Here is a 41,704-nt window from a genome sequence, read left to right as displayed (position 1 = left end):
AAATACATTTAACTGAATATCAGCTAAGTTTCCTTCCATTATTATCCAATATATGGTGGGTTTATTAAGTGTTGTCTTTTTTAGAGTTTTTGAGGCCTTTATTTTTCAAGGTTCCAAAAAATACCACTTGACATTACACCGCTTGTCTCTTCTATAATATTACCCGCTTTTCCATGCGACAGCTGACAAATGCACTCGACAAGTCGCATGTACCAAAATTTATTTTGTCACCGCTGCTTCCTCTTCTCTCTCCTTTATAATAGCATCTGCTATTTGGAGGATATAATTTTCGAACGGTTCTCGTATATCTTCCCGTTTGAGGGCAAATTCTACTGTTGCTTTTAAAAAACCCAATTTGTCTCCTATATCATATCTTTTTCCCTCAAAATTGTACGCATACATATCCTCGTATTCCAGTAATTCTTTCAGAGCATCCGTAAGCTGTATCTCGCCACCCGCACCAGGTTTTAAATTTTCCAGTATGTCAAATACCTTAGGCGTTATTATATACCTTCCGAGAATAGCCATACGAGACGGTGCCACCTCTTTTTTAGGCTTTTCCACCAAATCCCTTACTTTAAAAAGATCTTTTTCTATTTCTTCACAATCTACGATACCATATTTGCTCACATCTTCATATGGCACCTCCTGAACACCTATAATGGAACACTGATATTTTTCATATTGCTCAATTAATTGTTTTAAAACAGGTTTTTTTGAATCCACCACATCATCGCCCAATAAAACAGCAAAGGGTTCATTGCCAACGAATGTCCTGGCGCAGTATATAGCATGCCCCAGGCCTTTTGCCTCTTTCTGCCTTATGTAGTGTATATCCACAAGATTCGTTATATCTTTTATCAGGTTCAAAAGCTCCTCCTGACCTTTTTTCTTGAGTTCCAACTCCAGTTCTACTGACTTATCAAAGTGGTCTTCTATGGAACGCTTGTTTCTACCTGTAATTATCAGTATATCTTCAATTCCCGAGTCCACAGCTTCTTCAACGATGTACTGAATAGTAGGTTTATCCACTATAGGTAGCATTTCTTTAGGTTGTGCCTTTGTAGCCGGCAAAAACCTCGTCCCAAGCCCTGCAGCCGGTATAACAGCTTTTCTGATCTTCATCACATATTCACTCCTTTATTCAGCTCCCAATTCCAGGCGGTTTGTATGATTTTTTCAAGATCCGTATATACAGGCTTCCACCCCAACTCTCTCCTTATTTTTTCAGAGCTGGCAATGAGCACCGCAGGATCTCCGGGCCTCCTATCGCTTTCTACCTTCTTTATACTTTTACCCGTTACTTTTTCTGCTACTTCAATTACTTGTTTTACTGAAAAGCCACTACCGTTGCCAAGGTTGTATACATTGGATCGGCCTTCTCTTAACGACTCAAGAGCCAGTACATGGGCGTCAGCGAGATCATTTACGTGTATGTAATCCCTTATGCATGTGCCATCAGGCGTATTATAATCAGTCCCAAAGATCTTTATATCTTCCCTTTCGCCCTTAGCTGCCTTTAATACCAGTGGTATAAGATGGGTCTCTGGGGTGTGATCTTCTCCTATGTCGCCTTTATCGTCAGCACCTGCTGCATTGAAGTATCTCAGCGCTACATACTTAAGCCCATATGCCATGTCGTAATCTCTCAGTATGTTTTCTATCATCAATTTGGTCCTGCCGTATACATTGGTGGGATTTAGCCGGCTATCTTCTTTTATGGGTACCTCTTCAGGTTCTCCGTATACCGCAGCAGTAGACGAAAATACAATCTTTTTTATCCCACAGTTTATCATCGCTCTTAGCAAAGAAATCGTACCTGATACATTATTTACGTAGTACATCTGCGGATCTTGCATTGATTCCCCCACAAGGCTGTGCGCCGCAAAGTGTATTACCGAATCTATCCCATATTTTTTTATTACTTCACACACCCTGGCATAATCTAAAATATCCCCGACTACCAGTTCCGCATCCTTTACCGCCCACCTGTGGCCTTTTGAAAGGTTATCATATACTACCACATCATAGCCCTTTTTTCTTAATCTTCTAACCGTATGAGAGCCTATGTAACCTGCTCCTCCTGTTACTAAGATCATGTTGTATCCCCTCCTTTACTCTTTTCGTTTTAGTTTTCTCATATATTATACCATACACATAAGCGTCGAAATGGCAAATGCATGAAAAAACTATTGACAAATCTTTTTTATAAGATTAAAATGTGTATAAACATACTGATTTACTTGGATTTTAATATATACAAATGGAGGTAATACAATGAATATTGCGAAAAACCTAACGGATTTAATAGGAAATACGCCTCTTCTGGAGCTCTCTAATTATAACAGGGAAAATCAGCTAGAAGCAAGGCTTATAGCCAAACTGGAGTATTTTAACCCCCTGTCCAGCGTAAAGGACAGGATCGGATACGCTATGATCAAGGACGCGGAGGAAAAAGGGCTTATTAACAAAGACACTGTTATAATCGAACCCACCAGCGGCAATACGGGAATCGCGTTGGCATTTGTAGCCGCCGCAAAAGGCTACAGGCTTATACTCACGATGCCTGATACCATGAGCATTGAAAGAAGGAATTTGCTCAAAGCGCTGGGAGCTGAGCTGGTCTTGACCCCAGGCATAGAGGGAATGAAAGGAGCTGTAAAAAAGGCGGAGGAACTAGCCGCACAGACGCCCAACTCATTTATTCCTCAGCAATTTAAGAATCCCGCAAACCCAGAAATACACAGAAAAACTACCGCGGAAGAAATCTGGCGGGATACCGATGGGCAGGTAGACATATTCGTAGCCGGCGTTGGAACAGGTGGAACGATAACAGGGGTAGGAGAAGTGCTAAAGCAAAGAAAACCTGATGTCAAAATTGTAGCTGTGGAGCCTTTTGATTCGCCGGTTTTGTCAGGCGGCAAACCCGGACCTCACAAAATACAGGGTATAGGAGCCGGTTTTGTCCCTGATGTGTTAAACAGGGATATCATTGATGAGGTCTTTAAAGTGAAGAACGAAGAGGCCTTTGAAACCTCAAGAAAACTGGCAAAACTTGAGGGTCTCATTGTTGGCATTTCCTCAGGAGCAGCGGCTTTTGCCGCCACGCAAATAGCAAAGAGGCCAGAAAACAAAGGAAAGATGATCGTGGTACTGTTGCCAGATACAGGTGAAAGGTATCTGTCCACACCTCTGTTTCAAGAATAAATAAGGTTTGGGAATGTAAGCGCAAGCTTACGTTCCCAAACCTATTTTTAAAATAACAGCAAGGGTGATGAAAGAATGAGTAATGGAGAAATAACCAGAGAATCAGCATTTACGCTATTAAAAGAGTACACAAAAAGCGAAAGCCTTATCAAACACGCTCTGGCGGTGGAAGCGGTTATGAAACACTTCGCGCGGTTGTTCAACCTCGACGAAAACGAGGTAACAAAGTGGGGTATAATCGGCCTATTGCACGATATCGACTATGAGATGTACCCACAACAGCATTGCAAGAAGGTAAGAGAAATACTGACACGCCATGGATACCCCGAGGAGTATATAAGGGCTATCGAAAGTCACGGCTACAATATCGTAAACGATGTAAAACCTCTGCACAAAATGGAGAAAGTGCTTTACACTGTAGACGAATTGACAGGATTTATCACAGCCGTGGCCATCTTGAGGCCAAGCAAGAGCCTATCCGACCTCAGTGTAAAATCTGTAAAAAAGAAATGGAAGCAAAAAAGCTTCGCCAGCGGTGTCGACCGCAGCGTGATAGAAGAAGGCGCAAAAATGCTGGAAATGGAACTGGATTACATAATCGAGCAGACCATCATAGGGATGCGGGAAGTGGCAGAAGAAATCGGCCTAAATGGAAACTGAAACAGTTAAAAGGCATTCATCGCTTTCCCCCGCCGATGCCACCACACACCCTTCAGGATCTACTATGAGACTGTTGCCCAGACTCACCAGCCCTATGTGGCTGCCCACCGCATTAGCCAGGAAAACATAAATTTTATTTTCTACTGCCCTGGCAATGGGTATGGCGCGATTTTTCTCTACCTTCCACCTGGCCTCTTGCGGCTTATAATAGTGGGCCGATATTATATACAGCATATCCACCCCTTGTTCTCTGAGGTGTCTTATTAACATAGGATCATTCTGATCCCTGCATATGATCACCCCTATCCTGTGGCCCGAAAATTCAAAGGATAACCTCTCGAAACCTGGCACAAAGTACTTCTCTTCAACCTCGGTGAGATGGATTTTATCGTAATTAAACTTACGCCCATCAGGTAAAATCACTGAAGCCCTATTTACAAATTTGTCGCCGTGACGATATCCATGCCCAACGATGACACCCACTCCAAGTTCTTTGCTTTTCATCCCGACACCACATAGTGCTTCATCTATTTTGTCGTTTATATCACCGTCTTCTAAATAGGATGGATTATAACCTGTAAGAAACATCTCAGGGAAACCTAAAAGGCAGACGCCTTCCCCTGCGGCTTTTTCCATACAATTATAGACCTTTGCCAAATTGTACTCTATTTTATCTCCTATGGACAGCTGAGCTACTCCGAATTTCAACTCGCTTTTTCTCTCCTTTCTTTAAAAATTATTCCTGTAGTGCTAAAATAGCTGCACCCAATGCCCCTACTATTTGCGGCTCCTCAGGGACGTACACTTTTTCCCCTATTTTCTGCTCTATAGCCTCTACCACTCCTCTATTTTTTGCCACTCCACCTGTCATCATATAAGCGCCTTTACGGCCTACTCTGTCAAGCAGGCCAATTGTTTTACTGGCCACCGAATTGTGCAATCCTTTTACTATATCCGCCCTCTTTTTATTCTGCGCAATAAGGGATATAACCTCTGACTCCGCAAAAACCGTGCATATACTTGTGATATTTATCTCCTCTGTCGCCTTTTGGGCTTCTTCCCCCATCTCCTCCAGCGGAATTTCCAGAGCTTTCGCCATAACTTCTAAAAACCGACCTGTCCCAGCCGAACATCTATCATTCATCACAAAATCCACCACATTGCCATGATCATCCAGCCTTATTACCTTGCTGTCCTGTCCACCTATATCTATGATAGTTCTTACGCTGTTGTTTAAAAAATACGCCCCTTTGCCGTGACATGTTATCTCGGTCACCTGTTTGTCGGCAAATGGGATGTTTATGCGCCCATAGCCGGTAGATACGACAAATGAAACATCATCTCGACTAATCCCGGCCTTTTCAATAGCCTGTGAAAAAGCCTTGTTGGCACTTTCCACTATGGATGCACCGGTAGGCACAACGCTATATGACAGGATATTATAATCCTCGTCCAATATAACCACGTCGGTGGATAAAGACCCGCTGTCCACCCCAGCTACTATTCTTTTGCCAGGCTTAGGCTTACGCAAAGACCCCCTGAACTCACCTTTTCCTCTTAATGATTCCACAAAAGCGCTCACCCTGGTCATTAACTGTCCCTCACCGTCTCTGGTAAAATCACTTTCTATTTTCAAAATGGGAAAATGCCAATTGTCTTTTATATAAGAATACTCATATGAATAAAACTCGCAGAACTTTATAGTGTGGTACACAATACCATCTACATTTGCCATTATATCCTCCAACACATCCCTCCTTCTGTCAATATCCGCCATGCGCATGCATGGAATAGAGCGCATAAGACATCCAGCGTACCATTCTATCATTTCCTGCTCTCCTGCTGACTTATCAAAAAGCGACGTATATTCCAGCAAGTCTCCAGTACACGTATAATTCAATACCTCATCTGCCCCCGCATCTTTAATCAAATCCACAAGGTGAGAACTGCACCTGGCACCCATTATGGCCAGACTTACACCTTTGCGCACTTTAGGTTTATTGGCCTGTGTAGCATTCTGCTCTATCCACATATATTCTTTAAAATCCTGGACGTTAAACTTTTTGCCGTAGAAGTCTGCAAAAGCCTGTATTAATTTTTTTATTTCACAGGCATACACAGCCACCGCCTGATCTCCACTTTTCCTGGGCAAATCCAGCATGTACACCATCATATCCTCTTTCGCGCTTTTCAGGACATCGTACAGCCGCCTCGCGCTGTCACAGCAATTTACAAGGACTATGCCATCGTATCCGCCCCTGACTACCTCTGAAAGCACTCCTTTCACATATGTACACATATTTGGGTGCATAAGGGCTTCGGCCACTTCATTATCAATATACCACGGTTCAATACGCCTGCACTCAACACCCATGCTTTCCAAAAGCTTCACAGGCGTATATTTACATATATACCCTACGGTCATAAACACTCCTCCTGCTTACCTATCATCTCTAAAAAAGCCTCCAGCCTGGTATTTACCTGCCCTTCATGGTGGTTGCGCCGATCCGCCCCATCTCCATCCAGGACGAGAAACGGTATGCCCCTTTTATCCAGCGCCTGCTTTAACAGCATCATTCCCCCCACTGACTGCTTACATCCCCACTGGCAGAAGTGTATTACACCGTCGGGTTGCAACCTGTCGATTATATTCATTATGCTGCCTATCTTCCTCTGATAAGGCCCATTGCCGTGGTTGAGGATCATTTTTCTGGCCAGTGCTCTGTACGGGTTATCACAGTCCATTTCCTCCAGATAGTCAAAGTTCAGGTCAAGGCCCAAGATTTCATACTGTCGGCTGTAATTAAAATACCGCTTTAACCCATGGGGATAAAAGGGCACGATGTGTACCCAAAACACCCTCTTAGCCTTGCTGTCGGGAAAGCTTTGCATTTCATCCATCAGCATCTCAAAAAATTTCAAGGTTTGGTGTGTCCCCATAAATGTATGAGTCACAAATAACATATACATCTCCAGCGTCAGAGTGGTAGGATGGCATTTATACCTTAGGGCATCGATATACCTATTCATATAGGCGTGAGTCTTGTTTTCCCTCTTTATTACCTCTTTCAGCCTATCCTCATCCATTTTTTTGCCCGTAACCTGCTCCAGCATCTTCACCATCTCCCTGAGCTGCTCTTCTAAATAACTGACGCTCTGGGAGCTGTACTCAAACGGCACGTCGATAGAGTACATGGGCACATGGTGATACTGCGCAAGGTACCTGAACGTGCTTATGTTGGCATCACACAGCATGGACGACGTGATCATGAACTTAGGCTTGGGCAAGAGGTCGGTTAAAGCGGCCCCTATAAACCCTTTATGGTAGCTACAAAGGGTATCAGATATCCCAGACCGTTGAGCATAGTCTATGTACACATCTTCGCATTGAAAACCCACGAGAAAAGACGAAAAGGCCTCTATACACAGAGGATATATGTCCATGGCATGAAGTATTTCGGTGGGGGCAAACAAGTTGACCCATGCAGATTGATCACTATGTATCAGTGGATTTAATACAAACTCTACGCCTATTTTATTCAGGTAATTGAAGGATTTGGGCACATGCTTGTCCCCAGATAGAGAAAAAAAGATCTGTTCTGCCTTTAATCCCAATACGATGAGCTTTCTGGCCTTCTCGGGGTCATTTACATTCTTTTTTATCCATCTTGTATAGGCATCTACTAAATTCATTGCGATGACACTCCTGTAAAAGATAATAACTGTAAAGAATCTTTTGTCTATACTGCAAAACCTTATACTGTTTTCTTTTGCATATTTCTATATCCTTTTACGGGGCCTTTCAGAAATTGTATAACTTCTGAAGGCTTTAAAAGGACATTACGATCGGTATACTTTCCTTTATCCTCTTCGCGATTCATATCCATGTATTTTGTCATGTTTTCAAAACCTCTAATATTTGTATTTTCCCAACTGAGCATGGTCTTTAACTCCTTAAATCTCTCTATGTCCCATAAAGTAGTTGCACCATTTTTTTCTTCAGGCGGTAAGTTCTCTAATATAAATTTTTCAAATGCTTTTATGTATTTATTAAAATCCATCTTAAGGGTAATACCAATTTCCCAATAATCTCCATTAAACAACCTTTTATATTTTCTTCCTACATCAGTTAAATATAATACAGGGGTTATCTTCACAGAGCCTAACCCTAATGGCTTTCCGAGACCTAATTTATGGTAACAATTATGAGGTAGTGATATAGCAAACAACAATGCACCTAATTCTATATCGCTCAAATTTTCAAATGATATCCTTCCTTTAAATTTAACATGCTCTTTAATTGGGGTTATTTCATTTAACACCTTCATATTTATATTATTTCTTCCATCCAGCTTCCAGTTTGCTAATCTTTTATGCCAATATAACTTATATCCCCTTATTTTAGCGTCAGACTCCCAATGATTTAATTTCTTTATATCATAACCCATGTTCAAATCGTAGTTCTGTTCAAGGTATAATTGAAAAGATGTAGGTTTAGGTGTAGATAATACTTTTGTATATGATCTCTCGCAAAATATGTCTTTACCTATAAAACTCTCGTCCAATTCCGCATCTTCAAAAAATACCCTTGTTGCAAATTCGCTTTCGTTTCCAAATAAAGCTGTAGCAATATCGTAACCATTTCCTTTACTTTGCTGTTTTACGTGTTCTCCTATAGACTTTTCATATGAAATTCTAAAATAAGCTGTATGGCCAAACGATATTCTTTCTTTGCCTTCTTTGTCTTTCCACGTCACATAAAAGCATGGTATCAGCCTTTCTCCTCCCTTATCTCTACTATTATCAACATAACTTACTATATCAGGTGCTTGTCTATTTTCATCGTTTTTATAGGAATGGATATCCTTCTCGCAAACATGTATCTTTTTATCCTCATCCGGTTCGTTTATTATCCATACCCTTTTCACATTTTTACTTCCCTTTCCCTTTAAACCTCTGGGAATAATTACACATCTACCGTCATCTAAAAATTTGTAATAGTCTTTACAACTCGAAACACCAATACCTATTTTATTTATATCACATCTACTATATTGCTTATTGTTTTCATTGTATTTGGCGGGAATAATGTAATAACGCACTCCTTCTTTAGTAAGGTATCCTGCATTAAATTTATAATCCTCACCACCGGTATTTTTATTTTTCTTTCCTATTTTTTCAGCATATAAATCTCTTAAATTGCTTTTATCTGCAAGGCCGCGATAATAGAGGTATCTATCGTCATAAAACTTAAATTCACTATAGCTCATGATCTCAACTAAAGTCCTGATCATGCCTCTTACACTGCTACCCGGAATTTTATATATTCCGCCTGGCGAAAAAAATTCAGGTATATCTTTACTTTCTTTGCTTACATCGGAACTTATTCCCCTTATATAGAGCGGGGTAATAGTCTCCAGCTCATAATCAATATAGCCCGTATTTAAATTCTCATGAAACTCGTCGAAACTACACGGTGTGCCAATTTTAATAACATAATCATTAAGCGGCACAAAATTATATGGTGCTGTAGCAAAAGATTTTATAAAATGCTTGTCTTCCTGAGCATTCGAATAACGCTTATTATCTAAACCTTTGCGCTTTGGTGACGTAGGAGAGCTCCTGCCCTTAACGTCAGTTTCTATATAAGCGCCTCTGTCGATCAACTTTTTACCTTCACAAATTATCTCCACAATTTTGTCATTTTCCATGTATAATTCACAGCTTTTATTGTTCATATCTAACGTAACTTTTGCGCCATGTGGTATATCAATCGTCACGATTCCCACGCGGACTTTTCCCACTATTTTGCCGTCTTTTTCTCTTAAGTCGGTTAAAATTGCATCGTATTTATTCATTGTTTATTTTAATACCTCCTCTCCGTAAAGTCTACAAACCTACTATCTATAAAACCTGCTTGCCCTACTTCGTTAAATCCAATATAGTTACGCGTTTTTATAAAATAATCTGTATCTGATGATTTAAACTTTAATGGCAGTATAAGCTTAATACCTCTGTTATCTTCAAGCTTTATCCAATCGTCGTTAAGCTTTGTAACGCGGTTTCCCCATACTTTGTGTTCGGCATCTATGTATTCAATGTTACCGTTATTATTTTCATCATCTATTATGCGTTTTCTATACATATTTTCCTTAAAACTATAGAGGTAAATTTCCTTTCCTTTATTGAATATCCTCCCTTTTAAGAGGTATTTTACGTCTAACTTATCCCTATCGTAATACAATATATTGAAGTTTTCTATTTTACCGGCAACTATTTCATTTACCATAAAAAATATGACAAAACCCTCTCGGAAGTTATTTTCTTTCAATAAATCCAATATCTGACTATAGTCATTAAGGACTATCATATCACTCATCATATTTCTCACCTTCTCCCGGTACATATTTGACTAAATCCTCAACAAATTTGTTTAGCATGTCCTGGATTTGTTTTTCGCTTTCACCTCGGCTACCACACAACTTTATCTTACCGTCTTTTTCTGTAATATTTATTTTCATATCATTCACCCTTATATTAGCGCTTACTCCTTTCAGAATGCCTCTACCAATGCCTTTTTCGCCGCCAATAGCCAGATTTGAAGTCCATATATCTCTTAAAAGAAGTAACAATAAGCCAGCTTCCCAGGAATTTCTATCGCTAAAATTATCCAACGTTAATTTAATATTAACGATGCTATTGCTTCCCTTTACCCTCCACAGAGGCATAGTTTCAAATAGAGCTGATTTAATCGTTCCTCCTGTAAATCTGTCAACTTTTATCCTTCGTTGAATCTCCTGTTGCACATTTTTTATATATGTCTCTTCAATAATCAAATGGCTTTTACTTTTATTGGTATCCTTTATATCGCTGCTATCTGACATATACCCAAACAATATATTATTTAACGTCTTGCCATCCTTACCCATGGAATTTAATATTTTAAGGGACCTGGCTCTTAAAGCCCCTTTTACAGAGGAAGCCGGTAATATATTATACCCTCTACAACTAATATGCACTGCATCAGGCGCATCTGGATCTCTTGAATAAGACCTTATTATAAGGGAACTTTTGATATCGAATATGGCATCGATGGAAAACACATTGTTTTTAACAGAATACGTCTTAGTATTAAATATTTTTTCTCTTATATTCTCCCCTTTTTCTCTTTTAAGCCAAGATATTACATGGGAAGCTTTCGAATAATCATACTCATAGTAATTATCATCACAAAGCCTCACTCTTCCGAAGCCTTTTGTTGTCATTGCCCCTATATATATTTTTCCATTTCTTAACGCTCTTGCTATAAACGAAAGTATTTTTATAAAAATTTCCTTATCAAAACATTCCCGAAGGATTATCTCTAGTTTTAGATTAAAGACAGCGCCAGGTTCAACAATCTCATAATCGAATTTATTCTTGTCCACTACAATCCCTGTCTGCTGATTTATTTTTATGCCATCCCTTATAAAAATTCCGCTCATTTTATCTAGGGTTAAATCAGATATATACGTGGCACCTTGAACAAATTTTTGTCCTTTTTCTATACCATTGTCCTCGTTTTTATTTAACTTTTCTGAACCAAAGAAATAATAAACATTTTCCAAGTCATCCTCATCGACAATAGCCTTATCAAAAAAATAGTGCCTTATTGCACCACCAAAGGATGTTGCCGGTATATAAGGCATACCGTGCTCATCTTTTAAAACACATATATCTGGTTGTTGATTCTTTTCTCCACTTCCTATCAAAAGAGGTGAATCTAAGATAAGTTTACCTTCAACTATTATCCTTCCTTTTATTCTTGCGTCAATCATTGGAAACCATCTCTTTCTTTTCCTTATTATATTTTCTAAGTTCCCCGAAGAAATTTATCCAATATATTTTAAACAGCGTTTTAATGTCTTTGCACTCATCAATCTGCTCCTGAGTTAAAAATTCTCTCAAAGTCCCCCTATCTACCTGAATCAAATTATATATAGCGTTGCCCTCTTCAAGCTCTTTAATAAATTTACAATTGATTATAAACTCTAGAAGGGTTTGATTACCATTATGGCATTTCGTCAAACTGTCATAAGCCGGTTTATACCTTTCTCTCCTGTTTTCGTTATTCTCTTTGTCTCCCATACCTACCACTTTCTTCACATTCTTTATATATTCATCTTTATCACAATCCCGCGCCATTAATTCTAACCTGCCCAATAAGCTGTTTGCAGGTACTTTACCAGATTCTCTTTCAAATACCTTTGCCTCCTGTATTGCTGTGATCTCTACTTTCTTTTTCAACTCTTCTCTTACATTGTATTTTATTATATCAACTACCAATTGAGGTATTCTACCATTAGGCCTTACCACATAATCATTATCTTTCTCGCCCTTTACAAAACTATACTTTTCCTCAAATACATAATCCAGTTTTACCCGGCCAAAACCCTCATTAGTCCTTTCGCCTATGCCGTATAAAAGAACGCGCTGTAGCTCTTCTTCAAATTCCATTGCATCTTTCATAAACTCTATCACAAACGATGAACCAGCAGCATATGCCTTATCCAAAGGCTTTTTTGCCTGCCAAGCAGAATAGTAATTCTCTATTTCCATGCTTTTAGCTACATAGTTTTTTATATCGTACGTCTTTTCTCCAAAAACTTCATCAAGATACCTCTTAAGGCTGTGTATGGATATATCCGGATACCCATTGCCATTCAATAGAATGCACGGCGATGTAAAAGTAAGGACTACTTTGTTATCTTCAAGGTGTTCCGATTGAAATAATTCATCTTTTTTATACTCTTCAATTTCATGAAATGTCAATAGTGCACTGCCATATTCCACATTTTTTGATTTGCCTATCCTTATATTTCTCTCCTCTCCAACCAGCTCTCTCAATTGCTCCAGATCTTTTTTATCGCCATAAATTTCTCCTATAAATTTTTGCCCTGGTTCTATATACTCATAGTTGAAAATTTTACCGTCAACACTATGGCCTAAAAATTCGTCTCTCTCATTATGTACATTTATCCTTCTTTTCACATTCACGATTCTAGAGTTTTTCGTATTACTGAAATACCCAGAAATCGGTTCAGTCTGTTCCTCGGGTTCTAACAGGAAGACATTGTAGTATTTATCCCCTTTTTTATTTTGTTGAATATATAACGGAATAGGCCATGTTCTCTCATACTTTTTAGAAATCGTATTGACACATACGGCTATATAAGCATTCTCAAATATTAAATCACCTTTTATGAACCATCTGTAAAAAGTATCGTCTAAATGGGGATTGTCCAGCTTTTTCTGGTATTTATAAACCGCCGCAAGGACTCCGAGAACAGTACTCCCCGGGATATAATCCAGCGTTTCCGTTAAATTCCTTTCAGGATAACCCTCGCTTAATATGACAGGCGACTGTATCTGTATATCATATTGAATCTTGTACATCAAAACCTCGCCTCCAGTTCATCAACTACCTTTTGCGATAAATCTGTGTCTCCATCCAAAAGACGGCAATCTACCTCACCGTATCCTTTATGCCGCATCAAGCCAACGTGTCTTAAATTAATGCAAGAGAGGGCTAATAACTTTAGAACATCATCATCAGGATATATAAAATCCAAATATCCCTCAAACCTGAGTCCTCTTTTCAACGCCCTAATAGTCCTCAAACTGCCGTTTTCAGCTAAGCCCTCATTATCTATAGACGTATGTTGTCTTATTATCGTCATCGAATCGATAATGGTATCTTTGGAGATTATTCTTGATAACCTACGCGATTCAAGCAAATATTTTAACCACTGCCTTCCGATCTCGTAATCAGGCAGATATAGATTATTGAATATAACGACTCCGCTTTCATTATCTCCTGCCCTACCGAATGCCCTGTATATAACATCAACGTCGTTTAAAAAATTTAGACCTGATTGTCTAAACATGTCAATTACATTTACGGCGCTATGTCTTAAAAGGCCTTTAAATCTCTTAGAGGGAAAATAAGGTAATCCTATATCGTCAAAAACCACATCGGTATCTATCAAAGACCCCCATCCCTCGCCAGAACCTAATACGGTGGGTGATTCTAAAGTAATAACAACCTTATACGACCTCATCCTCATTACCTTCTTTCACTACTTCATCTAAGTCGAACAATTCATCAGGGTAATACTCCATAAGCTCAATCATATCAAAATAAGGAGTGACATCATTTGCAATACCAGAAGTATCATACGAATTCCCTGGTACCTCAAATAATTTATAACCTTTTATTTTCATATCTCTCTTAACAAATTTTTCTACTGCTTCTTTATCCGTAGCAAGTTTCGTTTGAAATTCTTTGACAATAGATCTCGGCCATTTTTTGAAATGTTTTACACCGTTAATAAGATGCTTTATCTCCTTCTCTCTAATAGAAGATGGCACTCTACCGTTGTATGCCACAAGATACGGGCCAAAATTAAGCTTCCAATCTTTTCTTTTATACTGCCTCTCTCTTATATCGCTCAAACTACCTGAAATTCCGGAATACGCAATAAAGAAATCAAGCCATGATGTGCCTCCATACTCTCTCGCCTTTTTTTTAGCATTTTTACACAATTCTTCGGCAAGGGTATATCCTCTGTAAAATGGATATTTGGTTTTAATAATAGCCACACCCGCGCAGGCAGTCATAGGTTCACCACAAATGTTGTTGCTTGAAAGAATCTCCAAAAGCCTTTTGGCAAAAAAGATACCCAGTCTTCCTTCACTTATAAGCGTTATATCGTCTCCTTCTATTAGTAAAGGCCGTATAGGAAGTATAAATTTCCCATTTTCTCTGCCTATTTTTATATTTGATTCCGGAGTTTCGACCAATTTCTGTGCAATAAGCCTTGCCTCTTTAAAAAGCGCTGTAATAGATTTTTTAACGACACTATCTACTTCAATGGAAAGCTTCCTTAACTTTACAAGGTCTTTTGTTTCTCTGAACTTTTGTCCCATCGAGTTGCCGTCTATGTGTATTATAGCTATATGATTATTGTCATTTTTTTGCTGACCTAACTTTTCAACATCTCTGGTAAAAATAAAATTTTCTCCTAGTGCTTCCTTATAGCACTTTTTTATATACTCTTGAGCCTCATCAGCATACTTTAATTTTTTATAAGCTACCGATGATATGTACCGGCCCTCATCTTCATCGTATATTTCTGCAGTTAAACCTGTATAAGGGCAATCTTCTGTAATTCCGTACTTTGAGAAGGTAACATTAGGAAAATAAAGACTCTTGTTTTCACTCATTTTGCAAAACAATTTATCCATGCTCTTTTGCACATCGTCCAGATCAAAATCTTCCACTATGGCAACGGCTGTAGATATACCAAGGTTGTCTCTTAACAAAAGCTTCGTCCAACTCCTCACAAACCCCTCAGCCAAATCACGACGTTTAAACAAGAGAAATGCGTTACCACCGCCAATATACCCTATTTCGAAATCAACACCTTCATTTTTTATCAAGACCTCTTCGGGTTTTTCTTTCCATAATTTTAAATTAATATCTGTACTAAATTGTTCTTTTAATGCTTCTTCCAGGTATTTCTTATATATATTTGAAACAATGTACGACGCCCCTATATTTATTTTTAATTCATTGCTTGAAAAGACATATCTCTGAATTGAAACGGTATCGAGAAGAACTGCAGTTACATTATACATCCTCTTCACCTTCACAATTTTTTAATATGGTTTTTGATAAAATTCCATAAATAATTGCGGTTAAGGTCGTATACACCAAGTACTTCCAGTGAATCTACCATCGATCCCGATATATCCCTCAAATCCTCTTTGACTACATCGGTTCTTAAATTCCCTTTATCGTCCTTGCCTAGACACGTTATCAGGATGGCCTTAGCCTCATCGCCACCAATCTGCTTGGCTCTATGAAGTACCTCAAAACCTTTTTCCTTGCAAATAAATTCTGTGGGATCGGTGGTACACGATATAACGCAGAGTTTATAACCATATAATATGACAACATCCACCTCGAAATCTTTATTCGCACCCGGTCGTTTTATTTCCAGATTAGTGGCTATCTTTATTTTACCTTTTTCATGATGTTCAGAATCAAATTTTTCACTAAATTCATCATCATTCTTTAAACCATCGCTGATTACTCGATAAACATAGCGCTCTAACCATTTGCCCCTCAAATATTCTTTAATCGGATATATCCTTTTTTCATATTCAGAATTACTCGTACTTTCTTCTGGTAACCATAAAGTACCATCTGATTTCATAATAGAAATATCCTCAGGAATCATAGACAAAATGATTTTCATATTGTCCGTCGTGTTGTTCAAGAACAGATCTTGTATATTTCTTTTTAATTCATCATTTTCAAAATTTTTCATAAACATTTTCTTGCTACTAATAAATTCCATTCTACCATTTCTTTCGTACAAAAAAACCTTGTTTACGAAATTTTTTATCCACTTATTTATGTATTCCTCTTCTAGTGTTCCCTTTTCTATCATTTCTTCAAATTTATCTAATATACTATCATAGAAAAAATTATCTTCTTTATTTTTCTTGCTTTTAGTATCTTTTTTATCATCCTTTTTGTATCCATGAAGCTCCAATAAATCATCAATTTTTACATCCACATATTCCTTCATGCTCATAACGCATTCCGATGGCATCCTATCAAAAATAAGTTCATCATTTCTAGCGTCTAAATACGAATACGTGCACCTATTACGAAAATGCTCTTCCATAAATTTGTACATATGAACAGCCATAGATTTTGTTCCACCTGTATAATTTAGGTTAAACACAGGGTTTTCTTTCAAATTGATCTTCCCCAAAAATTTAGTTTCAAGGTCGTTTACAATATCGTCACCCCTACTTGCATCAGTAAGCCCTACATATTCAAACTGAAGTATTCTAGCAGGGAATTCCTTTGTTATAACATCTTCGATATTATGTGCCAATTCATAGGTGCTCTCTTGTTTTATTCCTTCGTTTCTTTCGGAATAAATAAACCAAACACGTTTAAGATTCTGGTTTTCATTCAAGAAATACTTAAGCGTAACATAATTCGGCAACGGATTTGTTCCAATTAAAAATACAGCATCAGTAAATTTTATATTCATTATTCTCCCTCCCCAAAAACCCAAATTTAGTTTATTATGAAACTCCTTATTTCCTCCTTCCGCTATCTTTTAGCAGGCTTATGCTTAACCTCGCTAATATGGTGGCTTCTCCACCAGAACGTCATCGTATTAGTCTGTTAGTTAAACCAATGCTGACATTCAGGCTCTCTTCTCTTTTTACCTTCTTTACCGAGTTTAGCAATAACCACATGTTTTATTTTAAGTTCATATATTTTTTTATTTTTGCTTGGATAAAAACCTCTTAAACCAGTCTTGTTAATACTTTAACCTCGTCTGAAAGAAGGTTTGCATCGGTAGGTTGATGAAGGTTGGACTTTACAACACATTTTGATGAGTTTTGCCAGTATAGTATATTCGGGTACTTCTGCACAAACGGGTATATAACAAAACTAGCATTTTATTAATAACTGCCAATCCACATTTTAGTTCTAATCATGATTTTGAAGGTAGTTAGTCAAATATGCTTATATTGATTAAAATCTTCATCTTTAATTACCAACATTCTTCATTCCCCTTCCAGACATATTATACCATAAATGCATATGTTCTGTAAGGTAAAAATTCAGATTTTTTAAGGGTTCAAGAGGTGTATTTTTCAATGGAAACTAATTATACAACTAACCGCCTCATGCTGCCAAAAACATTTTTGTTGACTTATAAGCGGCGTAATAATATACTATTGCTCAGTGCAATCGTTATATAAGGAGGAAACTTATGCTTAAAGAGATATACTCCCGCTTTAAATCTATAAACAACAATGCAAGGGTTATCATTGCAGTTGGTCCTCTTATCAATATACCCATCAGTATGTTTATGACATATGCTACCATATATATGTCCAAACTTGGCTTAACTGCCGAACAAATAGGAATTATATCATCTATAAGTCTTTTGGCCCAGCTTATAAACTCCTTTTACGCCGGCATTTTGACAAATAAACTAGGCAGAAAGCGTACTATAACCATATTTGACACCATTGCCTGGTCATTTGCATGCCTGGTATGGGCTTTTTCTAAAAGCTTCACCGCATTTTTATTGGCGGCTCTGTTGAACTCTTTTGTAAAGGTATCTGAAATAGCGTGGAGATGCATATTGGTTGACGATTCCAGCCCTCAGGAGCGAATCGTCATTTGGTCTTTTCAGAACATCGTCTTTGTCATAGGAGGCTTATTTGTGCCGTTAGGAGGCATCCTTGTATCCCATTATGGAGTAGTGTTTGCTACAAGGATAATGTACATCATAGGCTTTGTCGCAATGTCCATTGGCATATTTATAAGATATGCAAACATCACTGAGACCTCCATAGGCATAATGATGATGCAAAAAAATAAAAATGGCGGCTATAAAGAAGTCATGAAGGACGTATTAGACGCAATAAAATATATACTGACCCACCCAGAAAATCTCCTGTTGCTTACAATTGTGGTATTAAACAACTTCCAGTTTATCTTAAAAAACACTTACAACAATCTATATTTAATTTCACACCTTAAGATAAGCGATAGGATGGTGTCCATATTCCCAGCTATAAGTACCATAATGACATTGATCGCCATGTTTGTAATTATTCCTAAAATGGGTAGAAGCAATGAAAAAAAGGCACTGTTGATCGGTCTTGCCCTTACGTCTTTAAGCAACCTTTTATTTGTGCTATCTCCTCCTAAGCAGATTGGCATGCTCATATTAACCACCCTTATAGGCTCCGTAGGTTTTGCAGTAATGAGCCCTAATTTAGAGACATGCTGGGCCAACTCCATCGATGATAAAAAGCGAGCAAACGTGGTATCTTATTCCTCTATACTCATCACCGCTATAAGCATACCGGCGGGTGCAATAGGAGGTTATATATATACGATAAATCCGGTAATGCTCTTTATACTTATATTCGCACTCTCCCTACTTACCTGTGTAATCGGATGGATGATCTTACGTGCAGACAAAAAAACAGTAGGTAATCGCCTTCACGGAATATCCACATAAAAAGTAGAAGTGCGCCAAAATGGCGCACTTCTTTCATCAGTCGTTTTCCAGTAATTCCACTATAACCTTGAGCTTATACATGGCATCTATGTAGGCATATCGCCCGCCGGTGTACTCGCCCTTCTGTACCAGCGGCATACCGTTGGCCTCCAGCACCGCTACGGTGTCCTTCATACCTTTTATCTGGAACGCGATGTGATGCACTCCTTCGCCGTATTTATCTAAAAATTCCCTCCATGTACTGGGTTCGCTGTCGGGCTCTATAAGCTCTATGTCCACAGATCCCATCTTAAAGAATATCAATTTCGCTCTGGCCTTTGTAGAGCTGCCTTTATACTCAGTCTTTGCAATATCCACCGTGTCGGTTATCACCGTTGAGGTAGGCTTTATTCCAAATACCTTTTCATACATCTTCGCCGTCTTTTCCGCATCGCGTACCACTATGCCTATCTGGGTCACGACATTGCTACCTATCATTTTTTCTTCCATATACATTCTCCTCTCAATCAATCGACCTTAATATAATTCGCCAAAAGCCATCTTATTATACCGCCTATGATTATTATATCGTATATTAGATATAAAGTATAATACTTTAAGAGCACTAATATATGAAAACAGTGGATCCCTTTTTTACATAATCATAAAACCATTGCTATCCTGTAAAGGCAATCTTATACAGCCATGGGAAGCTCTTTTCAATAATGTAGGATCAATAATTCTATCGTTTTTATCTAAAAGAACCGAATGAAAAAGATACAACGATCCATAAAAACTTACCCAATATTTCACTTTACTTTTGTACTGAGGAAAGTACATCTCTTCACCCCTGTTGCCAATTTTAAATATGCCCCTTATGGTAGGAGAGGAATTTTTGCCTGTAGCACAGGGGATGGATTTGTAAAGCCGCCATTTACCTTTTGTCCCCATGAAAACATATGTATACTGCCTGCTTATATCAACCCACACAAAATAAGGCGTATCGCTAGTAAACCCCTTGGTATTCACATATCTTTCTAACTCCTCTTTTGTCAACAGGTCTTTGTTGGTGGGAGGATCAGGGGGTATAATCAAATCTACTCCGTAAGTCCAGCCGACTGTTGACGACGAAAGAGACTTCACATTATACCAAACACCAGATCTGTCCTGTATAACCTCCACTTTTTCCCCTTTTTTTAAAGTGCCTATTCGATGACCGGTGTTGTTGTATTTATACAGCGGAGCATCTCTTTTTAGTGTCGCTATGACGCTCGATGGTTTTACAAGAGCGTCAAGGTCCCTGGTTGGTGGTTTAGGTGGATTCACTGGCGGCTTAGGAGGATTCTCTGTGGTTTCTGAAAACAATTTATTTAGTGTTTCAATAAAATTATTGTCTTTACCTTCAAAAATATCTTCATCCCCAATAGCTATCAGACCCTTTTCATTCCAGGAGACCTTTTTACCTAGCGCTTCCGCGACAGCTCTTACCGGTACCATTGTGGTGCCTTGAAATATCTCCGGTGGCATATCCAACTGCACCTTTTTGTCATTTACTATCATCGTGCTATCGTTGGCCTTCATTATGATTTTATTACTGTCAAACTCCAATGTTATGATTCCTGTCTTGTTATCATAATCTACCTTTGCACTAAGGTTCTCTGCAATAAATCTCAATGGAACCATAACCCTGTTATTTTTTATGTAAGGTTTTATAATTCCTTTTGAATCTATCTTAGTTTCTGTGCCTTTAACAAAAGCATCAGGACTATCAATATGCAATAATATAGCATCCTGTATAATAGATTTTATAGCCTCGGGGACCGCTGTTGCCGAAAACGCTGGATGAACAATTGTAGACAACATTACTATAACCGTTAAAACAGCCGAAATAACCTTAAGCCCCAATTAAATTCCCCCTATTTTTGATATGAATGGTAGCACACGTATTACTTCTTTAGTTGCTTTATACTTAAATTCCTGTGGCTTTGCCGAAAGATATTTTTTCTTCCTGAGTTAAGATGTGAGTTATTCTTCAGTGATTGTAAATTTTAATTTTACCCCAGCTTCCCTAGCTTTGGACCGAATATAGTCCGCGGCCGCATTGCATTCCTCTTCGCTAGACAGGTGTTCAATCATAAGGGGCATATCAGCATCTAAGGCTTCAAGATTCCTAAGCAAGGTAATATAATCCAGACTTCCACAACCAGGTCGCACCTCACTGAGGTGGGTGGTAAGTTTACCCGATAACGTAATATCTTTGGCGTGGCAACTTTTTATATATGGGCCTAATTTATTTATAAAATCGCGTATAAGTGCACCGTTATTATAATATCGCTGAGGACTGCATATAAGATTCACCGGGTCAAAATGCACAGCAAAGCTTTTGCGATCGATAGCCTTTATAAGCTCCAAATAACTATCTGCTGAATCGGGATACATCCACGGCATGGGTTCCAGCGTATAAAAGGTTCGAATTGGTTTAACATCATCTATAATCTCTCTCACCGTAGCCACTATCATATCAAAAGTCTCGGACGTGAAATTGTCAGGATGTGGACCATCCCATTGTTCGCCGCGAGAACCCGATATATTAACACAACAACGAGCTCCTATTCTGTCGGCTAATGCCAGCTGTTCCTTGCACTTTTTTATAGCTGCCCGACGTTCTACTTCATCGGCACTTAAAGGATTACTCCATGCTCCTACCTCTGATATGATAATATCAGCTTTGTTGGCCACTTTGACATAAGCCTCAACAACCGCATCTTCATCATCAACTGTCACAGGGCAATAGGCTGCCCCATAACCATGCTTTTTTAACGCCTGTATCCATTGTTCTGGATCAGAATAGGTGTAAAACAAAGGCCCTCCCAAACGCATGTTCAATTCCCCCCCCAACTATATGATTATCATCTGTCATCAATATAATGTTCGCTCCATCATCTCTTGCCCTGTTACTTTTGTAAAACAGTATCTTTAAGCATTTCTTTTATTTTTTCCCTAACCCCTAGTTTAACATCTTCTATCTCTTTATAAATTTCCTTACAAATATGTAACCACATCTGTTAAATTCTTACTCTGTAAATATGAAATGTATGCCTCAAAAAACTCATTGGATAGGATCTGATTCAAATCTTCTACGCTTATTATAAAGTACATCAGCAATATTTGTAAAAAGTCTTAGATAAAAAGCATATATCGCATAAAAAGGTATATTAAAATCTACACAAGCTAAGATTTTTTCCAAATCATCTTCAAATTCCATTAATAATTTTCTCGCCATGTATTCTTCAAATATTGGATATTCTTGATATATTTCTAACATTTCAAGAAATCGCTGTTCATCATCTTCTTTTTTATCACTAGCCTTATCGATAATTTCTTTAAATTTTGCTTTTGCTGTATTAAGCTCATCTATCGTAACCTTTAATACAGGAATCATAAAATCCTTCATACCGTTATTTTTTGCCGCTAATAAAATCCAAACAAACACAGTTTTAATCTCTTCTCTGGAATACTCCTCATTCCGAAGAGAATAAGCTAAATCTAAAAGATAATCTTCTAAAAGCAGACTTTCAGATAACTTCTCTAATAATCTGACGACTTCTTCCTCTGTTTGGAGGTCTGTGTTCACTAAAAAATCAACAGGTACTCTAAAATGTTTTAAAGTTTCTTTTTTCTCTACAATCTTTCCAATCCTATCAATCAACTCTTCTACTGTAGCTTTTACAGCAAATCTTCCTTTTTCTTCATCAAATATCTTATCTCTTTCGTCCCATACTTCAAGTATTATTTTTGCTAATTCTTCTAAATCGGGCGAATTCTGGGATTCTTCTTCAAGTTTAACCCCATACAATACACTAACAATATGTATAAATTCTCTTCCATAAGAAGTAATTGTTTCTTCTTTCTCAATTGTTTTTAAGAGGGTAGTATCAATTTTATCGATTAATGGAAAACAACACTTCTTATATTTTTTACCACTTCCACAAATACATTCACCATTTCTATCAATATCAAAAATTTTATCCATTTTAACCTCCATACCATTATTATTCATAACATCAAATGCATATTTTTCATGATATAGAATAGCAAAAAACTCGACAATTTAACAGTACCTTTAACAAAAAGATGTAGCCGTTTTTTATTACAGGTCATTTCAACGCGCAACAGAGCAAAGAGACCCACGCATTAAAAATAACTTATAAGTAGTGCCATATTTAATACAGTAACAATAATTGCTATACACCACAAAAATACATTATCCAATTTTGAGTTCGCATATTTCCCCATGACTTTTTTGGAGGATGTCAAAAAAATCTGCATGAAGATTGTAAGAGGGAGCTGCATGCTTAAAAACATCTGAGAATAAATCAATCCCTGGAAAGGTGAAGGAATAAAGAAAATAATAATGGCTGCGGAAATCATGGTGATTAAAACACCCGCTTTAGTGTGGCTGTCCGAAATGTCATATGGCTCTGAAAAGATGCCGGCAAAAATGCTGCCGCCCGCCATACCTGCCGTGATGCTGGAAGAAAGCCCGGCAAACAACAGAGCCATGGCAAACACGACAGAGGCGGCACTCCCAAGCAACGGCCTGAGCATTGCCTGCGCCTGCGACAAATCTGCCACCACAGTCCGTCGCTCAAAAAACGTTGCCGCCGCCATTATAATCATGGCGCTGTTGATCGCCCAGCCAATGACCATAGAAAATAGCGTGTCCACAAATTCATACTTGAGCTGTCGCTTAATGATCTTTTCGTCCTGCAGATTCCACTGCCGGCTCTGGATGACCTCGGAGTGCAAAAACAGGTTGTGGGGCATGACCACGGCGCCCATCACGCTCATAATAATGGGCATAGAATTTTGAGGAAAAGAGGGGATAAACCATCCTGCGACCGTTTCTCTCCAGCTGACGTATACAATGTAGATTTCAAAAATAAAGGAAAGGCCGATCAGCGAGACGAAACCAATAATGATTCTTTCGATTTTTTTATACGAATTTGTAAACTGCATAAGGAGAGCAACCAACAAAACAAACAGGGCTCCTATCTTAATCGGCAGTCCAAAAAGCATGTTCATCGCAATGGCACCGCCAAGGATTTCAGCCATAGCAGTGGAAATGGCTGCTGCCATCGCAGTGAGCAATATGATATTTTTAAGCCATGGCCGGATATTTTCTGTCGCCGCTTCGGAAAGACATTTTCCGGTTACAATGCCCAGATGCGCTGCGTTGTGCTGCAACACAATGAGCATGATGGTTGAAAGCGTCACCACCCATAATAGATTATATCCATATCCGGAGCCTGCCGCAATATTCGAGGCCCAATTTCCTGGATCAATGAATCCCACTGTAACCAACAAGCCGGGACCTATGTATTTGAAAAAATCAACTGCGAGAAGTTTTGGACTATGATTGCTTAAAAATAATTTCACCATTTCACCATCCTAGCCAGTTCAATGATTTTTGAAAATGAGTATATATATTATACTACAGTAAAAAAAATAAAAAAAGTATTGACTCCTGAATCTTATGTATTATAATTAGTAATTAAAAGATAATTGTTGTTAAGAACTATTATTAATAAGGAGATGTTTAAAATGTCTGAATTTAACGAGCGTTATGGTCACGTCACATTTAATGGTGCGCCGGTAACTCTAATAGGCCCGGCGTTAAAGGTAGGAGACAAAGCTCCCGACTTTAAGGTACTGAACAGCAATCTAGAGGAAGAAACCCTGGACACTACCCGGGGCAAGATAAGGTTAATAGTTTCAGTGCCATCCTTGGATACACCGGTCTGTGACACCGAAACCAGGAGGTTTAACAAAGAAGCCACATCTTTTAGCCCCGACGTAGAGGTCATCGTCATCAGTATGGACCTTCCCTTTGCCCAAAAAAGATGGTGTGCAGCAGCAGGTATAGACAGAGTGAGGGCTCTGTCGGACCACCGAGAAGCGTCCTTCGGCAAAAACTGGGGAGTTCTGATAAAAGAGTTGCGTCTCCTTGCAAGGGCTGTATTCGTGGTGGATAAAGACGACATTATACGCTATGTGGAGTACGTCAAAGAAATCACTCAGGAACCTGACTACGACGCGGCTTTAAGCGTGGTAAAGTCCTTGAACGCTCTACAAAATTAACGTCATCGCCTACATCATTATTTTGGCCTGGTCGTATATTTTGGACAAATCTTACTTAATATAATAGCAAACGGGTACGTAACGGGTCATGTGTTACGTACTCGTCCTCTATTTTAAGATCATGGTGACCAATCGGAAAAATCTTGTAATAAATAGTCATAATTTTCTTCTGTTATATTCAGATAACTTGACGGTACAATCACTTCATTAAGAAGTTGAAGCTTTTTCTGCAATACCTCATTTAAACGCTCTTCTACTGTTTTACCTCTACTGCTTATGCACAGGGTAATAAACGTTTACTTCGCGAGTCTGGCCTATCCGATAAACCCTATCTGTAGCCTGCTTTTCAACAGCTGGATTCCAATCCCTTGTGTAATGAATCACATTATTGGCCTCAGTTATGGTAACACCTACGCCGGCAGCTCTTGTAGAGAGAATAATAACGCCAAAGCCTGAAGATTCTTTGAAGCTGTCTATAACACTCATCCTATCGCCTTTAATGTTGCCATTTATCACAGGACAATTTATGCCAAAGACATCCATTATAACTTTTCTCAATATTGCCTGCATCTTTATATAATGGGTAAATATAACCGCCTTTTCACCTCTACGCTTTATCTCATTTAAAAGTTCTATAAGGCGTTGAAGTTTCCCTGACTCACTTAAAAGTTGAGAGGTATTCCCTTCACCATCATCTTGTATAAGGCGTGGATGGGCACACAATTCCATCAACTTTTGCAACACACCAAGAGGCGATTTACTTTCGCCTTTGTTTTTATAATCTCCTATCAATTGACAATAGAGTTTCTCTTGCAATGCTGTAAGTTCTACTTCTGAAAAAAACTCATTTTTCGCAGGAAGGGATAAAATCCCATCTTTTGCCCTCCTTAAGTACACAGGCTTTATCGTATTCAGTAACCTATTCTTTACTTCTACATATGTTTCACTTTTATTGCTTATAGCATCCTCTATAGGTATTTGATACGTCTTCTTAAACTCCTGATAACTAGACAAAAGGCCAGGCTGCACATAGTCTATTATACACCATAACTCACCTAGATTGTTCTCCACAGGAGTCCCGGTCATAGCTATCTTGATCCTAGCTTTTAAGGCCTTAACTGCTGAGGTAGTTAATGTTGTGGTATTTTTTATCTTCTGTGCTTCATCACAAACAACTGCCTGCCAGTCTATTTGACCTAACAGCAATTGATCTCTGACCAATGTCTCGTAAGTGGTTAATATGATTTCATAATCTTCTAAAAGCTCGGGTGTTCTATATCTTTTGTAACCCATATGTCTATATACAGAGGTAATTTCAGAGAACTTGCGTATCTCGCTTTCCCATATATCTAACAAAGTGTATGGAGCTACAATCAACGTAGGTTTAATTGCATTACATTCTTTTAGATAACATAAAAAACTAATTATCTGTAAAGTCTTACCTAAACCCATATCATCGGCAAGTAGTCCGCCCAGGTAATTTTCGTACAAGCCCTTAAACCATAAAAATCCTTCTTTTTGATGCTGGTACAGCTGGCAATTTTTTAAATACATAGGATATCTAAAATCACTTATGCTAAAATCACCTGTAAGCTGTTTTTTCAAGCTTAACGCTGTCTCGTTGTACTCCAGATTATCTATGTTTTCATATATTTTCAAGACATAAGGTAATCGGGTAATATCTATCCTCTGTGTCTTAACAAGCGACTCGTTGTCGACTATATTTAAAAATTTGCTGGCCTGCTCTCTGTCAATTTTTATCCAATTACCTTTATAATTTACGTAATCTTCTCCGCTTTCGACAGCTTTTTGAACCAATCGCCTATATTCGTTTACATCGATCTTACCATTATCTCCTAGTGCATTTTCCCGTGTGTTATCACCATCTTCATCAAGATCCAAACCGGTATCTTCATGTATGATTCCACCTATCTCAAAATCAAACCACCCGGAATCTTTATCTCTTTCTATATTAACATACGGATTAGCCCTGTAGACCCTAAGCCCGAGCTCCTTTACCCTTTTACTGAAATTAGACAAATCTATATCTTCAGGTAAAATAGAGTACGGGTCAGTCAAAAACCTTGGTATCTGAGCCCCTTTAAGATGCCCTTGTCTAAGAATTTTATTATAATTTTGTACGATCCTATCTTCCAAAAAAATTCTTTTCCTCTTTATACCTTCACCGTATAACGTGTTATGCTGTTTTAAGACCTTATCTTTATCATCTTTTAATAAACTATCGATTCCATTGCCCAAAATCGGTACAATCTGGATATAGTCGTCGCTGTGCTTAACTATATCCACATCCAGTTTTTCAGAATAGTACACTTCTTCGCTTTCCAGAAATTTATCAAAAGTCACATTAGCCGACTTAGCTTTATATTTGACTTTTGCGATGATCTTCGCCTGCAATAAAGGGTCAGCAGTGGGCTTATACGCATCTATCTCGTTTAAAAGGCTGTAAAGATTTAATGGTATCAAATAAAGGCAGCCTTTGTGGGATACCACATTTTTAATCCTTCTATCCAGAGGCCCCATTTTCTCATCTTTTATGTATATGTCAGGTATCAACGTAAAATCACTGTTGCCAAGGATTCCCTTCGCTTTTATATGGAGTCTTATGGTGTTATCTTCGCCAGGAAGACAAAGTATACGTCTCTGATCTTCAGTGATATTGTACAAAAATTCATAAGGTATAATGTAAGTATTGTCTTCCTCTTGCAAAATACCTTCCTGCCACAAACCTTCAATTACGTTTAATGTCTCCATTTCATCAGGCGAGATATTCTTTAAGAATTCTACTGGGTTTAAAAAAAGCGGTATTTTCATTTCAACAGGCTTTTTCTTTTTTAAAACCTGACAAACAATCTTAATACCCTTATCTGTTAAGTCTTTTGAAATCCTTATCAAACCACTCACCCTTCAGCAGCTGTCGTACAATATTATATGCTCTGAATTCCCATCTTCCTCCGTGTATTATCCTAGCGATAGCAATGCTTTCATCTTTAAAAAAGCTATTACTTTTAGAGCTTTCTTCACTGGCAAACGCGCCAAATCGGCGCTTAAATACATCTGTTCTATATATATAGGCAGCGCCAATAGGTTCAAATTCAACCACTACAAATTCGCCAAAATATATAAAATAAATTGCTTGATTGCGGTTGTTCTTTTTAACCACAACAAAGTCCTTAATATAATCAAGATAGTTTGCCCAAAAATTATATCTCGGGCCATCAAGATGCTTTTTCATCGAATTATCTAAAAACCATTTTCTGCACTTGCTCCATACCGGCTCAGAAACATCTTTCCAGAAGAAATCTTTTTCTCTATTTTCAGGTACCTTTTTGTTTTCTAATATATATTCCATTATATCATGGTTAAGCTCAGAAAATGATACATTACCAACATAGTTTTCAATAAACATCAGCAATTCATTTTGATTGTATGATTTTACTGTATTCAAAATTACTTGCGGCTCGCTGCTCACATAAGTTTCTCTATCACAATACAGATAAAAATATTTTTTTATATTCAATCCCAACTTTGATTTTTCATTAATCTTAAATGTATTAAAAAACTTATCTAAATTCAGTTTAGTTTTACTTATATAAACACAAATAAATTTGATTACATTATCGTTAACCATCATTACCTTAATAAACCGCAATATTTTCTCATCCTTAAACAGCTCAATAAAAGCCTCTTTAAATTCATTGCAAAATCTCGTAAAATAATACACATACATCTTATTGTAATAATTATTCTGATACTGTTCCCAGAGCAAAGCGGCGAATTTCTTTTTAAACCTCAATCTTATAATTTCATAAATCTTATTGGGATCGATGTTAAAATCAGCACCAGCAAAATAATAAATCAACAGGTACAGTTCACGACTTTTTAACGTAAATGCCAGATCGTGTATATCTTTAAATGGCGTCTTATCTATTTTTTGCAGCAACATGAGCCTTTCTTCTTCATCATTATTTTTTTCAAAAATTATTGCCTTATTTGAACTATTCGATATTATGCGATTTTTAGTCTCAAGCAATTTATGAGGAATATACACGAATTCATGGGTGCTCACTTTACAGATCCCTTCCCGAGGATTTTTTGCATCTCCATTATCATTTCCTCTTCTTTTAAGCGAAATTTAAATTCTACCCTCCTGGATTTCTGCCTGTTTACCTTCCCGTTCTCAATAATTAACTGGCTGTATGAGCGGCCATTGGCCGTTATATATGACATCAAATCTGCTTTTGTCTTAGAGTCAATGCCTTTTATATTAGATTGCAATATATATCTGACAACCTCAAACGCCCTCTTCTGAGAGAGCTCCAGATTGTACATATAATCACCGGTATCATCGGTATGGCCCTCTACAATTATCTGCGATATGTACCTTTTAAACCGTGGATCCATGAGTATCGATAAGTACCGCGGGATAAACTCATTCAAATACCTTTTACCTTCCTCCTTTAACTCAAACTTATCCTTGTCAAAGAATACACCTTCGCTAAAGCTTATAGCCCCAGTTTGGGGATCTATACTAAGCGTCATATCTGAATTGCTAAACTCCTTAAAAAGCTGGTCTATTATACGAGCCCTCACGCCAATCAAGTCATCAACCTTTGCCTTCTGCAAACTGAGTTCAGCAGCAATGCCGGCATATTTATAAATCATAATGACAATCAAAAGGGCAAACATCAAAAGTAACGCAGCCATCAAATCTGAATAAGACTGCCAGTAATCGTGTACTTTGTCCTCATCCTTCAATGGTCTGCATCTCCTTCTCATTGTTTCTTAAGGTCTTTTTAAATTCAATAATCACCTTCGGTAATTCATCTACAGCTTCTTCAATTTCGCTTAATGTGGAATTTAGATAACTTGTTATACTGGCAAGCTCTTCATCAAACAAAGATAAACTTCGCTTAAGTCCTTCATGGGTTTTATTAGCAAATTCTTCCATAGATTGTTTGAGGCTGTTGTTTAAGATATCGATGTCCTTACTTATATTGGCATAACTCTTTTCAAGCAAGCCGAACTTTTCATTGATCTCCGATATGTATCTAGATATTATTTGAATGTGCTCTGTCTTATCTTTTAACAATAAATCTTTTTGCTCGTTGATATCTCTTATCATTTTTGACATATCTTCAATAAGTCCATTTATATTAGAGGAAACAGATTCTAATTTTGATATGTTCTCAACCATATGGTTGTTAGCTGTATTGATTTTATCGAAATAATCAGAGAAGTTTGTAATTATGTTTTCAATAGCTCTATTAACATCCTGTAAATTCAGTATGTTGTTCGACAATTTTTCTATAAGTTCATTCATGCCTTCTTTAACCATTTGCTGCCACTTTATCATCTCGCCGATGGACTCACCCAAATCCGCAAATTTCCCTTTTAATGACAGATCCATACTTTCTATAAACTTATTAACAATCTTTTGAACTCCTTCTAACTGATTATCGTATGCCAGATTAGCAAACCTCTCAATCATCTGTTTTGAGCTTTCAGTGGACTGCTTAATCTCTCCAATGGTATTATCAAAGGATTCCACGATCTTAGATGTAACCTGCTGATTTATAATATTAGCAAATTCAGGAAATATCCTTTGTTCCAGCATATTTGACAACACGTTGCTAAGCTCTAGGGAAAAATCCGATACAAATTTTTGCATATATGTCTTTTGCTCTTCCTGAATCTCTCTGATGTCTTTGAGATAATCGTCTATTTCCTTTTGCGCAAATACTTTTTTGTACGAGGAATGAAAAGAATCGATTTTTCTTCTGTAATAATGAATCAACCCTCTATCTACTAAAGACCACCCTAAAGAAGAAACAAGGCCTGCTATTGATGTAAGAAACGCCAAATACATTCCTGATATTAAGTTATTTATCCCTTGCTCCAATGCCTGAGTGCTCCCCGAAAAGTTAAGATCACTTAAGCCTTGAACCAATCCCATAAAAGTACCCAAGATGCCAAGGCCTGTAAATACACCTGGCATCATGTCAAATATCTTTCGCTCACCAGGAATTTCAACCAAAGCCGTATAATCCAAAACATCCACAGCATTTTTTATATTGCCACTATAGCACCTATTTTTAAACTTTTCAAGTAATCCAGTTACGTATTTGTCATTTTTCTTTTTTTCTATTATTTCATCTGTCAATTCAATAAGCTCTTCTAATAACATATCTTTATCCGATGTGTTGTGAATTTTTTTCATGTACTTATCTATTATTCTAATATATTGCCAAGGTTTCCGGTGAGTAAAAACTAGAGTAATTAAAGCAATAAGCAAAATACCCCAGCAAAATTTATTAGTAAAACCTGGAATAACTCTTATTATAAAAAGTGTAATCTCTTTGAAATTCAAAAAATTACACCCCTTTCATATTTGGATTTCATTCTTTGAAAATATGTGAAACATATCACTTCTTCATATTCTACACTCATTTAAGGTACTGCGACTTACCCATCCTTAAAAGGATAATTGCCGTTTATATACTCCTCATAGGTAAAAAAAACGGCTCTATATCAATCTTTTTAAATTTTCTTAAATATTTATATATAACATCCATATTCATAGCATATCAAAAATACTAATTTGTTCACATTCACATTTTTTATCCGGTAATCTTTTTACTAATTCGATATTCTTGTTAAGCAAAAACATTGATCTAGAATCATGTTGCTTATAATTTCTCACAGCCATTTCTTTGTTATAATTGGCATAACAGTAATAGCATCCATTAGGGCATGTATTGTACACTCCAATATCTACGCTTTTGTAACAGCCACACTGTTGTCTGGTTGGGCTTTTAGATGCCTTGATATTGATATTATATAAGCGGTTTAAAATATTGATATCTATACAACTTGCTTTACCAATTTTATCACTTATTAAAAAATCATTGCAGCAACTATATAATTTTATATCATACTTTAGTCCAATGTCCGCTAATTCTTCGGCAATTTTCTTTTTATAGGCATTGTCCTTTTCTACTAATCGAATACCTCTCTCTCTTTCTAGATGCTCAAAATTTCTTAATACCTTAGGGTATATATTAGCAAAGCTAATATAGCATCGATGTGTATAACCGCATAATCTTTTTGCTATTTCTCTAAATTTATTAATATAAAAATCACCTTGTATTACATTTGTAAGAACTATGGGATCAAACCTCCATTGAATATGTTCTGGTGAAAATTTTGAAGATATATTAATAAATTGTTCTATAGCCACGTTTGGGTCTATTACATTCTCTTCTAATATTCCTTTAAGACCCGTTATTGTAAATAAAAAATACAATCTGTATTTATCTTTTAACTCATCCAGTTTATCAAGCATTGGTCCATAATTTTTTGACCAAAACACAATAACATCCACATCTTTCGGACTTAAAGAAATCTATTGTCCTAATTTATTGTACGGATTATATACCACCACTTTTTCATCATGTATTCTATTCATAAACCATTCAGCATAAAAAGCCGGAATATCTGTTCGCCTACTAGCGGATATTATCAAACCCATCATCCTTTATAATATATTAATAAAATGGAACTATTTCAGGCCCTGGTTCAATATCAAGGATAGTCTGAAGGATCTACACCTTCAGGTAATTGCTCAAGAATCGCCATAATATTAATTTTATCTTGATCTATTTCACTCCTTTTCCCCTCTGTTACCAAGTTCCATAGATCTCCATCTACAGCCTCTATTATAATTCGAGAATTGCAAACTTCTAGTGTTCCACTTTTTTCAGCTATAAAATAAGGGTAATATATATCTATTCCTTCATCTTTATACCTCTGATAATATCCACGTCCTTTCCGTATTCTTCATCAGCAGTAACTCCTACCGCCCTTGGCAAATTAAATATCCTGGGCTTTTAAAAAGCTTATGTTTTTCATATAAACATGTCGCTACTCCGTAGGATCAGTTGTTTGAATATTGTATTTTTAACATATATGCCTAATAAAACGGGTCAGGAAATAAAAATAACCACCATAAGATCAAAGTGGAATATAAAATATATCACACTTAATTTAGGTATTTATCCAGATCATCCAATGTTTTTATCTCAAATATATTGTCTGCAATATTAATCAATGTGTTTTTATCAGCGCTACGTATTTTCCCTATATAAATCTCAGGAATATCACTAAATTTCTTCTTCAGCTGTCGTATAACCACTTCTCCTATTCCTTTTTCTATTCCTTTCTCTATTCCTTTCTCTATTCCTTTCTCTATGCCTCTCTTCTCATATTCCTTAAATCCTTCTAATATCGTTCGTTCAAGGTTGTACACCATATCCTCCACCTCCTTGCTCTCTTCTATTATTCTCTCTATTTCTTTTTTCTCTTTTTTGGGCAACCTATTTGACAATATCCTCCCTAACCACGTCTTAAATAATTCCATTCGCTCAGAATCTAACTTCTTTAGTACTCCGATTAGTTCGCTCAACCTGTTCATTAACTCTTCTCTGTCTACTTTCTGATCTAATAAGAATACCGCTCCTATTAAATTCTCTAACTCTAATAAATCCTTTTTATTATAACTGTTTACGTCTATTAAAATATACTTGAAATCCAGTACATATTCTTTAAATGTCTCGTAAGAATCTAATGTCTCTTTATAGTTTATACACGCTGTCCATTTACGCTCCCCGTTATACAATACTATTGGTATTATAGCCGGTAATTTAAAATCTTTTCTCTTTGCTTCTTTCCGAGAAGTATCTTTTAGCAAACTTCTCCATATCTCTACCATATACAATAACAACCTATATGGCATCTGAAAATCAACTTTAGACTGCAATTCCATTAATACATAGAATATTACGTCTTTATCTTTTAGCTTCATGCGGTAAACTAAATCGGCTTCTTTATCCGCAAAATCCTGTAAAATATAGGATTTATCAACTCTAACCATTCCAGTTTCATCTATATCTTTTACCCATTCTTGTCCGACAAAACTCTTTAATAACTCTATAAACACCCGCTTACTGGACAACAAAAATTTATAGCCTTTATCGTGTTGATTACGGATATTTTCTTTTGCCGTTTTCTTTTGTATATTATTATCCATCACCTTTAAACCCCTTTAATTATCTCGATATTATTATACACCATTAATATCGATTTTGAAGAACAAATTTTTTGTACGCAGTTATTTTGTGACAATGTCACTTTAAATTTTTGGGGTATCCATAGCAATGTATTTTGTTTTCAAACAAATTTAAATCCTGTTTCTTCATCATATAATTTCGATATATCTTTTGGTGAAATCCATCGTAGCGAACTTTGTACCCCATTTCTGTTTTCAAAATTCAGTAGCAAGTTTTTCTCAACCTTTCTCCCTTTAACTTGTATTATATAATCATTCATTTTTGCCATAACATTTCTTAATAATGCCTTGCGTTCAAATGAGTTGCAATTTGCATAATCTCCTCGTCCTATAATAACATTCTCAAATTCATTGGCCAAAAAAGTAGCATTTTCATCCTTCTCCACATACACATCGTATACGTCTGACAAATCCTCTATTAATTTAAATTCTTGTATCTTATTAAAATCTAGTTTCAATATGCCTTCATTCCATATATTTTTCGATTCTTGAGGTATACCTAAGTTTAATATTTTGTCATAATACCTATTTACAATTGTTTTATATTGCCATTCGTACACTTCTGTACATTCTCTCAGTAGATCCATCGTTAACTTCCTATTAAAAAGGTGATATATATAATCGCTATCATGGGCTAATTTTATAATATAAACGGGCAAATATTGGCCTTTTTGGCCATTTCTATTCACACGACCAGCCGTCTGCACCAATGAATCCAATGGAGCAAAATCCCTAAAAGCCATGTCAAAATCTAAATCTACTCCTGCTTCTATGGTCTGAGTAGAGACCAGAATAACAGATTTATTAGCTTTCAATAGCTTATTCACTTCCTGAATAACCGACATCCTCTTTATTGGTATTATGTTGGTCGATAAATAATACACAGGTGTATCAATACCTCGTCTTTTGAGTTCTGACTTTAATGCATAAAATACCTCTACGCTTCTTTTTATAGTATTTACGACTATGACAGCCGATTTAAGCGCATTCCATTTTTCCATAAAAAATTCTATAAATTTGTCTGTATCCATCTCTTCTTCCAACACTGGTACAAATTTGGTCCTTTTCAACTGACCAAAGTATGTCTCTGAAGAAGGAAATAAATCAACTGTCCTTTTACTACTATATTCATGATTATTCAACAACTGATCTCCAAACTCCAATATCTTAGGCTGAGTAGCCGTCATAAGTATGAATCTAGTACCATAATATTCTGATATTTTTTGCAAAGTAGCACCAACGAGAGACATATACTTTTCTGGTACTGCCTGCACTTCATCCAATATTACGATACTACCTGCTAGCTTATTAAGTTTTTTCAAAGCACTGTTTCTGCCTGTGAATATCGATTGAAATAGCTGGACAAATGTGGTTAAGATCACATCTCCTTCCCAAGCCTCCATCTCAAGTAAGGCTTTGCTTACCGGTATAATTTCGTCAACTTTGATATTAGATGTAATATCAGCCAATCTATGATGCACAACCAAATTTGCCTGATCTCCTATAACATTTTCATACTCTTTACGCGTCTGTTCTATAATATTGATAAACGGAATAGCTGTTATTATCCTTGGAACATATCCTTCTACATCTTGTATCCTTTGTTGTAACCGTAAAGCACATTGCAAAGAGGATAAAGTTTTACCAATTCCGGTAGGAGCGGTAATAATGAAAAATCTACTGTTTTTTATCTGTTCATCGGTTAAACTATCTACAATGTTTATCATCTCGCTACGAGCATTTTCTCTTTTTAAAAGCAATGTTTTATCGACATTACCTTTATCCTTAAATGCTAAATAGTTGACAACCTTACTAGGTGAAATAGACTTCGTTGATCTATGAACCAATTCAGCCGAATTTAGCTTATCGCTATCTACAAGCAATGAAAACATGTATATAAGAAAAAAATACCATTGATCATCAGCAAACCGTCCCATTTTTAAAAGTTGAGGCATATTTATAAAATGTTTGTTTTTCTTTAATCTCTGCAAATCAAGATACACTGAAAAATCAAAATCCTTTAAATGTGGCGCAATGCTAGACAAATCAGCTAAAATCTCACGTTGATTTTCAAATATATTTTGTCTTATAACATTAAGCTCCTGCCACATCAAATCCTGTCCTTCTATAGTAAACAACCGATCCAATGTCAAAGAAAGGTGGTGCATGCGCACAACAATATAACATAGATATGTAACTATATACCTTAAAATCTCATTTTTATATCTCCATTTAGCTTCATCCAATAAAAATAAATAAGAAAAGCAAGCAGAGATATGAGCATGGTTTTTATACGAGCCATTGTAGTTCCCTACTAAATATTCTTGAAAATAGTCTGAATATTTTCCTATATCATGAAAAAAACCTATATTATAGGCTAAGCACTTTATTATATCATTGTCTATATCTTTAAATTTTACTACATTTGGCACCATTTCAGTACACATCTCTGCTACAGCTTTCAAATGTTCACTTAATGTTTGATCATATCCTTTATCTTTATCATAATGAGCAAGATATTTCATAAAACCACTACCTTTTATGTTTTATTGCATCCACATTATGTTTAATCCATTATCTAATTTTACATATTGTTTAGCTGTTACTGTTACAGAACCTCCTTCAAGATTTATGAGCATATTTTTGAGTCCACGCTCTGTAATTTCTCTATCCTTATTAAACTCCAATGGTACTTCTTCTTTTATTAACCTATACCATTTACCTGGTATACTTGGCAACTTTATATCATCTATATAGTCCATGGGTATAACGGAATACATATCAACTACCTCTGATTTATATATTTCTTCCGCTTCATATACACCCTTGTTTTCTAGCCAACCCAAGTTGAAAGCAGTCCCAAGGGCCAGTGATATTCCTTGACTATGATATATCGGCGTGTCATTTATTATCCATTCTAATTTCTCCATAACCTTATTGTCGGAATGATGTATCCATATTTGATAACTTACATATCCAGTCCGCATATTAAATGGTATAACAAGCTCTGTAGCCGTCTGGCTATGATTCTCAGCCGAGCCATTTAAATCATTTTTGCTCTTTATCATAAGATAATTGAGCTTTTGCATACATTTTTTTATAGGTGTTTGACAAGCTACGGCAATTTTGCATTTATCAATAGAAAACATCTCATAATATGTATCTTTTTCCCTCCCCAACAAGCCAGCAACTATACCGGATATTGTGGTTCTAGGAGGTATGAAATATGAAAGGGCTGAAGCGTTAGAATACACTTTTCTAAAATGCGCCATCTTACCATTTACTGAAAATGATACTACTTTCATAATCTAGTCAGCCACCTTACTAGGAATAGGAGTCCATAAATCCATTTCTTTATATATAGGCATATTTACAAGAGATTCACTAGTATTGATATAAGGATGTACCCAACCAATTACTTCGTCTACATATCCCTTTTGTTTCATTTGGTCTATTACACATGTAAGATCTTTAAAATCTACTTTTACATCATTAAGTGATCTTATAGGTTTATCAGCATTATATGAAACCTTCAAAAATCGTCTCATATCACCTAGGTATCCATCAAACTCGGGTTTATACACCACTTCAATATAAAACAGAGGTTGCTGCCCTTGCTTGCTATCTGTCTGATTGGCCATAATGCTTTGTACTAAAGCTTTTCTAAATAACGAAGCATCTTCTTCTGTCATACCAGTGTGTTTTGCACTGTATTTATTCATAGTACCATAATGAGCCACTAATGCATAATAGACTTTATACTTTTTACCAAATGTCGAACTATCGTCATTCATAATGGAAGTTATAGAATTTGATTTAACTATTTCTACCGGATGGAGAGAATATCCCCAACTTATCTGTACTGGCCCAGTAAATGTTTTCGTTACATTTTCTATTGCCATGGCACTGCCAAATAGCCTTATATCTATTAACGACTGCTTGATTATCTCGGTCAGCAAAATATTATTAAATTGGTTAAAATCGCTATCTTTTTTGTTCTTGGATTTAGGTTTTTTCTTGTCATATGCTGCTTTATAGTCATCACAATTTTTCCCAAATACCTCTTCCCATTTCCGCTTGATCATATTATTTTTTTTAAAAAGAGTATCCATTTTATCTTTGTTACTAAGCCATTTATTTATTATATTATCAAACATGGTTTCCATAGGCACTTTCGTATCAGCCAATGTATCAACAAAAATCTCATATCCTTTATTCTTTAAAAGATCCCTACAATCTCTCTTACGCCGTCCATCACTTACCAAAAGGGTTGCTGTTTCATAGTCCATCCTAGGTCTATTTTCCTGGTCAGGATCTCCGTTAGGATTTGTCATATTCGCCTCAAAGCCAAATAAAAAATCGCTGTTTCTATTTAAAGTATTCATCATTACCTTCCTTTCTAATTCTAATCCTCTGCCTCAATTTCCTTTTTTACGACTTCCTGTTCCTCATCAGTAACGTCTGGAATGCTACTACTTATCATATATGCATATCCAGACATTATATAAAACACATTAGCGTGTCCGTCTAATTTCCATGGCTTATCTATAGGCCTATTTATGCATCCATAGTAATAATGAAATCTGTTCATTACCGCTTCAGTAAATATATTAAGCTTTCCATACTGCCTAAGCTTTTCTACTACCTCGTTATAAAGCCTATAGACCTCCATATCGGTCATTCCTTGAAACTGAATCTTTTTAAGAATAGGTTTACTTTTATGTTCTTTTAACATCTGATATATTGCTACTCGTCTTATCAATACACCTAGATAAAACAATGCCTTAGCTTCGTCAGTATATTGCTGCGTATTAAGAAAATCTTCCATAGCATTTATAGAGCTATTTACCTTTTCAGATACAGTATTTATTTTCATGTTATCATCCCCCCTTTCCTTGTCACGATAAGTTTTATCATTTGTCAAAATATTTAGCTGCCTGCATACATTAAATAATACTAAATAATCCATCACTAAATCTTTTATAAAATAGTCATCAGCATAATCTTTATACTCTTTATATCTAGTTAAACCCATGTTAAAGTAATTTTTTATTTCATCCTTTTTAAGCTGATTCAATCCTTTATCAAGACCTTCACATGCATAACTAAACAATTCATTCATATCCACTTGCTCACCGCATAATAATGCCTTGTAAAGCGACAGTACCCTACCTGTATATTTGTTACCGTTTTTATCTTGATATATAGGAATAAGTCTATAAATACTTGCAAGGGACATGCGTTTTATATGTGGTTGCATCATCTTAACATTCTGCCCGATAAACTCCATTATCTTTTTAAATCGTATTGTAGGTACATCCTCTATAGTCTGCAATACGCCAAATGATGTACCATCTGTTCTATATACCACAAAGTTCAGGCTATAGTAGAAAATTTCATCTATATTAGCAAGTGCTTCAAGATTTTGTAGCCAATCATTTGTATCATCATTATTTAAAGCAAGATCCACTTCCTTTTTTAGCTTATATAAATAATCATAATTAAAATCTTCTAACAGTCCTTCAGGAAGTATAAAAACGTCCTCTCCCGCTATCTTGCCCTTAAACATGCTCCGAATCTTTCTGTCGCCGTTAAAAAGATCTAAATAGCAATCATGGCATATAGAATATGTCTTTTCATAATCAAAATTGTCCAGATATGATGATGTATTTTTAGTTGTTGTTTCAAACAATTTATTTAAACCTGTTCTATCAAAATTTTTAATATAATCCTCAGTTTTAACATCATCTTTTCCCTTATGGCATATGTAACACACCTTTTTACTTTGCAAAGAAGAAACGCGGCCTTGCTTTTCTATATTATTATCTAATCTTACCAATTTTATATATTCAGGGCACTCAGACAGAACAATCCGTTGATCATCTTCCTGTATAACTGTAGGTATAACCAATACAAATCGATTTTTTTTGTTTTTCTCTCCAATTCCTATTCTAATAAATTCTTCAGGAGATACAATTTTCTCAGCTTTATTTGGCTTTGATAATATTATTTTAGCTTTGTTTGTATTACTAGTAAGACCTTTAATCATGTAATTGTCTGGTAATAAGAACTTTTGATAATTTATACTGCCAGCGCCCTTTCTTTTACTTAAAATGACAAGCCCACTATCCTCCATTGCTTTAATAATGGAAGCTATTTGTCCATCCTGCATACCGTATTTACAAAGCATATTATATAAATCACTTATAACGCTTGTTAAAATGTAATGTAAAGATTCAACATCTCTATTAAGATAATACTGAGATTTATTACCTATTTTATTACCGAAATATAATAACCGCTTTGCAGTGTCGTCTTGTACAGGCTCTCCTGACTCAAAATGAATATTTTTATGTTTAATATCAAATACCAGGTAAACGGTATATCTTTGCTCGTCATCTTTTACCTTTGGTAATTCTTCCAAAAGGCATTCAATATCATCTTTTCTATCTTTACCTAGAGTTGCAGTAATAGCAGTCAAGTTCATCTTATCACCTCTCATCATAACTCATTTGTTTCTCTTATTTCTTTATATAATTTTAGTGAAATCCGAAAATTATTATCAATCATCTTATCAAGAAAAGGCTTTATTTCAGGTATAAGCCCCTTAATTTTCGCAAGTTTGAATTCCAATAATACCAATTGGGACTAGCGAAAAACTTTCAGCGATTTTTCTGGCAATATTTCAATAAAATCACTTAATGATTTATTTGCTAGCTAAGCAGCTTTTGCTAATGATATCTGTTTACTGACATAAAGGCTTATAGATGAGCCAAGAGACTCCAAAATTCTTCATTGTTAAAGCCACCTTACGCAGCAAAAATTACGTTCATCACTATATTCGTGTATTTGTTGAATATCTTTTATTATATAAGCATATGGATAACTCTCAAATTGCTTTTTATACAAATTTTCTATAAACATAATTAAATCTTCTGGTATATCTTCATACCAACTTAACAAATCGTTATAAAAAACAATATTTTTTTATAATTTTGGAAAACTACATATTCCTCCTTTTATAACAAAACATAATTGTTCTTTTACAATTATATTACCATATTTTCCTTTACAAGTCTATAACCCCAAATAATAACTATCCCCAGGATAAAGTTTTTGTGTGCTGCCATTGCTTTTGAACCTCCCCCAAGAGAAATTTTTCATGTTGTACGTCTTAGTCCAATTTTCTTGAGGGACCAATAAGGGTCCTGTCACAGTACAACTTTAAACAATGATTAAATGATTGCGCCTGTTATAATGTACATTACCTATTTAGGATCAGTTATTAAATAATAGTGTATTTTTATCATATGCACCCAATAAAAGGATTAAGAAATAAAAAGAACCACCATAAGATCAAGGTGGAATATAAAATATATCACACTTAATTTAGGTATTTATCCAGATCATCCAATGTTTTTATCTCAAATATATTGTCTGCAATATTAATCAATGT

General features: G+C 36.3%; 31 protein-coding genes and 1 pseudogene. 4 read left to right on the top strand and 28 right to left on the bottom strand.

Features of this window, described 5'->3' with window-relative positions; genetic code table 11:
• Positions 1-219: 219 nt before the first annotated feature.
• Together galU and galE are read right to left on the bottom strand one after the other, a co-directional pair.
• Complete coding sequence (gene galU / locus BUB87_RS09620) at positions 220-1,125, bottom strand: UTP--glucose-1-phosphate uridylyltransferase GalU (protein WP_073344680.1); 906 nt, start codon at positions 1,123-1,125, stop codon at positions 220-222.
• Positions 1,125-2,099: a UDP-glucose 4-epimerase GalE gene (gene galE / locus BUB87_RS09615; RefSeq protein ID WP_073344677.1), complete on the bottom strand. Its 975-nt coding sequence runs from the start codon at positions 2,097-2,099 to the stop codon at positions 1,125-1,127. Before galE ends, galU begins: the two co-directional genes overlap by 1 nt.
• Before the next feature lie 178 nt (positions 2,100-2,277).
• On the opposite strand from galE, the gene cysK reads away from it, so the two are divergent.
• Together cysK and BUB87_RS09605 are read left to right on the top strand one after the other, a co-directional pair.
• Complete coding sequence (gene cysK / locus BUB87_RS09610; protein ID WP_073344674.1) at positions 2,278-3,207, top strand: cysteine synthase A; 930 nt, start codon at positions 2,278-2,280, stop codon at positions 3,205-3,207.
• A gap of 75 nt (positions 3,208-3,282) precedes the next feature.
• Complete coding sequence (locus BUB87_RS09605; protein WP_073344671.1) at positions 3,283-3,867, top strand: HDIG domain-containing metalloprotein; 585 nt, start codon at positions 3,283-3,285, stop codon at positions 3,865-3,867.
• On the opposite strand, the gene BUB87_RS09600 is transcribed toward BUB87_RS09605, so the two are convergent.
• From BUB87_RS09600 to BUB87_RS09555, 10 genes are all read right to left on the bottom strand, one after another.
• Positions 3,853-4,575 (bottom strand): carbon-nitrogen hydrolase family protein, encoded by a 723-nt coding sequence (locus tag BUB87_RS09600; protein ID WP_073344668.1) that lies wholly within the window; start codon positions 4,573-4,575, stop codon positions 3,853-3,855. The two genes, BUB87_RS09605 and BUB87_RS09600, sit on opposite strands and share 15 nt — an antisense overlap.
• 28 nt (positions 4,576-4,603) lie before the next feature.
• Positions 4,604-6,292 (bottom strand): acyl-CoA dehydratase activase, encoded by a 1,689-nt coding sequence (locus BUB87_RS09595; protein ID WP_073344665.1) that lies wholly within the window; start codon positions 6,290-6,292, stop codon positions 4,604-4,606.
• Complete coding sequence (locus BUB87_RS09590) at positions 6,289-7,560, bottom strand: 2-hydroxyacyl-CoA dehydratase subunit D (protein WP_073344662.1); 1,272 nt, start codon at positions 7,558-7,560, stop codon at positions 6,289-6,291. Before BUB87_RS09590 ends, BUB87_RS09595 begins: the two co-directional genes overlap by 4 nt.
• Positions 7,561-7,622: 62 nt before the next feature.
• A complete protein-coding gene (locus BUB87_RS09585; RefSeq protein ID WP_073344660.1) occupies positions 7,623-9,725 on the bottom strand; it encodes a TIGR03986 family type III CRISPR-associated RAMP protein in 2,103 nt (700 codons plus the stop codon).
• Between the two features lie 8 nt (positions 9,726-9,733).
• Positions 9,734-10,249, bottom strand: coding sequence for a type III-D CRISPR-associated protein Csx19 (csx19, locus tag BUB87_RS09580; protein ID WP_159432396.1), 516 nt, complete (start codon positions 10,247-10,249; stop codon positions 9,734-9,736).
• Positions 10,239-11,684 carry an RAMP superfamily CRISPR-associated protein gene (locus BUB87_RS09575; RefSeq protein WP_073344654.1) on the bottom strand — a complete coding sequence of 482 codons (1,446 nt, stop codon included), beginning with the start codon at positions 11,682-11,684 and terminating at the stop codon, positions 10,239-10,241. Before BUB87_RS09575 ends, csx19 begins: the two co-directional genes overlap by 11 nt.
• On the bottom strand, positions 11,677-13,302 hold the full coding sequence (locus BUB87_RS09570) for an RAMP superfamily CRISPR-associated protein (protein WP_073344652.1): 1,626 nt from the start codon (positions 13,300-13,302) through the stop codon (positions 11,677-11,679). Before BUB87_RS09570 ends, BUB87_RS09575 begins: the two co-directional genes overlap by 8 nt.
• Positions 13,302-13,967 carry an RAMP superfamily CRISPR-associated protein gene (locus BUB87_RS09565; protein WP_073344649.1) on the bottom strand — a complete coding sequence of 222 codons (666 nt, stop codon included), beginning with the start codon at positions 13,965-13,967 and terminating at the stop codon, positions 13,302-13,304. The genes BUB87_RS09570 and BUB87_RS09565 overlap by 1 nt, the downstream gene beginning before the upstream one ends.
• Positions 13,954-15,546, bottom strand: a complete 1,593-nt coding sequence (locus BUB87_RS09560) for a hypothetical protein (RefSeq protein ID WP_073344647.1) — start codon at positions 15,544-15,546, stop codon at positions 13,954-13,956. The genes BUB87_RS09565 and BUB87_RS09560 overlap by 14 nt, the downstream gene beginning before the upstream one ends.
• Positions 15,547-15,557: 11 nt before the next feature.
• Positions 15,558-16,982, bottom strand: coding sequence for a PDDEXK family nuclease (locus tag BUB87_RS09555; protein WP_073344644.1), 1,425 nt, complete (start codon positions 16,980-16,982; stop codon positions 15,558-15,560).
• A gap of 735 nt (positions 16,983-17,717) precedes the next feature.
• On the opposite strand from BUB87_RS09555, the gene BUB87_RS09550 reads away from it, so the two are divergent.
• The gene (locus tag BUB87_RS09550) at positions 17,718-18,983 is read left to right on the top strand and encodes an MFS transporter (protein ID WP_073344642.1); all 1,266 of its coding nucleotides are present in this window, start codon (positions 17,718-17,720) and stop codon (positions 18,981-18,983) included.
• 36 nt (positions 18,984-19,019) lie between these two features.
• On the opposite strand, the gene BUB87_RS09545 is transcribed toward BUB87_RS09550, so the two are convergent.
• The 5 genes from BUB87_RS09545 to BUB87_RS09525 form a co-directional block, all read right to left on the bottom strand.
• Positions 19,020-19,472, bottom strand: a complete 453-nt coding sequence (locus BUB87_RS09545) for a VOC family protein (protein WP_073344639.1) — start codon at positions 19,470-19,472, stop codon at positions 19,020-19,022.
• A 144-nt stretch (positions 19,473-19,616) separates the two neighbouring features.
• Positions 19,617-20,867, bottom strand: coding sequence for a stalk domain-containing protein (locus tag BUB87_RS09540; RefSeq protein WP_073344636.1), 1,251 nt, complete (start codon positions 20,865-20,867; stop codon positions 19,617-19,619).
• 120 nt (positions 20,868-20,987) lie between these two features.
• A complete protein-coding gene (locus BUB87_RS09535; protein WP_073344633.1) occupies positions 20,988-21,842 on the bottom strand; it encodes a sugar phosphate isomerase/epimerase family protein in 855 nt (284 codons plus the stop codon).
• A gap of 229 nt (positions 21,843-22,071) precedes the next feature.
• Positions 22,072-22,995 (bottom strand): SEC-C metal-binding domain-containing protein, encoded by a 924-nt coding sequence (locus tag BUB87_RS09530; protein WP_073344631.1) that lies wholly within the window; start codon positions 22,993-22,995, stop codon positions 22,072-22,074.
• A gap of 161 nt (positions 22,996-23,156) precedes the next feature.
• Entirely contained in the window at positions 23,157-24,401 is a 1,245-nt protein-coding gene (locus BUB87_RS09525) for an Nramp family divalent metal transporter (RefSeq protein ID WP_234946010.1), read from the bottom strand.
• A 165-nt stretch (positions 24,402-24,566) separates the two neighbouring features.
• On the opposite strand from BUB87_RS09525, the gene tpx reads away from it, so the two are divergent.
• Positions 24,567-25,103: a thiol peroxidase gene (tpx, locus tag BUB87_RS09520; protein WP_073344626.1), complete on the top strand. Its 537-nt coding sequence runs from the start codon at positions 24,567-24,569 to the stop codon at positions 25,101-25,103.
• 267 nt (positions 25,104-25,370) lie between these two features.
• On the opposite strand, the gene BUB87_RS09515 is transcribed toward tpx, so the two are convergent.
• The 11 genes and pseudogenes from BUB87_RS09515 to BUB87_RS15085 form a co-directional block, all read right to left on the bottom strand.
• Positions 25,371-28,016 (bottom strand): DEAD/DEAH box helicase, encoded by a 2,646-nt coding sequence (locus BUB87_RS09515; RefSeq protein WP_234946009.1) that lies wholly within the window; start codon positions 28,014-28,016, stop codon positions 25,371-25,373.
• The gene (locus tag BUB87_RS09510; protein WP_073344624.1) at positions 27,985-29,190 is read right to left on the bottom strand and encodes a hypothetical protein; all 1,206 of its coding nucleotides are present in this window, start codon (positions 29,188-29,190) and stop codon (positions 27,985-27,987) included. The genes BUB87_RS09515 and BUB87_RS09510 overlap by 32 nt, the downstream gene beginning before the upstream one ends.
• On the bottom strand, positions 29,187-29,879 hold the full coding sequence (locus BUB87_RS09505; protein WP_073344621.1) for an OmpA family protein: 693 nt from the start codon (positions 29,877-29,879) through the stop codon (positions 29,187-29,189). Before BUB87_RS09505 ends, BUB87_RS09510 begins: the two co-directional genes overlap by 4 nt.
• Positions 29,869-31,491, bottom strand: coding sequence for a MotA/TolQ/ExbB proton channel family protein (locus BUB87_RS09500; protein WP_073344619.1), 1,623 nt, complete (start codon positions 31,489-31,491; stop codon positions 29,869-29,871). Before BUB87_RS09500 ends, BUB87_RS09505 begins: the two co-directional genes overlap by 11 nt.
• Positions 31,492-31,698: 207 nt before the next feature.
• Positions 31,699-32,646: pseudogene (locus BUB87_RS09495) on the bottom strand (DUF1848 domain-containing protein).
• A gap of 516 nt (positions 32,647-33,162) precedes the next feature.
• Positions 33,163-34,209, bottom strand: coding sequence for an Rpn family recombination-promoting nuclease/putative transposase (locus BUB87_RS09485; RefSeq protein ID WP_073344613.1), 1,047 nt, complete (start codon positions 34,207-34,209; stop codon positions 33,163-33,165).
• Between the two features lie 140 nt (positions 34,210-34,349).
• Entirely contained in the window at positions 34,350-36,773 is a 2,424-nt protein-coding gene (locus BUB87_RS09480) for a CRISPR-associated helicase/endonuclease Cas3 (protein ID WP_073344611.1), read from the bottom strand.
• A 21-nt stretch (positions 36,774-36,794) separates the two neighbouring features.
• Positions 36,795-37,553, bottom strand: coding sequence for a CRISPR-associated protein Cas5 (cas5, locus tag BUB87_RS09475; RefSeq protein WP_073344608.1), 759 nt, complete (start codon positions 37,551-37,553; stop codon positions 36,795-36,797).
• A gap of 3 nt (positions 37,554-37,556) precedes the next feature.
• Positions 37,557-38,633, bottom strand: coding sequence for a CRISPR-associated protein (locus BUB87_RS09470; RefSeq protein WP_073344606.1), 1,077 nt, complete (start codon positions 38,631-38,633; stop codon positions 37,557-37,559).
• Between the two features lie 20 nt (positions 38,634-38,653).
• Positions 38,654-40,735, bottom strand: coding sequence for a TM1802 family CRISPR-associated protein (locus BUB87_RS09465; RefSeq protein ID WP_073344683.1), 2,082 nt, complete (start codon positions 40,733-40,735; stop codon positions 38,654-38,656).
• A gap of 14 nt (positions 40,736-40,749) precedes the next feature.
• Positions 40,750-40,881 (bottom strand): DUF3368 domain-containing protein, encoded by a 132-nt coding sequence (locus tag BUB87_RS15085; RefSeq protein WP_407641835.1) that lies wholly within the window; start codon positions 40,879-40,881, stop codon positions 40,750-40,752.
• Positions 40,882-41,704: the final 823 nt, after the last annotated feature.

Origin of the sequence: Caldanaerobius fijiensis DSM 17918, assembly GCF_900129075.1 — a bacterium.
Taxonomy (GTDB): Bacteria; Bacillota; Thermoanaerobacteria; order Thermoanaerobacterales; family Caldanaerobiaceae; genus Caldanaerobius; species Caldanaerobius fijiensis.
The sequence above is the reverse complement of the archived record's forward strand: the minus strand, read 5'-3'. Positions and strand labels throughout refer to the sequence as shown.

What these genes read in the sequence shown, in the direction of transcription:
- galU (WP_073344680.1), bottom strand. Translation starts at nt 1,125, where the DNA reads ATGAAGATCAGAAAAGCTGTTATACCGGCTGCAGGGCTTGGGACGAGG.
- galE (WP_073344677.1), bottom strand. Translation starts at nt 2,099, where the DNA reads ATGATCTTAGTAACAGGAGGAGCAGGTTACATAGGCTCTCATACGGTT.
- cysK (WP_073344674.1), top strand. Translation starts at nt 2,278, where the DNA reads ATGAATATTGCGAAAAACCTAACGGATTTAATAGGAAATACGCCTCTT.
- BUB87_RS09605 (WP_073344671.1), top strand. Translation starts at nt 3,283, where the DNA reads ATGAGTAATGGAGAAATAACCAGAGAATCAGCATTTACGCTATTAAAA.
- BUB87_RS09595 (WP_073344665.1), bottom strand. Translation starts at nt 6,292, where the DNA reads ATGACCGTAGGGTATATATGTAAATATACGCCTGTGAAGCTTTTGGAA.
- BUB87_RS09590 (WP_073344662.1), bottom strand. Translation starts at nt 7,560, where the DNA reads ATGAATTTAGTAGATGCCTATACAAGATGGATAAAAAAGAATGTAAAT.
- BUB87_RS09585 (WP_073344660.1), bottom strand. Translation starts at nt 9,725, where the DNA reads ATGAATAAATACGATGCAATTTTAACCGACTTAAGAGAAAAAGACGGC.
- csx19 (WP_159432396.1), bottom strand. Translation starts at nt 10,249, where the DNA reads ATGATGAGTGATATGATAGTCCTTAATGACTATAGTCAGATATTGGAT.
- BUB87_RS09575 (WP_073344654.1), bottom strand. Translation starts at nt 11,684, where the DNA reads ATGATTGACGCAAGAATAAAAGGAAGGATAATAGTTGAAGGTAAACTT.
- BUB87_RS09570 (WP_073344652.1), bottom strand. Translation starts at nt 13,302, where the DNA reads ATGTACAAGATTCAATATGATATACAGATACAGTCGCCTGTCATATTA.
- BUB87_RS09565 (WP_073344649.1), bottom strand. Translation starts at nt 13,967, where the DNA reads ATGAGGTCGTATAAGGTTGTTATTACTTTAGAATCACCCACCGTATTA.
- BUB87_RS09560 (WP_073344647.1), bottom strand. Translation starts at nt 15,546, where the DNA reads ATGTATAATGTAACTGCAGTTCTTCTCGATACCGTTTCAATTCAGAGA.
- BUB87_RS09555 (WP_073344644.1), bottom strand. Translation starts at nt 16,982, where the DNA reads ATGAATATAAAATTTACTGATGCTGTATTTTTAATTGGAACAAATCCG.
- BUB87_RS09550 (WP_073344642.1), top strand. Translation starts at nt 17,718, where the DNA reads ATGCTTAAAGAGATATACTCCCGCTTTAAATCTATAAACAACAATGCA.
- BUB87_RS09545 (WP_073344639.1), bottom strand. Translation starts at nt 19,472, where the DNA reads ATGGAAGAAAAAATGATAGGTAGCAATGTCGTGACCCAGATAGGCATA.
- BUB87_RS09535 (WP_073344633.1), bottom strand. Translation starts at nt 21,842, where the DNA reads ATGCGTTTGGGAGGGCCTTTGTTTTACACCTATTCTGATCCAGAACAA.
- BUB87_RS09530 (WP_073344631.1), bottom strand. Translation starts at nt 22,995, where the DNA reads ATGGATAAAATTTTTGATATTGATAGAAATGGTGAATGTATTTGTGGA.
- tpx (WP_073344626.1), top strand. Translation starts at nt 24,567, where the DNA reads ATGTCTGAATTTAACGAGCGTTATGGTCACGTCACATTTAATGGTGCG.
- BUB87_RS09485 (WP_073344613.1), bottom strand. Translation starts at nt 34,209, where the DNA reads ATGGATAATAATATACAAAAGAAAACGGCAAAAGAAAATATCCGTAAT.
- BUB87_RS09480 (WP_073344611.1), bottom strand. Translation starts at nt 36,773, where the DNA reads ATGAAATATCTTGCTCATTATGATAAAGATAAAGGATATGATCAAACA.
- cas5 (WP_073344608.1), bottom strand. Translation starts at nt 37,553, where the DNA reads ATGAAAGTAGTATCATTTTCAGTAAATGGTAAGATGGCGCATTTTAGA.
- BUB87_RS09470 (WP_073344606.1), bottom strand. Translation starts at nt 38,633, where the DNA reads ATGAATACTTTAAATAGAAACAGCGATTTTTTATTTGGCTTTGAGGCG.
- BUB87_RS09465 (WP_073344683.1), bottom strand. Translation starts at nt 40,735, where the DNA reads ATGAACTTGACTGCTATTACTGCAACTCTAGGTAAAGATAGAAAAGAT.